At 60.2% G+C, this 41,628-nt stretch carries 36 protein-coding genes, 1 tRNA gene and 1 riboswitch; of the genes, 12 read left to right on the forward strand and 25 right to left on the reverse strand.

Translation table 11 applies throughout. The features are described from left to right. Positions 1-194 precede the first annotated feature (194 nt). The 4 genes from ACEW8N_RS20600 to ACEW8N_RS20615 all read left to right on the forward strand — a co-directional run bounded on the left by ACEW8N_RS20600 (position 195) and on the right by ACEW8N_RS20615 (position 2,831). Positions 195-602 carry a threonyl-tRNA synthetase editing domain-containing protein gene (locus ACEW8N_RS20600; RefSeq protein WP_373501751.1) on the forward strand — a complete coding sequence of 136 codons (408 nt, stop codon included), beginning with the start codon at positions 195-197 and terminating at the stop codon, positions 600-602. A gap of 18 nt (positions 603-620) precedes the next feature. Continuing rightward, positions 621-1,172 (forward strand): GAF domain-containing protein, encoded by a 552-nt coding sequence (locus tag ACEW8N_RS20605; RefSeq protein ID WP_373501752.1) that lies wholly within the window; start codon positions 621-623, stop codon positions 1,170-1,172. Positions 1,173-1,248: 76 nt separating this feature from the next. Next, entirely contained in the window at positions 1,249-2,106 is an 858-nt protein-coding gene (locus tag ACEW8N_RS20610) for a histidinol-phosphatase (RefSeq protein WP_373501753.1), read from the forward strand. A 263-nt stretch (positions 2,107-2,369) separates the two neighbouring features. Continuing rightward, positions 2,370-2,831 carry a NifB/NifX family molybdenum-iron cluster-binding protein gene (locus ACEW8N_RS20615; protein WP_373501754.1) on the forward strand — a complete coding sequence of 154 codons (462 nt, stop codon included), beginning with the start codon at positions 2,370-2,372 and terminating at the stop codon, positions 2,829-2,831. Between the two features lie 92 nt (positions 2,832-2,923). Here the strand turns inward: ACEW8N_RS20615 and ACEW8N_RS20620 are convergent, their stop codons facing one another. From ACEW8N_RS20620 to hisI, 17 genes are all read right to left on the reverse strand, one after another. Then, positions 2,924-4,669: a hypothetical protein gene (locus ACEW8N_RS20620; RefSeq protein WP_373501755.1), complete on the reverse strand. Its 1,746-nt coding sequence runs from the start codon at positions 4,667-4,669 to the stop codon at positions 2,924-2,926. A gap of 760 nt (positions 4,670-5,429) precedes the next feature. Beyond that, positions 5,430-6,545, reverse strand: coding sequence for an NADH:flavin oxidoreductase (locus tag ACEW8N_RS20625; RefSeq protein WP_373501756.1), 1,116 nt, complete (start codon positions 6,543-6,545; stop codon positions 5,430-5,432). 33 nt (positions 6,546-6,578) lie between these two features. Then, a complete protein-coding gene (locus tag ACEW8N_RS20630; RefSeq protein WP_373501757.1) occupies positions 6,579-7,151 on the reverse strand; it encodes a flavin reductase family protein in 573 nt (190 codons plus the stop codon). A 91-nt stretch (positions 7,152-7,242) separates the two neighbouring features. Next, positions 7,243-7,740 (reverse strand): hypothetical protein, encoded by a 498-nt coding sequence (locus ACEW8N_RS20635; RefSeq protein WP_373501758.1) that lies wholly within the window; start codon positions 7,738-7,740, stop codon positions 7,243-7,245. Next, positions 7,722-9,275: a serine/threonine protein kinase gene (locus ACEW8N_RS20640; protein ID WP_373501759.1), complete on the reverse strand. Its 1,554-nt coding sequence runs from the start codon at positions 9,273-9,275 to the stop codon at positions 7,722-7,724. Before ACEW8N_RS20640 ends, ACEW8N_RS20635 begins: the two co-directional genes overlap by 19 nt. Before the next feature lie 387 nt (positions 9,276-9,662). Continuing rightward, a tRNA-Met gene (locus ACEW8N_RS20645) sits at positions 9,663-9,739 on the reverse strand. 134 nt (positions 9,740-9,873) lie between these two features. Then, entirely contained in the window at positions 9,874-12,978 is a 3,105-nt protein-coding gene (locus tag ACEW8N_RS20650; RefSeq protein ID WP_373501760.1) for a hypothetical protein, read from the reverse strand. A gap of 18 nt (positions 12,979-12,996) precedes the next feature. Continuing rightward, positions 12,997-13,515 (reverse strand): hypoxanthine phosphoribosyltransferase, encoded by a 519-nt coding sequence (hpt, locus tag ACEW8N_RS20655; RefSeq protein WP_373501761.1) that lies wholly within the window; start codon positions 13,513-13,515, stop codon positions 12,997-12,999. 194 nt (positions 13,516-13,709) lie between these two features. Further along, positions 13,710-14,609, reverse strand: coding sequence for a DnaJ C-terminal domain-containing protein (locus ACEW8N_RS20660; RefSeq protein ID WP_373501762.1), 900 nt, complete (start codon positions 14,607-14,609; stop codon positions 13,710-13,712). 140 nt (positions 14,610-14,749) lie between these two features. Then, entirely contained in the window at positions 14,750-15,544 is a 795-nt protein-coding gene (gene fetB / locus ACEW8N_RS20665) for an iron export ABC transporter permease subunit FetB (protein WP_373501763.1), read from the reverse strand. A 24-nt stretch (positions 15,545-15,568) separates the two neighbouring features. After that, on the reverse strand, positions 15,569-16,165 hold the full coding sequence (locus ACEW8N_RS20670) for an ATP-binding cassette domain-containing protein (RefSeq protein WP_373501764.1): 597 nt from the start codon (positions 16,163-16,165) through the stop codon (positions 15,569-15,571). A gap of 36 nt (positions 16,166-16,201) precedes the next feature. Next, the gene (locus ACEW8N_RS20675) at positions 16,202-16,519 is read right to left on the reverse strand and encodes an HNH endonuclease (RefSeq protein WP_373501765.1); all 318 of its coding nucleotides are present in this window, start codon (positions 16,517-16,519) and stop codon (positions 16,202-16,204) included. Positions 16,520-16,557: 38 nt separating this feature from the next. After that, positions 16,558-17,466: a GTPase Era gene (gene era, locus ACEW8N_RS20680; RefSeq protein WP_373501766.1), complete on the reverse strand. Its 909-nt coding sequence runs from the start codon at positions 17,464-17,466 to the stop codon at positions 16,558-16,560. Then, on the reverse strand, positions 17,463-18,059 hold the full coding sequence (gene yihA, locus ACEW8N_RS20685; RefSeq protein WP_373501767.1) for a ribosome biogenesis GTP-binding protein YihA/YsxC: 597 nt from the start codon (positions 18,057-18,059) through the stop codon (positions 17,463-17,465). The genes era and yihA overlap by 4 nt, the downstream gene beginning before the upstream one ends. After that, the gene (locus ACEW8N_RS20690; protein ID WP_373501768.1) at positions 18,056-19,234 is read right to left on the reverse strand and encodes a pyridoxal phosphate-dependent aminotransferase; all 1,179 of its coding nucleotides are present in this window, start codon (positions 19,232-19,234) and stop codon (positions 18,056-18,058) included. Before ACEW8N_RS20690 ends, yihA begins: the two co-directional genes overlap by 4 nt. A 10-nt stretch (positions 19,235-19,244) precedes the next feature. After that, positions 19,245-20,120, reverse strand: a complete 876-nt coding sequence (gene hisG, locus ACEW8N_RS20695) for an ATP phosphoribosyltransferase (protein WP_373501769.1) — start codon at positions 20,118-20,120, stop codon at positions 19,245-19,247. Further along, entirely contained in the window at positions 20,117-20,494 is a 378-nt protein-coding gene (hisI, locus tag ACEW8N_RS20700; protein WP_373501770.1) for a phosphoribosyl-AMP cyclohydrolase, read from the reverse strand. The genes hisG and hisI overlap by 4 nt, the downstream gene beginning before the upstream one ends. A 492-nt stretch (positions 20,495-20,986) precedes the next feature. Here hisI and ACEW8N_RS20705 point away from each other — a divergent pair, with 492 nt between their 5' ends. Then, positions 20,987-23,335, forward strand: coding sequence for a penicillin-binding protein 1A (locus ACEW8N_RS20705; protein WP_373501771.1), 2,349 nt, complete (start codon positions 20,987-20,989; stop codon positions 23,333-23,335). A gap of 45 nt (positions 23,336-23,380) precedes the next feature. Beyond that, the gene (locus ACEW8N_RS20710; protein WP_373501772.1) at positions 23,381-24,460 is read left to right on the forward strand and encodes an AI-2E family transporter; all 1,080 of its coding nucleotides are present in this window, start codon (positions 23,381-23,383) and stop codon (positions 24,458-24,460) included. Between the two features lie 33 nt (positions 24,461-24,493). Here the strand turns inward: ACEW8N_RS20710 and ACEW8N_RS20715 are convergent, their stop codons facing one another. Beyond that, positions 24,494-26,689, reverse strand: a complete 2,196-nt coding sequence (locus ACEW8N_RS20715; RefSeq protein WP_373501773.1) for a DUF3141 domain-containing protein — start codon at positions 26,687-26,689, stop codon at positions 24,494-24,496. Positions 26,690-26,730: 41 nt separating this feature from the next. Beyond that, positions 26,731-28,233, reverse strand: coding sequence for a succinate CoA transferase (locus ACEW8N_RS20720; protein ID WP_373501774.1), 1,503 nt, complete (start codon positions 28,231-28,233; stop codon positions 26,731-26,733). Between the two features lie 190 nt (positions 28,234-28,423). Between ACEW8N_RS20720 and ACEW8N_RS20725 the strand changes: the two genes are divergently transcribed. Beyond that, on the forward strand, positions 28,424-28,918 hold the full coding sequence (locus tag ACEW8N_RS20725) for a DUF3124 domain-containing protein (RefSeq protein ID WP_373501775.1): 495 nt from the start codon (positions 28,424-28,426) through the stop codon (positions 28,916-28,918). A gap of 53 nt (positions 28,919-28,971) precedes the next feature. Here ACEW8N_RS20725 and ACEW8N_RS20730 read toward each other — a convergent pair whose 3' ends face one another. From ACEW8N_RS20730 to ACEW8N_RS20750, 5 genes are all read right to left on the reverse strand, one after another. Further along, the gene (locus ACEW8N_RS20730; protein ID WP_373501776.1) at positions 28,972-29,784 is read right to left on the reverse strand and encodes a transporter substrate-binding domain-containing protein; all 813 of its coding nucleotides are present in this window, start codon (positions 29,782-29,784) and stop codon (positions 28,972-28,974) included. 139 nt (positions 29,785-29,923) lie between these two features. Then, on the reverse strand, positions 29,924-30,169 hold the full coding sequence (locus tag ACEW8N_RS20735) for a hypothetical protein (protein ID WP_373501777.1): 246 nt from the start codon (positions 30,167-30,169) through the stop codon (positions 29,924-29,926). 1,164 nt (positions 30,170-31,333) lie between these two features. After that, complete coding sequence (locus ACEW8N_RS20740; RefSeq protein ID WP_373501778.1) at positions 31,334-33,244, reverse strand: hypothetical protein; 1,911 nt, start codon at positions 33,242-33,244, stop codon at positions 31,334-31,336. A gap of 72 nt (positions 33,245-33,316) precedes the next feature. Beyond that, entirely contained in the window at positions 33,317-34,975 is a 1,659-nt protein-coding gene (gene pgi / locus ACEW8N_RS20745; protein WP_373501779.1) for a glucose-6-phosphate isomerase, read from the reverse strand. An 85-nt stretch (positions 34,976-35,060) separates the two neighbouring features. Further along, positions 35,061-35,498: an SRPBCC family protein gene (locus tag ACEW8N_RS20750; protein ID WP_373501780.1), complete on the reverse strand. Its 438-nt coding sequence runs from the start codon at positions 35,496-35,498 to the stop codon at positions 35,061-35,063. A 286-nt stretch (positions 35,499-35,784) separates the two neighbouring features. On the opposite strand from ACEW8N_RS20750, the gene ACEW8N_RS20755 reads away from it, so the two are divergent. The 5 genes from ACEW8N_RS20755 (at position 35,785) to ACEW8N_RS20775 (ending at position 40,576) form a co-directional block, all read left to right on the forward strand. Beyond that, on the forward strand, positions 35,785-35,967 hold the full coding sequence (locus ACEW8N_RS20755; protein ID WP_373501781.1) for an FmdB family zinc ribbon protein: 183 nt from the start codon (positions 35,785-35,787) through the stop codon (positions 35,965-35,967). Positions 35,968-36,086: 119 nt separating this feature from the next. Continuing rightward, positions 36,087-36,377: riboswitch (cobalamin riboswitch) on the forward strand. An 82-nt stretch (positions 36,378-36,459) separates the two neighbouring features. After that, the gene (gene thiC, locus ACEW8N_RS20760; protein WP_373501782.1) at positions 36,460-37,779 is read left to right on the forward strand and encodes a phosphomethylpyrimidine synthase ThiC; all 1,320 of its coding nucleotides are present in this window, start codon (positions 36,460-36,462) and stop codon (positions 37,777-37,779) included. Between the two features lie 99 nt (positions 37,780-37,878). Next, on the forward strand, positions 37,879-38,937 hold the full coding sequence (cobT, locus tag ACEW8N_RS20765) for a nicotinate-nucleotide--dimethylbenzimidazole phosphoribosyltransferase (RefSeq protein ID WP_373501783.1): 1,059 nt from the start codon (positions 37,879-37,881) through the stop codon (positions 38,935-38,937). 205 nt (positions 38,938-39,142) lie between these two features. Beyond that, complete coding sequence (locus ACEW8N_RS20770) at positions 39,143-39,709, forward strand: chalcone isomerase family protein (RefSeq protein WP_373501784.1); 567 nt, start codon at positions 39,143-39,145, stop codon at positions 39,707-39,709. A 63-nt stretch (positions 39,710-39,772) separates the two neighbouring features. Continuing rightward, positions 39,773-40,576, forward strand: a complete 804-nt coding sequence (locus ACEW8N_RS20775) for a DUF1295 domain-containing protein (RefSeq protein WP_373501785.1) — start codon at positions 39,773-39,775, stop codon at positions 40,574-40,576. Positions 40,577-41,015: 439 nt separating this feature from the next. Here ACEW8N_RS20775 and ACEW8N_RS20780 read toward each other — a convergent pair. Next, positions 41,016-41,628 (reverse strand): class I SAM-dependent methyltransferase (locus ACEW8N_RS20780; RefSeq protein WP_373501786.1); only part of this gene is annotated, 613 nt, incomplete at its 5' end.

Here is a 41,628-nt window from a genome sequence, read left to right on the forward strand (position 1 = left end):
CCCTGCCGCGCGACGGCGGCGGAGGCGGTCGTGGCAGGCAGGGTGCTGGACGGCCCGACCATTGCAGAAGCGGCCCGGGCGGCCATGGCAGATGCCGAGCCCATGTCCGGGAACGGCTACAAGATTCCGATGTTCCTGGGCGTCATCGAAGAGGCCCTCGGGGCGCTGGCCTGACGCCGCAACAAGGAGATCCTGTGAGAGTTCTGTTCTGGTTCTGCGAAAGATTCGCCTGGACGCCGACCCTCAAGACCCTGGAAAACGCTCCCGACGCGGCCCCGGACGAGCGCACCCGCGCGGTGGTGGCCTTCATCCATGTCGAGCCCGGGGACCTGGGGGACGGCAGTTCGGCCGAGACCAAACTCGTGAAAAACGCCAAATGGGTGGCGAGAAAATGGGAGGCCCAGGAGGTCGTTCTTCATTCCTTTACCCATCTGGGAGAGGCCAAGGCCGATCCCGAGGCGGCCAGGGCCCTCATTGACCGCGCGGGAGAGCGGTTGAAAAGCGCCGGATACGCGACCGTCCAGACCCCCTACGGATATTTCAACGACCTGTCCATCGAGGCCCCGGGGCATCCCCTGGCCCGGATTTTCAAGGAATTTTAGGATATAAAGGAGGTGAGCATGAAAAATCTGAGACTTAACTACGAAACCCTGATCAAGATTACCCGGTCTCTGACCCAATCGAAGAAAACGGAAGAGATCATCCAGATGACGGTGAAGAGCATCAAATCCGCACTGGACATCAAGGGATGCACCCTCTTCCTGGTCAACCGCGGCACGAATGAACTGGAGGTCGCGGCCTCAACCGGCCTGAGCAGGGAATATCTCAACAAGGGGGCCATCAGCGCCCTCAAGTCCATCGCCGATTCCCTGAAAGACGGCCCGGTCGCGGTCTACGACGTTGGTGACGACCCCCGCATCCAGTATCCCGAGGCGGCCAAGGCCGAAGGGATCGCGTCCATCCTCTCCGTGCCCATCATGATCGGCGACGAGGCCATCGGCGCCGTGCGGGTCTACACGGAGAAAAAGTGGGATTTCACCCTCGATGACGTGAATTTCGTGCAGGCTATCGCCCAGATCGCGGGGATCATCATCGAGATGACCCGGCTCTACCAGGGGCAGAGTGAATACATCGAAACCCTGTCGACCATGTGCGAATCCCCCGCGCTTTAACCCCATGTCAACCCCGGCCGCCGTAAACGGCACGGCGCCGGGGTACATATCGAATCACGATCACGAAGGAAACCGGATGGAAGCAGTCATCGACCCCGCCTCGGACCTCCACCTCCACACCCGCTATTCCGACGGAAACGCCGGTGTCCGGGAGATGATCGAGGCCGCCGTGGCCAGGGGCTTTCGGAGGATCGCCATCACCGACCACATGCCCCTGCCCTTCGAAAGCCGCTACGCCATGGCGGTGGAAGAGATCGACCGCTACCGGGAGGAGATCCGCCGGGTCCGCGGGGAGTACGCGGGCGTCATCGAGGTTCGGCTGGGGCTGGAGATGGAATACCTTCCCGGCTTCGAGGTATGGACAGAAAAGATCGCGGCGGCCGGCTGGGAGCATGCCATCGGTTCGGTCCACGGCATCATTGCGGATGGTCGCCGCGGCATGGTGAACGGCACGCGGACGGAGTTCGAGCGGCTTTTATCGGCCCTCTTCAACGGGGATATCCGCGCCCTCTGCACCCATTATTACAAGCATCTTCAAAGGGTCGTGGACTCGGGGCTGGTCAGCACCGTGGGTCATCTGGATGTTCTCAAGAAGCACAATCGGGACGGCATCTTTTTCGATGAGACGGCGGCCTGGTACTGCGATCTGGTCATGGAAACCCTCAACCATGTCAAGGCGTCCTCCATGACCGTCGAAATCAATATGTCCGGCTGCGACCACCCGACGGCCGCGCCCTATCCCAGCCCGTGGCTCGTCGCCGAATGCATTCGCCGCGACATCCCGCTGGTTCTCTCGTCCGACGCCCACCGGCCGGAAAACATCGGTCGGAATTTCGAAAGGTTGCCGGACATGCTATGCCCGGCCAGTGCAGATTGGGGACGCTGCCCGTCATCGGAGGAGAAAATTCCTCCCGAGTCTTCTTTACCTTACTGAATGCTTTCCTTCTCCGGGAAAAATCATTCGGAATATCCGCAGAAGCCTGAAAAAAGGATCGGCCGCCTGCCCGGCGCCATGGCATAATTTCGGCAGCCGATGGCGAAAATCCAGGCGCCGGCTTTGGGAACGGATGCAGTCTATAGTTATGAGCTGGGTTTCAAAATAATCCTTGATATTATGAAATCAGTCTGATAATACATTCTTACATTGAATGCCATTCTCCCGTATTCACCCCAAACCAACAGCAAGGAAAAAGCGTCATGAAAATCGCGATCAGTACATCCGGAAAAACCCTGGACAGTGATGTGGAACCCCGCTTTGGCAGGAGCCCGGGGTTCATCCTGTTCGACACCGACACCCAAAACGTCCAGTACCTGGATAATGCCGCACAGCAGAATCTATCCCAAGGGGCCGGCATCCAGACCGCGCAGATGATTGCCGAAGCCGGGACCCAGGTGGTAATCACGGGCCAGGTCGGCCCCAAGGCCGCCCAGGTGTTGGACCAATCCAAGATCAAAATCCATGCATGCGCCGGCGGAACCGTCCGGGAAGCCCTGAAGGCACTAGATGAAAACGCCCTAAAGGCGTTCAGCCTCGATGATGCCGCTCAGGTCGTTCCAAATAAGCCGGGGGACCAGGACATGGGCGGCGTCGGCCGGGGCAGAGGTCCGGGCCAGGGCGGGCGCGGCATGGGCGGCGGCGGGGGTCAGGGGCGGCGATAAGGACTGAAAACTGCCCGGTCTCTCAACATGCCGCCGGAACCCCCACAGGGGGCTTCCTCGATGCGGATGGCGACCACGCGCCGCGTCCCGTCTCATTCATGGGTGGGTTTCAGAACATAGACGTCCGCCTGGATGCCGTTTTCCCCGAAGAGCGTCCGGGAACCCATGGCCGGGTACATGGAAAGACCATCCAGAATCGGCGCCGCGACCTTGTTGGAGAGGCAGGCCATCTGACCTGCGTCCCCGGCCCTGCCGGTCATGCCGGCAAGGGTCAGAGCCCAATTAAGGAGATCCTTGGCCCTGGCGGCGGCCTCGCCGGTTTGAAGGTAGACCACCTGGTTGTTGGGGTCGGTGAGCCCCCTGTTGACGGCGCTGAAGGACGGGGAATCCGCAAGGCGCTTCCCGCCCGCTTCCCGCCCCAGAAGGGTTTTGAGGAGCCCCCGGCTGGAGGCCAATACCAGGAAGCCGTCCCGAACCGTATAGCCGGGACTGATGTCTTCGCCGTAGGGCAGCGCCACATACCGGATGGTGCTGCCCTGGAAATCTTCCGCCGCCTTGGCCAGCCCGAAATGCCGGACGGCGGCGTCCGCGAGCCGGTCGATGACCTCCGGCTGCCCCACCTCGGCCAGGATGGCCAACTCGGGCACGGGGAACATCCCGCCGGTCTGGATGTCCCGAATCATGACGGCGAACTGGCTGCCGAAGGCGTTCATGGCGTCTTCGAAGGGAACCCCGGTTTTCCCCTCAAAATCCCGCCGGAATTCCGCCGCCTCCCCGGGGTTGAGGCGGGAGAGGTCCAGAACGGATTCAAGGAGATGACCGAGATTGTTCTGCCAACTGTAATACAGGACCGCCTCGGGCATCCAGGGGAGGGTCGTGTTGCTTTCCGGCGGGACGGTCAGCATACGCGCCATGTCCGGCGAAAGGTCCGCGGCATTGTACTTGACCCGCCAGCGGTGGTGGACCACCTGGCCGTCGTCGGTCGCGACGGCGGCGATGACGGGCCTGGCCTGATTGAACCCGCCCCACAGATTCCGGGCCTCGTCCGCGGAGGCGTCACCGGCATTTTTCTGATCCGCAAGATCGAACCATGTGTTGAGGACGGCGTGAAGGTTGATCCAGGCAAAGCCATGGGCCGTTTCCGGCGTCGCCAGCTCCGCGCGCAGGGCGGCATAATCGGGTGACCGGGCCAGCGACAGGCGGGCGCCTGTCTGGGGCGCCAAGCAGCGGACAATAGGCTTCGGGTCCAGGGCAACCAGCCCCAGACCGCGATGGACGGCGACGAAAAGCGGCGGACCGTCTCCCGTCTCGATCCTGTCCATCCGGACGTCGTCTGCCGTATGGGCCGTGATGGTCAGATCCCGGGCGAACATCTTCCCGATCCACTGGATCATTTCAGCCGGCTTTCCGGGCCGGAGCACCATGACGGCGGACTCATGCCAGAGCCTTTCCGGGGCCGACCGAAGGGCATCCGGGTCCGGCTGCAGGACGGCGACCACCGCAAGATCCCCGAAAAGCGTGTCGAACCAGGGGCTGTCTAGGCCCGCCATCAACCGGGCCTGAAGCCGGCTCAGGCGTTCGATCTCTTCAGGATCCGCGTTGAAGGCCCCCATGCAGGCCGGCATTTCGATCCCCGAAACCGCCCGGCCCAGGGGGCCGGCCCTGAATTCATCCAGACTTTCCTTCAGGTCGACCGCCTCGATCATCACCAGGGTCTCTTCGGGCAGCAGCTCCGCCGGCTGGATCACGCCCGCCGCCGGTCGGTTGAAATACCAGACGGCACCGCCCGCGGAAAGGATGCCCAGCAAAACAACAACGATCACGAGTCTCTTTTTCATTTCAGCGCTCCGTATTGAGTTGAACCTGGTTGTTGTATCGAAAGATTGACGGTTTCGCAAAAAGGCCGATATCTGCGTTACGCGTATCCCTCGTCACTGCGGCGTACCATAAGTACTTTTCATTCCTCGGGATTCGCAAGCCTTGATCTCGACCTTTTTACAAAACCATCAGAAAATCGACTTTTTGCGAATCCATCAAAGATTTGAGGGAATGCAAGATCAGCGGCTTGGCATGCTGAAGGGGAGATTTTTGGCGCGGAATGTGTCCGTCGCCTGATGGAGGGGGTTGCCGGAGCTTGTTTATCGGCTTTCAAACAAAAATGTCGCGGGGTCAAGGCAAGGGTTGCTATTTTTTTAATCCGGCCTGTTTTCGTCCCTGAGACGCTCTTCCCAATACGTCCTGAACTCAGCGGCATATTTATTTACCCAATCGAAAACGGCCTGGTTGCCCAAATCCTTCATGGCCTTTTCCGATTCAATCCATTTGTGTTTCAGGATTTCATTGATTTGCATATAATGGATCTTTTCCCGGATCATTTGTAGTCTGTTATCCATCTTGTTTTCCTGGGTTGCAATTTTATTCTCGGCGTCTCTTCTTCCGCCTATCCACCGGTTATCTTAATGTGTCATGTAACGGCTGTCAATGGCTGAAAAAAGGATTCATCCTCCTGGCGGTGCGCCCTTATGTTGCCGTCTCTGATCCGAACAGCCGTCATGCCGGGCGGGCTTCGAATGAAGTGGACCCGCCTCCGACCGGCGTCTACTCGCTGCCCTTTTTCTCCCGCTCCTCGAGCACGCAGTATATCCCCCGGCCTTCCATGGCCGGCTTGAAGCAAAGGTTGTCCGACTTGCAGGAGGCTATGGCCGTGTCTCCGGACTGCCAGCGCTGAATCAGTTCAGGTTCCCGAATCAGGGGCCGGCACAGGGCGATGTAGTCGGCCTGGGAGGATGCCGCCAGCGCTTCCGCCACCTCCAGGGACCGAATGCCGCCCACCAGAATCAGGGGGATACGGATACGGGCTTTGTAATCCCGGGCGGCGTCCCGATAGAAAACCTGCCGGTCGGGGGTGTCGAATTTGCCGGTCCTGACCGGGGTGTTCTTGCCCGAAAGGGGGGTGCCGCCGCTGAGCTCTACGGCGTCCATCCCGGCGCGCTCAAGCACCTGGCAAACCGCCAGCATGTCCTGCCGACTGAAACCGCCTTCGACAAAATCCTCCGAATTCAACTTGATCAGCACCGGAAAGGTTTTGCCGACGGCCCGGCGGATGCGATCCAGGACCTCCAGAACGATACGGGCGCGGTTTTCGATGCTGCCGCCGTAGCGGTCCTGCCGCCGGTTGTAGCAAGGCGAAAGGAACTGGCTGAGCAGATACCCGTGGGCGGCATGGATCTGAACCCCGTCAAAGCCGGCTTTCCAGGCTCTTGCCGCGCCGGCGGCAAAGGCTTCGACGACGCCCTCAATATCGTCAAGGGTCATTTCCCGGCAGACGGGGGCCTTTTCCCCTTCGAGGACTGAAGGCCCCATGGCGGGCAGGCCTGACAAACCGGTGGCGGCCTGGCAGCCGGCGTGGGCCAGCTGGACGATGATCCTGCCGTTTCGGGCGTGGACCGCCGAGGCCATCCGGGCCAAACCCGGAAGCAACCCGTCGTCGTAAATGCCCATCTGTCCGGGTCCGGCCTGGCCTTCCCGGCTCACATGGGCATGGCCGCTGATGATCAATCCAACGCCCCCGTCCGCCAGCCGGGTCATCAGGTCTATCAGGCGAGGGGTGCAGGCGCCTTCGTCGTCGGCCATCCCTTCCCAGGTGGCCGAGCGCACAAAACGGTTTTTCAGGATCAGGGAGCTGAGGGTCGTTTGTTCAAAGAGTGACGGCATGACTGTTCCTTTATAGTGTCCTGGCGTTCAGGATCATTCGGGTTTTTTCGTCTTCAGGGCCTTGCCCGCATGCCAGCAATTGCCGACGGCCGGCCCTATCGACCAGTACTTTTTGCTCGCCATGTCGAAAAGCAGCGGCCGCAGTTTGGCGATGTCGATTTTGCCGTCGGTCAGAACGCCGTCATCAGCATGGGTCTGAACCAATTCGCCGATAAAAATTTCATGGGTCGGAAAATCGAGTACGTCGTGGAGCCGGAGTTCCATATTGACGAGGCACTGGCGGACCATCGGCGCGGTTTTCAGCTCACCGTAAAAAACGTCGAACAGGGCGGCCTTGTCAGTTTTCCTGCCCGTCATGATGCCGCAGTAATCGGTTTCCACCATGAGGTTCTCCGACGGCAGGCAGATGCTGAACGTCCGGTTTTCATGGATGCCGGCATTGGAGTAGTGGACCTTGCCAAGGCCGATGGATAGATACTGGGGCGTTCCGTGGTTCAGAATGCCCACGTGGGCGACCGCCAGGAAATTCGGCTTGCCGTTGACCGTTGCGCCCACCAGCGTGGTGGGCATCGGATACAGTGCGTTTACGGGTCCGATGGAATTCATATCGTTATTTTCCTTTTTTTTGCGTTGAAACGGTTGTGGGTCGTAATCGGTCAAAGATGGATATTGGATCAACTCATGATGACTCCCCGCGCTATGGCTGTAGGATCTGGAACGAATAGGTTTCCTTGAAGACCTGGCGTCCCGCCTTGACGGTCAGCGCAAAGACGTAAGCCCCGGGAGACGCACCGGGCGGTATCTGGATATAGGCGTTCACGGCCCATGTGCCCGGAACAAAAGTATAGCGGGTGGTGTCTTTCAAAACGACTTTTCCCTTGTGCGTCACCTGCCGGACAATCGTGCCGGAGATACTTTCCGCAGAGCAGGAAGCATAGGTGAAACGGGTAAGTATCTGTTCCCCGGGAACCATCTTATACGGCCTGAATAACGAATCCTCCAGATAAACCGAGGAATTGCCGGCACAACGATGCTTCTTCTTCGTCTCCTCGTAGGAAGCGACAAGCTGCTCACCCGGCTTATACGCCAGCTTGTAAGCCGACAGTTCAGTCTTGAGCAGCGCTTTCTGGCATGCCACAAGGAAAAGAGGCATCAGAAACAACATCAACACCCGGACTATTTGATGATGCGCCATCCTTGATTCTCTCCTTCAGGTTTTTTGCCGGATTTTTCGCTGGATTCTCTATTGGCGGGCGACTTTCTTTTGTTCTCCGAATACTGCTCAGGTCTTGCGATCTTCTTTCCTTTAGACGGGTCAGCCTTCGGGGGCGCTGCATTGGGTTCCACCAGTTCCTCGTTTCTGGGCGTTTCCGCCAGCCCCGGTTGCGGCCATTCATTGGGCTCGGAGCGCTGCATATCGGAACTCCCTACAGATGAAGGCGCAGGTTGCGTTAGCGGCGGGCTCCCCGTCTCCCCGGGGGAGAATGGCGCCTGCGGAAAGGGGGGCGTTACCAGGAACCCCCCGTCGGTACCCCTGGGGGCGCTTTCCGGCGCTGCCTCGGGAGGCGGGGATGTTTCTGGCGTCTGTGTTCCGTCACCCACGGTCACGGGCAGCGCGGAGGATGAAGGTATCCTGTATGCAGGGGAGAATGTCGTGGGAATCGTGTCCTCGGGGCGGTTTCCTTTCTGGGAATCCCCAAAAAAAAGAATGTGCATCAACAACCCGATGAGAACCATTCCGGTCCCCATGAGGAGATAAAAGACTTTCCGATCGAAACGGTCCGGAAAAAGAAGTTCTTCTTCCGATATCCCGATGGGGGAGGCATCGTTCTCCCGGGAAGATGACCCCGGTTCTCTCCCATCCTCTTCCTGAACCAGGAGCGGCCCCTCGGAAGGGATGGCAGCGCCGGGTTTGCCCCCCTCGGTAAACTGCAGCAAGGCGCTTGTGAGTTCTTCCGCGGATTGAAATCTGTCTTGAGGATTCTTGGCGAGGGATTTCAAGATGAGGTCGCAGAAAGCCCTCGGGAGCTCCGGAGTGATGGCCGCAGGGTCACGCGGAATCTCCTCCATGTGGGCTTTCATGACCTCGAATCTGGATTTGCCGTGAAAAGGCACCTGCCCGGTGAGCATCCGATACAGCGTGATGCCAAGGGAATAAATGTCCGATGCGGCCTCGACGTTTTCCCCTCGGAGCTGCTCCGGAGACATGTACCATAGAGATTCCAGCCGCATCCCCGTCACGGAGATCCCTTTTTCACCGAAGACCTTGGCGATCCCGAAGTCCTTCACCTTGATGTTCCCGTCCCCGGTGATCAAGATGTCGCTGGGCTTCAAATGACGGTGATGGATTCCCCGCTTGTGCATGAAAGCTATGGCGTCCAGGATTTTCAACACGATCCGGAGGGCTTCGGACCGCTCCAGGAAACCCACCCGGGTGAGCCTTTTTTCCAGACTCTCGCCCTGAACATATTCCATCACAAGATAGATCCCCTTGCTGTCTTTCAGGTATTTCAGGACGTTGACAACATGGGGATGAAAGAGTCCAGCCTGTCGATTGGCCTGGTTCAGAATTCGGTCTCGCGTTGCCGGGTTCGCGGACAACTCGGGCGAGAGCATCTTTATGGCAACCAGTTGCTCCGATTGGGAATGCAGTGCCCGGTAAACCATTCCGATATCGCCCCGGCCGAGCAGGTTGAGGACTTTGTATGGTCCGATTTGGTGACCAATCATGGTTCATCCTATCCTCTTTGATATTTGAACGAACGGTAACCACCTTTGTCGATGATTACAATGTCGTGGGAATCGAAAGAAGCCTTCTTGATTTGCCCTGGAGATACGGCAATTAAAATTCAATTTTTAATATTTTTTCAAGTTGTTATAAAAAAACAATATCAGTATGCGCGAAAAAAAGGAGTGGCGTAATCCATTCAGGCATAAGGATTCAGTTCTTACTTGCAGGGATATCTATGTTTGAGAAAGGGGCGAACACTCCTGTACGCACCCCCAACCACTTTGGAGTTGATCCTATACTATTGGATTCTGTCGGACAACAGAAAAGAAAAAGGCCTGATTTCTCAAGCCTTTTTGGACAGTATCGGATGATGCTGGATTGGGTGATGGTGGCGATGCAGGGACTTGAACCCCGGACACTGCGGATATGAGCCGCATGCTCTAACCAGCTGAGCTACATCGCCATTTGGACGGACCTGAAAAAACCTTGCATGCTGCTTCCGTGACGGCCATCCCCCCTGATGTCCACCGGGTTCAGCCCCAAAAGCGTTGATTCAGATAGCAGGCTTGCCGCATAAAGTCAAGCTGAATTTCCCTGCTATCCCCCGGAAGGCACGGATCCTTTCACCGCCACGTCAAACGCCTCCAGTGTGCCCGGGAGATGATCAAAAACGATCATGTAGGAGAGCACTTTTCCCGAAGGGACATTGACATTGCTGCTGTTTTTTCCGGCCTTGTTTCGGAGGAGATCCTTGATCCGATCGGACGGCAGCGTGGTCAGTTCCTGGTCCGTCAGGTTGTTGCCGCAGTATACGCTTTCTTTACCGGCGGCTTTTTTCCCCGGCGAGAACAGCCTGCCCACCACCTCGATGTGGCTTTGGGGCGACGGGAAGTCGTTTCTAACCTTTCCGGTGATGACAAACAGCGTCCCCACGACCTTGTTTTCCACAAAGCGGTTTTTGATCGTGTTTTCCAGGGCCACAATCTCGCCGGCATGGTTCGGTGCCGCGACATGTTCTTTCAAAAACGGAATGTTATGAAGGATATTTCTCGCGTTGAAGCCTTCAAAGAGCCCGAAGGAATATGCCCCGAACAGAAGAGCGCCTATGAGCGCCAGCACCAGAATCAACACAGACAATCCGATTCGTCTCCGTCCCCCGGGCTCGCCGGCCGCGATCAAGCTGCCGCGGTTCTCAGCATGGGCCGCGACTTTTTGAGGCTTTTTATCCTCAGGCGGATTCTCATTCAGTTCCTCAAACTCATTCGTTGGAATACCCATGTCAAATGCATCTATGAAATCCTCATCCCGATGCCCCATCTCCTGAGCTCTCAGATCACGATCGGATGAAAGCAGGATCTCCTCAACCACCTCGAAACTTTCCGGCTCATCCTGGAAAGTCGATTTCACATCCGGATCGGACCCGCCGGCCACCCCGGCGTGTACCGCCGCTGGCTCGGTTTCCAGCGCATCCGGGGCTTCCTCGAATCTTTCCAATTCCATATTGAACAAGAATTCTTCATCGGATTCCGAATCACCATCGATGGCCTTCAGCATTTCATCTACTTCTGATGCACGGGCGTCGGCATGGCCTGCGCCGGCATCATCCCGCTCCAGCTCAAGGGAAACCTTCTTTTCTGCGACCGGGGCTTTTTCGAGATCGCGCCGGGGTGCATCATCAGCCTTTTCCGAAACCGCGGCATCCTCCCCGGACTCTTCCTGATCCAGTTCCAAGGAAAAATCCTCTTGCTCATCCGAAGCGGCCTTCCCTGCTTCGGAAATGCTTTCCAACTCAGTTTCCAGGTCCAGCTCGAGGGAGAACTCTTCATCCCGGCCCCCGGCAGGAGCCGCCGCATCGGCAACCGGCCCCGGCGACAGGTCCAGATCGAACTCCGGAACCCCGCCGTCCCGGTCCGGAAGGGGCGCTTCTTCCGCCCCGTCGTCCAGATCCAGGTCCAGCTCAAGGGAGAACTCTTCATCCCGGAGGGCGGCAGGGGCCGCCATCTCCTGCGGGCTCTCCTCATCCAGGTCGAACACCAGCGCAACGGAATCGTCTTCCGCGGCGGCGTCTTCTTCCGCAGCCGCCGCCCTGTCTTCGCCGAGATCGAGGTCCAGCAGCAGATCGTCATCATCCAGGACCAGTTCCACGTCCTCGGATGCCGCCATCGGGTCCGGATCACGATTCAGACCGCCATCGGCCACGACCGTTGCCAGCCCATGCTCGTCCTCCTCGAGATCGAGATCCAGGTCCTCCAGAAGCCCCTCGTCATCCGGAACCGTTTCCATGACCGGATCACGCTTCAGCAGGGGGGCACCGTGCGCCATCGCGACCGTTGCCGGCCGCTCCTCGTCCTCCTCGAAATCCAGGTCCAGGTCCAGATCCAGAAAAAGGTTCTCATCCGTCTCCAGGACCGCATCCCTCGGGGCCCCTCCCGGAGCCGGGGCCACGGCCTCTGCCCTGCTGCCTTCCGCAGCCGCTGCCGGTCGATGCTCGTCCACATCGAAATCGAAATCCAGATCCAAAAGAAGGTTCTCATCCAGGCCCAGGCCGACATCCTCTGAAGGGGTCGCCCCGCCGTCATCATCCGCACCCAGATCGAATTCAAGGAAGTCCTCCTGGTTGTTCAGGCCCCCCCTTGCATCCAACTCTTTTTTCAGGCTTTGAATATCCAGCGGCAGGTTTTCGGGATCTTCCCCATCGACAAAAAAGTCGTCGTCTTCAATTTGCATCAGGCCCACATCTTCCGGGAATTGTTTGCTGCGGAACACGCCGCTTTTCTGGCGATGATCCATGTCAAGGAAAAGATCCAGCAGACCGTCCTTGCCCGCGGCGCCGAACCGGCCGTCCATTTCTGCCGATGCCGGGGCGGGCTCCTCCGAAAAGGAACCGGCGCCCGCCCCCGGCGCCGCCGCTTTTGACACGGCGTCGACAGGCCTTTTTTCGCTGGCGGGTCGGAATCTTTCGGATCGGCCATCCAGATCCAGGTCGAGGACGATGGTTTCGTCGTCGGAAACGGCGGAAAATTCCTCATCCAGATCCAGCGTGAACGGTTCCATCCCATCAAGGGCATCGGTGTCTTCCGCACCGTCGATACGCCTGATCGCATCGGCATCCAACCCCAATCCTTCCAGGTCGAAATCGAGAAAGAGGTTTCCGTCAGTGGCGGGTCCGCCGCCGGGGGTGCGGCTGGACCCACCCGCGGAAGCATCATTCCCTGTGTTGAAATCGATATCGTCGATGCCAAGCACCTCTGTTTTTTCATTGAACATGTCGCCGGCTCCCGATTTTTCTTCTTCATCCGCCAGAAAATCAAACGGGTCGTCCGTGTCGAGGAGACCGCCGGAAACCGTCTTCGGTTGAATGGGATCCATCCGATCTGGGGCCGCTCCGGCGGGATCGGAATGCTTTTTTTTCCCGTCGCTGTGATGGGGAGGATTGGCTTTCACGCTTTCGGACACATTTTTTTTCTTCCGTTTTTTTCCAGGCATGTCGGTTCGCAGAAAATCCCTTTTTTCTTTGGCGGTTTTTGGGGAAGGCATATCGGACCCCGCTTTGGCGGGGGTATCGACATTTTTTTCGACTGTCGGAATGACGACATCCAGAATCGCATTGCAGTGGGTGCAGCAGATTGTTGAAGTCTTGAGTTGCCCGGGATCTTCACCCAGTTCGATCTGGGTATCGCATTTATCGCAGGTAATTTTCATACCCTCCCCCCTCGGCGTTTATAATTGTAAATGGAAAATTCCCGGCAGCTCCCTGAAATTTTCAGCGTAATCGAGCCCGTATCCCACGAGAAATCCGGCATTCGCCACGTAGCAGGCATAATCTACGCAGACATCGGTTTTCCGGCGTTCGCGCTTGTCGATCAACGCACATATCTTGACGGTCTTTACACCAAGGCTCCTGATGTGCCGGACGAGATAGGAAAGTGTCAGTCCCGTATCAACGATATCCTCGACGATCAGAACGTGTTTCCCTCGGATATCAAGACCGACATCCTTTATCAGCTCGATATTGCCGGAAGAAGAGATATTGGCGCCATAACTCGACGCCTGGACGAAATCGATGGTGACGGGAACCGTCAGGTGCCGGCACAGGTCCGATAAAAAAATGAAAGCGCCTTTCAGCACGCCGATGAGAGCAAGTTCCTGATCCTTGTAATCATCGGATATGCTCCGGGCGACGCCGGCGACGAGCTTTTCGATCTCTTCCCGGGTCAGAACGGGGATGAACTCAGGCATGATCTCTATTATCGCAGTGTTTCATTAGGTTGTTTAGGGCGGCGATTTCCGGCCAGCAGGATTGGGGTTCCCCGATCCGCTGTGATTACGAACACCGCCATTTTGCCATCAAAACAGGAGCAATCTTTTGATCCAAATTCTGCCGATCTGAAAATAACTTATAGCATAGGTGTTTGTCAATCTTTTTGCTGTCATCATAAACCTGTCTCCCTCAGCTTTTCCACCAATTCCCTCTGGATGGGCGACAGGTCTGCAGGCATCTCCGTCTGGACGGTGACATACAGATCTCCCCGTTTGCCGCTTTTCATGGATGGAAGCCCCATTTCGGCCAGCCGCATCCTTGTCTTGTGACGGGTCCCCGGGGGGATCTTCAGGCTGAGCTCCCGGCCTTCCAGCGTGGGAACCGATATGGTGGTGCCCAGGATCGCATCCGTCAGCTTGATCTCCCTGACGACATGAAGGTCATGGCCCTCACTCGAAAAAACAGGGTCTTCGACAACCCTGGAACGGATATAGAGGTCGCCGGGAGGCCCGCCGTAAGGGCTGGGTTCGCCTTTTCCCGGAATCCGGAGCTTCTTGCCCGTGATCATCCCCTTGGGGATCTGCACGGTGAGCTGCTCGCTTCGTCCGCCGTGCTGGAAGCTTACGCTCCTGCTCGCTCCGGATGCCACGTCGCGCAGGGTCAGCGGCAGTTCATAGACCAGGTCCGCCCCCCTGGGCGCCGGTTGCTGTCCGCCGCCCCCGAAGGAGAAACGCTTGCCGCCCCCCCGGCCGCCCGTGAAGGAAAACCCCCTGCCGCCGAATCCAAGGTCCTCGAAGATGCTTGAAAAATCAAACCCCCTGAAGATGTCCTCCTGGGAAAAGCGCTGATGAAAATCGGTGGAGCCATAGGTGTCGTACTGCTTTCTCTTTTCCTTGTCGCTGAGGACGGCATAGGCCTCGCTGATCTTCTTGAACCTTTCTTCCGCCGCCTTATCATCCTTGGCATGGTCCGGATGATATTTCATCGCCAGCTTCCGGTAAGCCTTCTTGATTTCATCCTCCGAGGCGGTTCGATTCACCCCCAGTTCCTCGTAATAGTCCTTCTCGGCCATTTGGCATCACCCCCTGTCAAACGATTGACAACGCATCATGGATTACGCTGTAAAATTAAGTGAAAAAGCCACTGAGTCAAGGTGACCCAATCCGGGTATACCGGAACATCGGGGAACCCCCGTACGGCAGTCCGAGGCCTTCAGATCCGGAGGCGCTCCAATCGAAGCCGCTCGCGCTCGTCGAAAAGACGGCGGGCGCCCAGCGTCACCGCCAGGATCGTACCGAAGCCCGTGCTGCCGGCGATCAGAAACATGATCAGGATCTGGTATTTGACCGCTTCGACCGGGAGGGTTCCCGACAGGATCTGCCCCGTCATCATCCCCGGCAGACTGACCAGACCGACGACGCTCATGGAATTGATGATCGGGATCAATCCGCTGCGGATGCTCTCCCGCCGGATCGACTCGATGGCCTCGGACCATTTATACCCTAAAATCAGTCGGGCCTCGATGACCGTTCGCTGGTCCCAGGCCGTCGCGGTCAGGCGGTCGAGCCCAACGGCGATGCCGCTCATGGCGTTCCCGAGAATCATGCCCAGGAGGGGGATGGCATACTGGGGATGATACCAGGGCCGGATGTCGATCACGACCGTCAGGGCCAGAATCGTAACAGAAAACGAGGAAACGGACATGGACAGGGTGCCTATCCCGATGCCCCATGCGCCGGTAAACCGCCGTTTCTGCCGCCGCATGATTTCAACCCCCGCCACGCCCACCATGACCGCCGCGACCGCCCCAAGGCCCGCAGGATGAATGTGATCGAACAGGGCCTTCAGGACCATGCCGACCAGGGAAAGCTGCAGGACTGTCCGGCTGCCGGCAACGAGGAGCTGCCGGGCCAGGTGAAGCCTCATGGGGATTGAAAGGAAGGCAAGGCCGATCACCAGCAGCGCCGCCGCCGAGAGGTCAAGGGGGGAGAGGGATATCACGTGCATGATTCGTCCATCCTTGCCTTTCCGTCAATCCAATTGAATCAGGCCGCCGCCCTGAAACGCGAACCGGCCCGCGGCCACCCTGCGGATCTGGTCCGGATTATGGCTGACCCACAGGACGGGGGCCTCGTGAACCAGCCGATAGGACGCCACCAGGGCCTCCACCCGTTCCGTGTTTTCATCGTCCAGGTTCGCAGTCGGTTCATCCAGAAGAAGGGCTTCCGGGCGTCCCGCAAGAAGCCTGAGGAGGGAGAGGCGCTGCCGCTCCCCGCTGGAAAGACGCGAAATATCCCATGACAGCACATCCGGATCCAATCCAAGGTGCATGAAGCCCGCAGCATCGACATCCGAAAAATGATCGCCCACCGTCTCCCCCCACCAGGCGCCCTCGGCCGGGAGAAACCCGACCTTTTTCCGCCATGCGTGGGCCGGCAGGGTCCGGGCGCCGACGCCGTTCAGGACAATCTCGCCCGTATGGGGAATCAAGTCCGCCATGGCACGGAGCATCTGGGTTTTTCCGGATCCGGACGGCCCGGAGAGGCCGACGCATCGGCCCGGGCCGACCGCGAGGGAAAAGGGGCCTTTTCCATGAAAACAGAGATTGTCCACAACGAGTCCATTCATCTCCGTCACCTGAGACCCGAGAGGGCCAAGAACCGGTCAGTCCGTGCGAAACGACGCCAGATAGGCATCCCATTCCATGGGCAGCAGCTGCTTTTTCCGGTTGTTGCATTCCTTGCACGAAGGGACGACATTGCCTTTGGTGCTTTTTCCGCCCCGGCTGATCGGGACGATGTGATCCATGGTCACGGATTTCGGCGCGACGGCGATGCCGCAGTAATGGCATCGACCCCTGGCGCACTGCCGCTTCCACCACTGGGAAGCCCGCAGATCCCGGGCCTTCTCCCGCTCCCTGCGGATCTCGGATTCGTCGATGTGGCCTCCGAAGGGTTCGATCTCTTTTATTTGTTTAGGCATGGTTGGTCGCTGCGGCGCCGCAGGATGGGCATCCTGTATCAATAGCCAAATTTTCGAAGCGCACGGGTGTCCCGGCTCCAGTTCTTCTGCACCCGGACAAACAGCCTCAGGAACACCTGGGTCCCCAGCATGCGCTCCATATCCTCCCGGGCCGCCTGGCCGATCTGCTTCAGCTTCGACCCGCCCTTGCCGATCACGATCGCCTTCTGAGAGGACCGCTCCACATGGATGGTCGCGTGAATGCTGACCATCCGCTCCTTCTCTTCGAAGGATTCGACGGTGACCGCCGTCGCATAGGGGATCTCCTGGCCGGTCAGCCGGAACACCTTCTCCCGGATCATCTCGGCCGCGATAAACCGCTCCGGCATATCGGTGAGGGCGTCCTCGGGAAAAAAGGGCGGGCCCTCCGAAAGCATGCCCGCCATCTCTTCGACAAGGGCGTCCACCTGGTGCCCGTGCTTGGCGGATATGGGGACGACGGCCTGGAACGGGTACACCGTCCGCCACCGGTCGATGGCCTGAAGGACGGCTTCGGCCGGGACCTGGTCGGTCTTGTTGAGGGCCAGCACCACGTGTCGGGGCTGCTTCTCCAGCTTCTCCAGCACGAACCCTTCCGCATCGGGGTCGGGGGATTTCAGATCGACCATGAACAGGATCAGGTCCGCATCCCCCATGGCCGCGAGCGCCACATCCACCATCCTGACGTTGAGGCCCTGGGTGGCCCTGTGGACGCCCGGGGTATCCATGAAAACGAGTTGGGCGCCTTCCCGGTGCAGCACGCCGAGGATGCGGTTGCGGGTCGTCTGGGCCTTCTTGGAGGTAATCGACACCTTCTCGCCCAGGATCCGGTTGAGCAGGGTCGATTTCCCCGCGTTGGGGGCCCCGGCCAGCATCACGAACCCGGACCGGAATCCCTTGAGTCGCCCGGAGATCTCTTCTCCCATCATCCCTCCATTTTCCGGCGGACGACATCCGCCACGGCCTCCCAGACCTGTTCCCGGCCCTTCCGCGTCTGGGCGGAAAACAGGATGAGGCGATCGGCATCGACGCCCAGGGCCGCTGCGATGGCGCCCCGCTGATTGCGCTGCCGGGTCGTGGACAGCTTGTCCGTCTTGGTCAGGACAAGGATCCGTTCAATGCCGAACCGCTTCAGCCAGGCGATGAAATCGAATTCCTCCTGCCGGGGGACCCGCCGGATATCCAGGATCAGCACAACCCCGGCCAGGGTCTCCCGTCCGGACAGGTAGGTTTCGATCATGGGCCCCCAGGTCTTTTTGATGGGCAGGGGCACCTTGGCGTAGCCGTACCCGGGCAGATCCACAAAGGAAAATTGCCCGTTCACCTCGAAGAAATTGATGAGTTGGGTGCGCCCCGGCGTCGAACTGGTTTTGACCAGGCGCTTCCGGTTGACCAGGGTATTGATCAGGGAGGATTTTCCCACGTTCGAGCGCCCGGCGAAGGCAATCTCGGGAAGCAGGCCCGGCGGGTACTGGGAGGGCTTGACGGCGCTGATCACGAACTCGGCGGACGTGATGATCATCGCGGGGTTTCCGACTGAAGCGGCGGCCGGCGCAGCAGGTAGGCCTCGATCCGGTTCATGCCCTCTTCGATATTCTCCAGGGAATTGGCGTAGGAGAACCGCAGGTAACCCTCGCCGTGCCGTCCGAAATCGATGCCCGGCGCCACCCCCACGTGGGCCTTCTCGAGGATGTCGAAGGCCAGCCGGTAAGAGTCGCCGGAAAGGTGACGGGCGTTGGCGAACACGTAAAAGGCCCCCGTGGGCGGCACGGTGATGCCGAAACCGAGCGCCTTGAGGCGGTCGATCATGAAGAGCCGCCGTTTGTTGTAGGTCTCCTTCATCCGGGCGACGTCGGAGCCGGCCTCCTTCAGGGCCGCGATGCCGGCCTTCTGGATCACGGCATTGGCGGAGATGAAGAAATTCTGCTGGATCTTCTGGATGGGCCGGATGAACGCCTTGGGCGCGATGAGATATCCGAGCCGGAGACCGGTCATGGCGTGAAGCTTGGAAAACCCGTTGAGGACGAAGGCATGCTCCGTGAACTCCAGGATGGAGTGCTCCTTCCCTTCGTAGACCAGCCCGTGATAGATTTCGTCGGAGATGACAAAGGGCCCTTCGGGCGCGGCCATGGCCGCGATGGCCCGCATGCGGTCGGCCGAAAGCAGGTTGCCCGTCGGGTTGGAAGGGGAATTGATGAAGATGCCCCTGGTCTTTTCGGTGATCTTTTCCCGTATGGCCTCCGGCCGGTACTGAAACCCGTCCTCCTCGAAAACCGGAACCGTGACCGGAAGGCCGTCCACGAATTTGATGAAATTGGGGTAACAGGCATAATGGGGGTCCGAGATAATGACCTGGTCGCCGGGGTTCAACAGGACCGCGAACAGGCAGAACATGACCGGAGATGTCCCCGAACCGACGACCACCTGGCCCGGATCGACGGAGACGCCGTAGGTGTCTCCGTAATACTCGCAGATGGCCTCCCGCAGCTCGAGGAGGCCCAGGCTGTGGGTATAGTGGGTGTGCCCGTCCTTCAAGGCTTTGCAGCAGGCGTCGTTGACGCACTGGGGCGCATCGAAATCCGGCTCCCCCACCTCGAGATGGATGACATGGGTGCCGCCGCGCTCCATCTCGTGGGCCCGCTCCAGGACGTCCATGACAATGAATGACGAGATGCCGTCGAGTCGTCGAGAAATCATATTTCTTTCCTTATACGACCTTGTTCAGGGGATATTCGATGATCCCCTCGGCCCCGTTCTTGAGGAGCCTGGGAATCAGGTCGCGGACCACGCTGCTGTCCACCACCGATTCCACCGAGAGCCAGTCGGAATTGTAGAGATGGGCGATGGTCGGCGCATTCAGGCTGGGCAGAAGCGGAATGATCCGTTCGATGCACGGTTCGGGAACGTTCATCTTGATGCCCACCAGCTTGTCGCCCCTTAACGCCCCTTGGAGCAGAAGGGCGATCTGCTCGATCTTTTCCCGTTTCTCGGGGTTTTTCCAGACCTCGCGGTTGACGATGAGCTGGGTGTTGGTCTGCATCAGCTCGTGGATGATCTTGAGGCCGTGCGCGCGGATGGTGGTTTCCGTTTCCGTGACCTCCACAATGGCGTCGGCCAGGCCCGATACCACCTTGGCTTCGGTGGCGCCCCAGGAGAACTCGACCTCCACCGGGATGTTCTTCTCGGCGAAATACCGCCGGGTGAAGGCTACCAGCTCCGTGGCGATCTTTTTTCCCCGGAGGTCTTCCAGGGTTTTGGCCGGCGAGTCGTAGGGAACCGCAAGGACCCACCGGGCCGGACGGGCGCTGACCTTGGAGTAGATGAGATCCGCGGCCACGTAGACATCGGAACTGTTCTCGGCGATCCAGTCCTTCCCGGTCAAGCCGGCATCCAGGGTGCCGTTCTCGACATAACGGGACATTTCCTGTGCCCGGCAGATGGCGCAGTCGATGTCGTCGTCGTTGATTTCAGGGAAATAGCTCCTGCCGTTGACATTGATCTTCCAGCCGGAACGCTTGAACAGTTCAGTGGTGGCATTCTGGAGGCTTCCCTTTGGAATGCCCAATTTCAGCCGCTCTTTCATGTTTTGTACACCTCCTTGGGATCAAAGACCGGTTCCCCTACGATAGTGACCGTTCCATCCTCGATTTTCTGATAAAAACAGCTTCGATGGCCGGTGTGGCAGGCGGCGCCCCCGACCTGTTCGACCTTGAGCAGCACGGCGTCGTCATCACAGTCGACCCGGATCTCCTTTACGCGCTGGACATTTCCGGAGGTTTTTCCCTTGACCCACAGCGCATTTCTCGAACGGCTGTGGAACGAGGCCAGCCCCGATCGCAGGGTATGCTCCCAGGCCTCCTCGTCCATGAATGCCAGCATCAGGACCTCGCCGCTCCGGTAATCCTGAACGACGGCAGGCACCAGACCGCCCATTTTCTCAAAATTCAACTTGATCATCGATCATACTCTTTCATAAGGATCGCCGCGGCATTCCGCATGCCGGAAAATTCAGAAAACCTGCCTTGCCCGCGTTTCGCCCGTGCTTCAAAAGATCCGGGCCCCGGGCTTTCCGCCTCCGGCACCCCAAAAAGACCGCTTGACATTTCACGCGCTTTTCCGCCATATTCTCCGGCGAGGTTCTATTTATAAATCAAAACTGAGTTGAATAACCATAATATGCCATAAAGTCAATTTCTTTTTGGCGGTTCCGTAAAAAGGCCGATATCTGCGTTACGCGTACCCCTCGTCACTGCGGCGCACCTGAAGTACGCCGCAGTGACGAGGGGTACGCAAGCCGTATCTCGACTTTTTTCCGAAACCGCGTATACATCGACCTTTTATGAGACCATCTTTACTTTTTTTCCCATCGCAGGCCTCTTGCCTAACCCTCGTATATCTGATAGCGGGATTCCTGACAACCTTATCAACATGAAAACGAAGGACGCCGCCATGGCTCACGGAGACCAGAAACCCTCATCCTTTGGACGGTTCATCGGCCGGGTGATCCGGTTGGGAATTTTTCTTTTCCTGCTGGGTGTCATCTCTTCCGGGCTCCTTCTGGTGGGGCTGTACAAATATTTCAGCGAAGACCTCCCGCAGATTTCATCCCTCGCCGATTACCGCCCCCCCGTCATCTCCACGGTCTATTCCGATGACAACCGGGTGATCGCCGAGTTTTTCAAGGAGCGGCGAATCATCACCCCGTTTGCAGAGATCCCGGAAATGCTCGTCAATGCCTTCATCGCCGCCGAGGATTCCCGTTTTTACGAACACAAAGGCGTCGACATCGTGAGCATCATCCGGGCCGCGATCAAAAACGTCGAGGCCGGGACCGTTGTTCAGGGGGGCAGCACCATCACCCAGCAGGTGACCAAATCGTTTCTGCTCTCGCCCGAAAAGAAATTCCGCCGCAAGATCAAGGAAGCCATCCTGGCCTACCGTATCGACAGCGCCTTTTCCAAGGAAGACATCCTCTTTCTCTACCTCAACCAGATCTACCTCGGCAACGGGGCTTACGGGGTGGCCGCCGCCTCGGAAAATTATTTCGGAAAACCGGTCCGGGACCTCTCCCTGGGGGAATGCGCCGTCCTGGCGGGCCTTCCCCAGGCGCCAAGCCGCTATTCCCCCTACAAGCACCTGAACCGCGCCAAGGACCGTCAGCGGTATGTCCTCAAACGGATGGTGGAAGAGGGGTATATCCCCCAGAAAGCGGCGGACGAAGCCTTCGCCGCCCCCCTGAACATCCGGACCCGGCAGAACCTCTATCTTGAAACCGTTCCCTACTATACGGAATACATCCGTCAATACGTCGAAAGCAAATACGGCGCGGACGCGCTTTACCGGGATGGCCTCAAGATTTTCACCGCCGTCAACATCGAAATGCAGGATGCGGCCCGGGCGGCCATTGAACGCGGGCTGAGAGACCTGGACAAGCGCCATTCCGGATACCGGGGCCCCATCGAACACCTGGCCCCCGGAGCGGTTTCCGGTTTTCTGAAACAACTCGCAGAAACAGCCGATGCCCATGTCCGGGATGAGGTGATCCAGGCGGTGGTAACGGAGGTCTCCGCCCCAAAAGGCGGCGTCATGGTCCAGACCGCCTTTGGATCCGGACGGATCCCCTTTGGCACAATGAAGTGGGCATTGCGGAACGTCAGGGGCAAACGCGAATCGGAGCTGCTGTCCCGGGGGGATGTCATCTGGGTCCGGCCGGCGGAGAATACCACCGCGGACGGGGAAAGAGAACTCAGGCTGGAGCAGACGCCCGAAGCCCAGGCGGCCCTCATCTGTCTTGAGGCCGGCACCGGGTATGTCAAAGCCATTGTGGGCGGACGCAATTTCAAGGAAAGCCAGTTCAACCGGGCCATCCAGTCCAAACGCCAGCCGGGCTCCGCCTTCAAGCCGATCATCTATTCGGCCGCCCTGGACAAGGGATACACCCCCGCTTCGATGATATCCGACAACGTCTTCATTTACAAAGACGAGAACATGACCTGGAAACCCAAGAATTACGATAAGAAAATCTATGGCAGCAATCTTCTCCGCACGGCCCTGGCGCATTCGCGCAACCTGTCCACAATCAATCTGCTCGACAGAATCGGTGTCGGTTATGTCATCAACTACTCCAAAAAACTGGGGATCACCTCCGACCTCAGCCGGAACCTCTCCATCGCCCTGGGGTCTTCCGGGGTGTCGCTTCTTGAGCTGGTGACCGCCTATTCGGTTTTCGCCAATGAGGGCTACCGCATCGCGCCGGTCTTCATCACCGGCATCAAGGACCGGCACGGCGGGGAGCTTGAAGGCCTCAACATCGACGCCGAACAGGTCATCGACAAGGAAACGGCCTATCTCATGACAAACCTCATGGAGAGCGTCGTCAAGGAAGGCACGGGAAAGAACGTCCTCGCGCTCAACCGCCCCGTCGCGGGGAAAACCGGCACCACCAACAACCTCAATGACGCCTGGTTCATGGGATACACAACGGAGTACATCGCCGGCGCATGGGTCGGCTATGACCAGGAGCGCTCCCTCGGCCCCAAGGAAACCGGCGGCAGGGCGGCAAGCCCCATATGGCTCGATTTCATGCAGACCATCCATGTGGGGATTCCCGTAAAAGACTTCGAGGTGCCCGAGGGCATCGTCTTTTCCAAGATCGATTCGGATACCGGCCTGCTCCCTTCCCCGGGAACCCGGAACGTCCGCTTTGAATGCTTCAGGGAGGGGACCGCCCCCACCCGCTATTCGAAAAAAGCCGAGGCTGTCACTGAAAACGAACAGTTCTTCAAAATGGATATGTAGATCAAAAAACCCAGGCGGGGATGCAACAACTTTCAGGGAGGGATCATGCGCTTACGCACCGGAGAATCCATTTCATGGAAATTCATGCTGATGACGGCATCCTTTGTCATTATCGTCGCGGGGATGCGGGCGGCGGCATCATTGCTGGTGCCGTTCATGCTGGCCATATTCCTTGCCGTGATCTGCACCTCGCCCCTCTTCTGGCTCCGTCGCGTCGGGGTGCCAACCCCCCTTGCGGTCTTCCTCGTGGCCGTCGGCCTCCTGGGGATAGGCTTTCTGGTATCCGCATTCATCGGGAACGCGCTGAAGAACTTCACCATGAGCCTGCCCGAATACCAGAAAATCTTCCAGGAGAAGACCCTGGGGATCGCCGCCTGGCTTGACACCCGCGGGATCGACACCTCCCAGTTCGACGGGATGGACTTCATCGAGACCGGTTCCGTCATGAGGTTCATCACCGGCTTCCTGGGGGGCCTGAGCGGCCTTCTGACCAACATGTTCGTCATCCTTCTCACGGTCATCTTCATCCTGTTCGAGGCGGCCGGCATGCCCTCCAAGCTCAGGAGCGCCCTTGGCGAGACCGGGGAGGCCCCGGCGGGATTTTCCAGGTTTACCGAAAGCGTCATGCGGTACCTGGCCGTCAAGACCTGGTGCAGCCTCCTGACCGGCGCCATCGTCGTCGCCCTTCTCAAAATCGTGGGCGTCAAACAGCCCTATCTGTGGGGATTCATTGCGTTTCTGCTCAATTACGTCCCCAACATCGGCTCCACCATCGCCGCCGTGCCGGGCATCGCCATGGCCATGATCCAGTTCGACCTGACCCATGCCCTGTATACCGGCATGGGGTATGCGGCCATTAACATGGGCGTCAGCTATGGGATTGAACCCAAATGGATGGGAAGCCGCCTGGGCCTGTCCACCCTGGTCGTGTTCATATCGCTGGTGTTCTGGACGTGGGTGCTGGGACCGGTGGGCATGCTCCTCTCGGTCCCGCTGACCATGACCGTCAAGATCGCTCTGGAAAGCGGCCCGGGCACGCGATGGATCGGCGTGCTTCTGGGGCCCGCAAAGATCATCGGGGACGCGGGTGCTGCTGCCCCGGTCCCCCCGCCCGCCGCCCAGTAGGGGGACGGGTTCCCGGAGGGTGCGCCGGGGCGGTCAGATCCCCAGAACCTCCCGGATCTCCGCGAGGATTTTCTGCTCGGGCGCATCCATCTCCAGGTCCGCCGAGGCGATGCTGTCAGCGATCTCCAGGGCCTCAATCCGGTCGTCCGCCCCGGGAAGCAGCGTGGCCAGGGTTTTCAGCGCGAGGGCAGGGTCCTTCTCCAGGACGGCGGCCTGCTGCTTGACCAGCCATTTCAGCTCATCGGGCGTCAGGTCCTTCAGCCGATCGTTGACCCGGATGATTTTTGTCGCCACGGCATACTGCCGCCGGTCCGTCGCCTTGTTGGCGCCGGCCACCGCCAGGATGATCCGGACCACCGCCTCGGCGAATCCCCCCCGCTCCATCACCTGATGCCAGAGCTCCCGGCGGATCGTTTCCTCTTCCTTGGAGACTTCCCGGGCAGGCTCGCGCCCGCTGTCCCGGCCCGTTTCGGGAAACAGCGTCTTCATCCACACATTGTCGTAGACGGCCCGGAACGTCGTCTCCTGGGCCGTATCCCGGATTTCCCGCCAGCAGTCGAGCATGACGGTCACCGCCTCGGAAAAGCACCGCTCCCAGGCCACAAACGGATTGGCGGCGTCGGCGGGGCGGCGGTTCGCCTTGACCACGGGCGCCAGGCGGGCCGCGGCGGCCATCACGGGGTTCAGGTCGGAAAAGATGTAGCGCTGGACCCGGAGCGGGTGGAGCTGGCGGATCGCCTCCGCCGTCCATGCGTTGACAGAAAGGCGCACCCACGGGCTCAGGAAGGTGCGATAGACGAGGTCGTTGAAACGGGATACGGCGGCCACCGGGCGAAAGGCATCCTCATCCGTCAGGCCGTCGTCCAGGGCCTGGATGTCGGCCATCCCCCGCTCCGCGAACTCCACATTGTAACTCCCGGGGCGCGCCGCGTCATCCCGGATGACCATCTCATAGAGCCCCGGCCTGAGATAGTCGAGCATCTCCAGGGTACCGATGATCTCGCGGTGCTCCCTCCTGGCGACGCTTCCCGAAACAAAAATCCCCAGATGCCCGATGCTTTCATGGACGACATAGACGATCACCTGGCCGCTCCGCTTGATCTCGTCCACCGTGCCGTAGACTTTGACGATCCAGTTCAGGGCCTGCTGGGGAGGGGTGATGTTGTCTCCCCGGGAGGCGAACACGACAATGGGGTCCTTGAAGTTTTTAAGATGGATCGCCTTGCCCTCCTGGAGCTTCAGATAGCCCTGCTCCAGTTCGTTCCCCACAAAGAGGCTCTCCACGATGAAGTGGATCTCTTCCCGGTTCATCTTGAAGAAGCCGCCCCACCACTTCTCGAAATTCAGAAAACGCTCCGCCTCCGTATCCACGTTGGCCCAGACGTTGTACTGCTTGGTCCAGAGGGTGTTGGCGGGGTTGAGGTCCTCAAAGCCCGCCACGAGATTGGCGCCGTCAAACTGGCCGTCGCCCAGGTCGCACCAGAGGGAGGTCAGCCAGACGCCGCCCGTGAGCCCCCCCTTGTAGCGCATGGGGTTGGCCCCCTCCACGCCGCCCCAGTAGGACAGGGGCGAGCCGTTGAAGACGAGGGGCCCGGTAACGTCGGGCCGGTCCGCACCGATCAGGGCCGCAGCCCAGCCCGCCTGGCAGTTGCCGATCACGGCGGGCTTGTCGGCTTCGGGGTGGCGGCGGGCCACCTCCTCCAGAAACCGCACCTCGGCCGCCTGAACGTCGGCCAGGGTCTGACCCGGAACCGGGTCGGTGAAGAACATCACGAAATAGACGGGATGCCCCTGGTTCAGGGCCATGCCGATCTGGGAATCGAGCTTGGACCCCCCGATCCCCGGCCCGTGGCCCGCACGGGGATCGATCACCACGATGGGTCGCCTCTGGAAGCTGCGGCGGGGGATCTTCGGCAGGGCACTCCTTCGCTCGTTCCGCAGCCGTTCCGCTCCGTCCGGCACATCCGGCTTGCGCCGGTCGATGATCTGAACGATGGCGTAATTGACCGGACGTTCCAGGGTCCTGCCGTCCAGAACCCATTCGTATTTGAACACCAGCACCGGCGGCTGCCCCTCCCGGATGTGGTCCAGATAGGTGTTGCCCCGCCTGCGGAGAATGTCCGCGAACAGGATGCCGCGCTGGAGGGCATCGGCCTGATAGGCTGCGGCGGCGGCGATCCATTCCGGGGCCTGGGCGGCTGCCTTTTTGACATCATTGATTTGATCCATTTGAAAGTTCCTTGACTCAGCATCCGTGAGGATGAAAACGACTAAAGCCGCCGGCCGGGATGCATGTCGCCGGTGGCCATGAAGCGTTCGTGGAAGCCGAAGGCCTCGCCCAGGATATGGGGCTCATGGCCCCCGGCGGTCCGGACGGCCCGCTGGTAATAGTCCCAAAGCAGGTCCCGGTAGTCCGGATGGGCGCATTTTTTGATCACGGCCTCAGCCACCTGCCGGGGGGTCATGGGCCGGGTGTCCACCAGCCCGTGCTCGGTGACGATCACGTCCACCGAGTGCTCGTTGTGGTCCACATGGGAGACCATGGGCACGATGGCGGAGATCTTGCCGCCCTTGGCCGTGCTGGGGGTGACGATGAACGTCAGCGCCCCGTTCCGGAGAAAATCCCCGGAACCGCCGATGCCGTTCATGAGCTGGGACCCCATGACGTGGGTGGAATTGACATGGCCGTAGATATCGACCTCGATGGCCGTGTTGATGGCGATCACCCCCAGCCGCCGCACCACCTCCGGAGAGTTGGAGATCTCCACCGGCCGGAGGACGACCTTCTCCTTGTACCGGTAGAGCTCGTTGAAAAACCGCTTCCGGGCCTTGTGAGAGAGGGTCATGGCCGATCCCGACGCAGCCCTGACCTTGCCCATGTCGATGAGGTCCAGGACGGCATCCTGCAGCACCTCCGAATAGATGTCGATGGTGTGGAAGAAGTCGTTTTCAAGGAAACCGCTCAACACCGCATTGGCGATATCCCCGACCCCGGACTGCCACGGCAGGAAGCGCGGCATGCGGTCATGCTGGATTTCATGCGTGACAAAATCGAGAATGTGCAGGGCGATCCGCCGGGAAACCGCGTCGGGCTCGGTGAAGACCGCGCAGCTATCCTCCTCCTCGCTGGAGAGGATCGCCACCACCTTCCCCGGGTCCATCTCGATAAAGGGTTTGCCGATGCGATCGCCCGTCCGGTAGATGGGAATCGGCATGCGGTAGGGGGGGTCCTCGGGAATGAAGATGTCGTGGATGCCTTCCAGCTCGGGCGGCTCCGAGGAGATCTCGATGATGATCCTTTCCGCCTCCCGGACATAGGTGGGGGTGTTCCCCACGGACATGGTGGGGATCAGGTGCCCCTTCTCGGTAATGGCCGCGGCCTCGACCACGGCCACGTGGGCCCGTCCCCAGCCGCCGTCCCGGACCTGGGCGGAGAGCCGGGAAAGATGGTCGTCCTTGAATTTGATCTCGTCGGCGTTGATCAGGTTCCGCATGGTCCGGTTGCTCATGTAAGGCCTTCGCCAGGCCACCAGGCCCGCCTCGGCCAGAATGCCGTCGACGCCTTCGCCGGTGGACGCCCCGGCGAACAGGTTGATCTTGAACCGCTCCCCCTTTGCAGCCCGCCGGACCAGGGCCTTGGGAATCAGTTTGGGGTATCCTGCGGTGAATCCCGAAATAAACACGTTCGTCCCGTTCTGAATATAGGCGCACGCCGCATCCGGATCGGTGATTTTATCCATCAGCGGCTTATAGCGTATGCGATCCTCAAACATGGCATCCTCCCGTTCATGTTTCCCCACCGGCCCTCCCTGCTCGGGCCTCTTTCATCCCAATATACCCGCCGCCTGCCGGGCCGTCCATCCATTTCTTCAAGGCCCGGCCGCTGCATTCCCCGGGGCGCGCCGTTAGGATTGTCAAATCGGCAGGGAATTGTTAAGGGATGGGAAACAAGGAGAATGCACGATGATGATTCAAAACCGATGGCGGTCATTCCCGCTCCGGGTCGCGCTGGCATGCTGCATGCTTTCGCTCACCCCTCCGGCATCTGCCGAAGAGGTCCAGTTTTCCCAGGGGCAGAGCCTCTATGTCCCGGTATATTCCCACATCTTCATCGGGGACAGGAAGATGTCTTTCAACCTGTCGGCCAACCTCAGCATCCGGAACACGGATCCCGACCAGTCCCTGACCGTCACCTCGGTCCGGTATTATGATTCGGAAGGTACGCTGGTCCGGGCGTTCCTGGCCGACCCCAAACCCATCAACCCCATGGGATCGGCCTATTTCTTCATCCCGGCCTCGGACACCAGCGGCGGCTGGGGGGCGAACTTCATCGTCACCTGGTCATCCAGGGTCCCGGTCAACACGCCCATCGTCGAATGCGTCATGACCGGCATGAAAGGCAGCCACTCCATATCCTTCATCACCAAAGGCAAGCCGATCCGGGAGAATGCACCCTGAGCCCCCCTGCCGGGCCTGCCCGGCAAGGCGAAAACAGGGCGCGGCGGCGGCGATCAGGGAAGCTGTTCCACCCAGGAGGCGTCTCCGAACCAGACCTCCTTCAACTCGTCCAGCCTGCCTGTCCCCTGATAGGTATTAAGGAAATTCTCCGCCCAGTTGACGAAGAGCGGGTCCCCCTTGGGCAGGGCGATGCCCAGCGGCTCGAACGACAAGGGCCGGATCATGGAGATCAACCCGCTCTCCGGATGCCTGAAAACCGAAATGATGCAGATGGGGTAATCGGCGACCATGGCCTTCACCGTGTCCTTCAGCACCAGATCCACGGCCTCGTCGTAATCCCTGGCGGGGATGAAGGTCGCCTCGGGCGTGGCCGTCTCGATGAACTCCTGGCTGGTCGATCCCTGCAGGGCGGTCAGGGTCATTCCGGGGGTATTGATCTCTGAGGCGTCCTCGATTGCGGCGATGGTGTCCAGCTTGGTCAGCACGGATTTCCCGGAGATGAAATAGGGCCCGACAAAGGCGACGCCCAGGTTTCGGGCGGGCGTGATGGTCAGCCCGGAAATCACCAGATCCAGATTTCCGGCCTGGAGGGCCGGCAGCAGCTGGTCGAACGGCATGGTTTTGAGCGAGAGGGTCACCCCGATGGAATCCGCCATGGCCCTGGCCAGGTCGATGTCAAAGCCGATCAGCTTTCCGTCCTTGGTGGTCATGGAAAAGGGCGGCTGGCTTCCCGATGTCCCCACCACCAGTTCCTTATTCTGCAGGATTCCGTCAATGGCCGGCGTGGAAGAGCCGGTCGTGGTGGCACAGGCGGATAACAGGGTCGATGCCAGAACCAATGCCGTCAGCAACATAAATTTCTTCATAAACGTTTCTCCGAATGCATAAGCGGTTGTTGAATGACACCCTCTCTCCCCCGGGTGAAACGCGAAAAGAGAAGACGCGGTAGGGTTTATGGTTTGCGGGCCGAAGGGGTGAAATCCGCCGCCGCGGCCCGATTCACCTTCATTCGTGCGGCCGGTCTTTTCCTTCCCGAACCTCCGGGGCCGGGTCCCCTTTGGCTGCCCCTTTTTCGACGGATGCCTGCGGCTCGGGGTCCTCGGACGCCCCGTAGATCGTGAACACGCCGTCCTCGCCGGAAAAAAGCCCCGGCCCGGGCTTGAGTTCACGATTCGTTTCATACGCGAAGGGTTTGGGCGCATGGGTGCAGGCCCATGGAAACAGACCCACGACAGCAGCCAGAATCACCATCCGTCCGGCACCCCGGAAACTCCGCCTCCCCGGCCGCATCAGAATTTCACCCGGAAACCGGTCAGCAGGGAATTGAAGTCCTCGTAATCCGACAGTTCCCGGTCGAGATGGTAAAAACGATATCCCGGGTAGAACTCGGTGGCCCATTCCGTAAAATTCTGGACCATCTGGGCGCCGAAGGCGGTGCCGTCGTCGCCGTCCTGCTGGATGTCGCTGTTCAGGCCGCCGTCAATGGAAAAGGCCGTCATGCCCAGGGGGCAGACGTTGAGCCGATATCCCAGCTTGCCGTAGAGGAAGGTGCCGTTGTCGTCCCGGTCCCCCTTGTAATCCTGGAGACCGCCGGACACGGTGAAGTTGAGGCCGCTTTCGTGAAGGATGGACGCGGACCCGTTGAACTGGTTGTCCAAGGAGCCGGAGGTCCCGCCGGGGTCGGCATAGGCGGCCTGGGCCGCCAGCTTGAAGCTTTCAAACTCGGATGCATATTTGAGGGCGACATCGCCGCCTCCCTCGCTGATCCAGGAGGTTCCCGCCATGAGCCCGTAAAAGCTGGGGGAATCGTACCGGATCCGGTTTTTCCGGCTGAGGCCGTCCATGTCCGTGAAGACGTCGCCGATGGTGGTGTCGAAGTCGAGGTCGCCAAGCGACGCATCGTACCAGAAGAAGCCTCCGCCGACAGTCGATATGTCGGCGTACCCGACCACGTCCGTCCCCGAAAAATCCACCTCCGACGTACCGTCCGAGGCCGTGCTGCCGTACCCCACAAAGAGTTTTCCGAACCGCTCGTGCTTCAGATAGAGATCGAGCCAGCGTTTGGTGAAGTTGTCGGGCCCCTCGTCGGTGTTGTCGATCTGGTTGATCACGCTGCTCGAGTTGGCCTCGAACTGGACCTCGATCCGGGTGCCGATCTCGAACTCGCCGCCGGGATTGGCCGCGCCCTGAAGCCCGATCCGCGTCGAGGAGGCATCGTTGTCCACCTGGTGCCCCCGGGTCTTTTCACCGTCGTCCACGACAAGAACGCCCCGGTTGACCTGGCCGTAGAGCTGGACATTGGCCTTGGGCGTACCGCTGGTGATCGTCAGCTTCTCCGCCGGCGCGGCCGGCCCGGCTGCTGCGGCCGCGGGCGGCGGGGCAGCCTTAAGGCCGTCCACCTGGCGCTTGAGGTCTTCAATTGCCTTCCGCTGGGCCTCGATCTGGTCCTGCTGCTGCCGGATGAGCCGCTCCAGGCGATCCAGGGTTTCGGCATCCGCCGCCGGGGCCGGCTCCGGCAGTATCGCCGCCGCAAGGATCATTGCTGAAAGGGTGATGGCCAGAAACGCCCTCTTCTTCATCGATGCCTCCTTTTTGCAAAATGGTCTGTAAACCGGATTCGTTTGATTTCCCGCCGGACGCGGTGCCGAAGATCTTCTCCAGGATCACCTTCGTCACCATGTAGGTCGGGCGAACCCCTTCATGGCCCATGTCGCCGGCGGCCAGGGTCTGCCCGCTGACGAGCGGATTGTCCGAGGCGTAATAGGCATACCGCACCCTGACGTCGCCCGATATATGCCCCTTGATGATGGCCGCGTTGATGGCCCGCTGATAGTGGCCGCCCTCCATCTCGAGCCCCACCGTGTTCCAGCTCGACTGAAACCGGCTCAGCATGTCGCGGTTCTGGAGGGAGGTCCCCAGCACCGTGATCATGGGGCCGACATAGATGTCGATATCGCCGTCGAAATCCTCGGGAACGAGATCGTTATGAAAGATATAGTTGTCGGAGGTGCCTTCGATCACATGGGCGGTGGCCAGCATGATATCCCCTTTTTTTCCCGGCAATATGCCGGCTTTCCCCATCACGGAAATCGACGCGATCTGTATCGGACGCTCTTGGTCCTCCTCCGAGTAAGGGTTCAAGAGGCAGTCCATGACCTCAAACGCCTGGGCCCCGAAGGCATAGTCCATCACCAGCAGAACCGGTTTTTCGGGACCGCCGCCCGGGTCGATGGCCAGCTTCGGATGAAAGGGCACCCCCTGAAGCCGGGCCGTGTCGATAATCTGGCAATCGATGTGGCTCCCGGACTGATCGGGAAGCTCATTCATTCCGTGGTCCCGGGCATAGAGCCGGATCTGGTCGCTCTGCTCCCGGATCCGGACGATGAAGTCGTAGAGGGAAAGCCCTTTCACATCCTCATCTCGTTCTTTGAAGGCATACCCATAAAGGAGATTGACCGTGCTGTGGAGATTGGCGCTGATCACGTGGAGGGGCCGGTCCTGAAGCCCGAGTTCCATCAGCCTGGCCTTGATGTCCAGCGACCATTTATGACCGTAGCGCTGGTGGCCGATGATGCTCATGAGCGATGGCGTGAGATAGATGACCAGGGCGTCCTCCCGGGATTTCTCGCCCATCGCGACCGTGTTCCCGAGATGGTAGATCAGGGAAAAAAAGGAATCATTCCGGTTGGAGTGCCGTTTGTTTTTCTCGAAATGTTCATAGGACTGGCGGGTTTCGTTATAGGAGCGCCCCAGGATGATGCTGAGGTTCCAGATCGCCTGGTCCAGGTCCCTCCCGCTGAGGGTGAGGCCGCTGTGGTGAAATCGCTGAACGTTCTTCTCCAGGTCGTTCCATTCGATGGTGATGTTGCCCGCCTCATCGGCCATCCGCGCGTGGAGTTTTCGGGCCTCGATATAGAGGAAGGTCAGGTGGGTCAGGATATCGTAGATCTCGCTCAGTCCGCGGGTGACGGCAAAGCAGATTTCCTTCTCGCTGATGCGGTAGCATGTACGCCGCCGTTTCAGGGGCTCGATGATCTCGAAGGAGCTTTCGCCGATCTGCTCCTCCTCGGTGAGGATGATCCGTGTGCATTTCTCGATGCCCCGCGGCAGGCGGTCGATGACATATTCCAGGCCCTTCAGCTCGGTGATCCTGGGGTCGTTCATGGTGCCGTAGATTTCCGGGCCCAGGTTGAGGAGGCATTCGGCAAGCTGCTGCCCCAATTTTTCCGAAGGCATGTAAAAGCCCCGCAATGCCAGGGCATGGGCGATGGTCTTGAAGGATCGAATCGCCATACGGGCTTTTTGCGCCCGGGTCAAATCCTGCATGGATGCTTCTCCCGATGTGGGTTTTCTCGGATGGGCGGAAAAACCGCTTGCAATCGCCCGGCCGCGGGAACGTCACCGGCCCGCGCGCATGGCCTTATATGCGCTGATCAGGCCGCTGGTGGAACTGTCGTGGTCGGTCGCGGGCCGGTCGTCCGCCAGTTCCGGCAGTATCTTCTTTGCCAGGGCCTTTCCCAGCTCCACCCCCCATTGATCGAAGCTGAAGATGTTCCAGACCACCCCCTGGACGAATATCTTGTGCTCGTAAATGGCGATGAGGCTGCCCAGCACCCTGGGGGTGAGCTTCCGGAACAGGATCGAATTCGTGGGGCGGTTGCCGGTGAAAACCCTGTGGGGGGCGAGCCGGGCGACCTCCGCGTCGCTTGTGCCGGCCGCCGCAAGCTCGGCCTTCACCTCCGCCAGGGTCCTGCCGTTCATAAGGGCCTCGGTCTGGGCGAAGAAATTGGACAGCAGGATGGCGTGGTGGTCCCCCAGGGGATTGTGGCTCACGGCCGGGGCCAGGAAATCGGCGGGGACCATCTGGGTGCCCTGGTGGATGAGCTGATAGAAGGCATGCTGGCCGTTGGTGCCCGGCTCCCCCCAGATGACGGGGCCGGTGGCGTAGGCGACCGGACGGCCGCTCCGGTCGACGGACTTGCCGTTGCTCTCCATGTTGCCCTGCTGGAAATAGGCCGGAAACCGGTGCATGTACTGGTCGTAGGGCAGGATCGCCTCCGTCCGCGCGCCGAAGAAATTGGTGTACCAGACGCCGATCATGGCCAGGATGACGGGGATGTTTTCCGCAAGGGGCGCGCTGCGGAAGTGCCGGTCCGCCTCGAAGGCGCCGTCGAGGAGTTCGGAGAAGCGCTCGTAGCCGACGGCGCAGGCGATGGAAAGCCCGATGGCCGACCAGAGGGAATACCGCCCGCCCACCCAGTCCCAGAAGCCGAACATGTTTTCCCGGTCGATGCCGAAGGCCGCCACCGCCGCCGCGTTGGTCGAGATGGCCACGAAATGACGGGGAACGCCTTCGGGGTTCCCGGTTTGCTCCAGAAACCAGGCCCGGGCGGTAAAGGCGTTGGTCATGGTCTCCTGGGTGGTGAAGGTCTTGGAGGCGATCATGAAGAGAACGGTCTCGGGGTTCAGCCGCTTCAGGGTCTCTGCGATATGGGTCCCGTCCACGTTGGACACGAAATGGACTGAAAGCCCCTCCCGGATGTAGGGTTTCAGGCATTCCGTCACCATGACCGGGCCCAGGTCCGACCCCCCGATGCCGATGTTGACGATATCGGTGATGCGCTTGCCGGTGTATCCGCGCCAGTCCCCGGAGGAGATCCTCCCGGAAAAGGAGGCCACCTTCGCAAGGATCTGGTTGACCTCGGGCATGACGTCGATGCCGTCCACGTAGACCGGACGGTTTTCCCGGTTCCGGAGGGCCGTGTGCAGGACGGCCCGGCCTTCCGTCTCGTTGATGGGCGCGCCTTCGAACATCTGGGATACGGCCTCCCGAACGCCGGTCTCCTCCGCCAGGGCCACGAGGAGGTTACGGGTCTCCTCCGTGAGGATGTTCTTGGAATAGTCGACGAGGATATCGCCCAACCGGATGGAAAACCGCGAAAACCGCTCCGGGTCCTCCGCAAAAAGGGTCCGCATGTGAAGCTGTTTCGCCGTCTCGCAGTGGACGCTGAGGGCCTCCCAGGCCCGGGTCTTCCGTGGATCGATCTTTTGCAGCATACCGTTGACTTCCTTTTCTTCCGGGTGTCATGTTTCCAGGGGGCCGGCCGTTCGGCTCCCGCCATGAAACGAAGACCGCTTCCTTTCAGCCGCCGCAGGATTCGGCCTGGGACTTGATGGCCAGAAGGAGCTTTCGGGTCAGGCGATGGAGCTTGGCGGGCACGAAAACCAGCCGGCTGATCCAGAGCATCAGGCCGCGGAAGCTCTCGACGCTGGTGAGGACCACCCGGCCGCCCCGCTCCTCGAAGGTGAAGCGGTGCTCGGCATGGACCCCCAGGCGGCTTCCGGCCCAGACGACCTCTTTTCCCGGCTCGCACTTGACGATTCTGGGCGCGATCTTGAGGGGAATGCGGTAAGGCCTCAGGGTGAAGGTGAAACAGGTGCCCGCGGCCATTTCGTCGCCCTCGATCAGGCAGCAGTTCTCGCACACCGTGTTCCAGCTCTCCCAATCCTCCATCCGGGAAAACACCCGCCACACCGTCGCCAGCGGCGCATGGATCTCTATGGACTCTTCGATGATCATGCCACAACCTCGCTCAAGGGTCTTGCCGGTTTCCGCGGGGCGCTGGAGCCCCGTCATGCCCTATCGGAAGCCCGCGGGGAGGGTTTTCGGCATCGGCGGGAGGGGCTGAACCATCAGGGCCGCAGCGTGCTCAACGATCGCTCATAATCCTTATGGCAGATTTGACGATGGGGATCAATACTGTTATTCAAACCAAATCGCCTGGACCGGCCGCCCGGGAAGGCCGGGGGGGCATCCAGCCGCGCGTCACGGAATGACGCAATCCGACAGATGAGGGGTGACGATCATGCGGATAAGCGAATACAAATGCCGGGTCTGCCATCAACATTTTGAAGTCCAGGCGGCCGAAAACGACCCAGCAAGGGAAATCACCTGCCCAAAATGCCGGAGCACGGAGGTCCGGAAAGCCGAGAGCGCATCGGGAATTCCGGCCGCGCTGTTTCCCACTCTCGGGGGACGGTTCACCTGATCGCAATGAGCGCCGGCGGCGGTCGCCGCCGATCCATCAAAATGGCCCCGCAGGGGGGGTCCAGGGGAAAAATTGGGGTTGCAATTTGCGGCCGATCGTGCTTTAGAGGGGCAAAATTTGATCGCACGTTTGTTGCCGGTGCCCTCTTTCGAGGGAGAATAGGGAACACGGTAAAATGCCGTGACGCTGGGCCAGCGCTGTGCGCGGGGACCGAGGCCGCAAAACGCCACTGATCCGAAAGGAACGGGAAGGCGCGGCCAAGGGTATAGGCTTTCAGATAAGGATTTTGGCAAGGCAGAGCGAGGAAGGCGTATGGTCATGCGTCGACAAGCGATAACGCCGTCCAAAGTTCTTATCTGAAAGCCGTAGATCCGCAAGTCAGAAGACCTGCCGCCAACAACGACACGGTATCGTCCGCAAAACCGTGTTACAGGGGTGTTTCCCTGTAACACGGTTTTTTTTTGGAACCCCCTGAACGATGGGAGAATAGGGATGAAAACACAGATTGAACTGGCCCGGGAAGGGATCGTGACGCCACAGATGGAAACCGTCGCGCGCAATGAAAATTTCGAACCGGAGGCGATCCGGCGGAAGGTCGCCCTGGGCGAGGTCGTCATCGCAAGCCACCCCAACCGGAAACACCAGCGGGTGGTGGGGATCGGCTCTGGCCTGCGGACCAAGGTGAACGGCTCCATCGGGACGTCGTCGGATATCTATGACATTGAGCTGGAGGTCCGGAAGGCCCGGGCGATCCAGGAAGAGGGCGCCGACACCCTCATGGAGCTGTCGGCCGGCGGCGACCTGGACAAGGTGCGGCAGGCCGTCCTGGCCAACTGCGATCTGCCCGTGGGCAACGTCCCCCTCTATCAGGCCTTCTGCGAGGCGGCCCGGAAATACAAAAACCCCAACAGGCTGGACCCGGAATACCTCTTCGAACTCATCGAGCGCCAGCTTTCCGACGGCATCTCCTTCATGGCCATCCACTGCGGCATCAACCAGTTCAGCATCGAGCGCCTCAGGAAGCAGGGCTTCCGATACGGCGGCCTGGTTTCAAAGGGCGGGACCTTCATGGTTTCATGGATGGAATACAACAAAAAAGAAAACCCGCTTTACGAGCAGTTCGACCGGGTCTGCGCCCTCATGAAGAAATACGACGCCGTCCTTTCCCTGGGCAACGGCATCCGGGCCGGCGCCATCCATGACAGCCACGACCGGGCACAGATGGCCGAGATGATCATCAACTGCGAGCTGGCCGAGCTGGGCCGGGAGATGGGCTGCCAGATGATGGTCGAAGGGCCGGGGCACGTCCCCCTGGACGAGATCGCGGGCAACATCATGCTGGAAAAACGAATGAGCGGCAACGCGCCCTACTATGTTCTGGGTCCCCTGCCCGCGGACTGCGGCGCCGGATACGACCACATCACCGCGGCCATCGGCGCGGCCAGCGCCGCCCGCCACGGGGCCGACCTCATCTGCTACATCACGCCGGCCGAGCACCTGGCCCTGCCCAACGAGGCGGACGTCCGGGAGGGGGTCCGGGTCACCCGCCTGGCCGTCCACATCGGCGACGTCGCCAAATATCCCGAACGCCGGAATCGGGAGAAGCAGGTCTCCCTGGCCCGTCGGGACACCCGGTGGGAAGACCAGCTCCGCCTCCTGATGTTTCCGGACCGGGCCCTGGAGATCCGGAAAAGCCGGAGCCCGGAAAATGAAAAGACCTGCACCATGTGCGGGAATTTCTGTGCCATGGAACGCGGGCTTTCCCTGTTTGAAAAGGAGATCAAGGGGGATAAGATCTCGGTCCCGCTCTAGCGATCGCACCGCAACCCGACAACGACCCAAAGCCCACCCATGTGCGTGCCGCATGCGGTGGTGCTGCCGATAACACCCGAAACAGATGGAGGAAACCGCATGGGACTTCTCGAAAAAACCATTCAACGCATCCAGGCGCCGGACGCCGCCGCATACGAAGCCGCGAAGGACCGGCTCCGGAACCAGGCGCGCCCTGCGGGGAGCCTGGGCATCCTGGAGGATGTGGGCGCCCGCCTGGCCGGCATTTTCGGAAAAATCGACGTTCGTCTCGAAAAAAAGATCGTGATCACCTGCGCCGGGGATCACGGGATCTGCGCCGAGGGCGTGAGCCTCTTTCCCCAGGAGGTGACGCCGCAGATGGTTTACAATTTCGTTGGCGGCGGCGCGTCCGTGAGCGTGCTGGCCCGCCATGCCGGGGCGGAGGTCCGGGTGGCGGACCTTGGGGTCAACTGGGATTTTGCGCCGGACCTGCCCATCTACCACAAAAAAGTCCGCAAGGGCACCGGCAATTTCGCCGTGGAACCGGCCATGACCCGGGACGAGGCCGTCCGGAGCATCGAGGCCGGCATCGAAATCGTCGACGAGCTGACGGCCGAAGGGCCGGTCCACCTGATCGGCACGGGGGACATGGGGATCGGCAACACCACGCCCTCCACGGCCATCATCGCCGCCTACTCGGGCATTCCCGTCCCGGAGCTGACCGGGCGGGGAACCGGGATCGACGATGACGGCCTCCGGAAAAAGATCGCGGCCATCGAAAAAGGGCTCGCCCTGCACCGGCCGGACCCGAAGGATCCCCTGGGCGTCCTCGAAAAGGTCGGGGGGCTCGAGATCGGCGGCCTGGCCGGCCTGGTCATCGGGGCTGCGGCCCACGGGATCCCGGCGGTCTGCGACGGCCTCATCGCCACGGCCGGCGCCCTCATCGCCTGCGAACTCGCGCCGGCGGCCCGGCCCTACCTCTTCGCCAGCCACAACAGCGTGGAGGCCGGTCACCGCTACATGCTCGACCACCTGGGCCTCCGTCCCCTCCTCCACCTGGAATTCCGCCTGGGGGAGGGCACCGGCGCGGCCCTGGCCATGGAGCTGATCGATGCCGCCACCCGCATCCTTGCGGAGATCAAGACCTTCGCGGAGGTCGGCATCGGCGACGCCCAGTAGCCGGTATTGCACCATCTCAATGGAACGGCCCGTCCGCGACCTTCGGGGACGGGCCGCTGTCTTCAAGGGGATAATCCCCTCATCTCCTCCCCACCCTGCCCTGATTGCACGCCTCTCCCCGATACTTATCTTAGTAATTCATTGAATGATCGATTACGACAGAAACGGAGACAGTCTCACGCCGCCGAAAGTCGGGAGGAATGTTATGAAAATCACTGCTATACTTGCCGCTGTCCTGATGGTATTGGCGCTCCGGGTCGACGCCGCCGCCAATGTGACCCTGGAGGGCGTGGGGTTCGGCGCCGTCCGAGAGGTTAACGGAAAACCGGTCTCCCTCAAGGGTGCGGGCGTCATCACCTACCTGGGCATCTTCAAGCTCTCCGTGGCCGCGTTTTACCTGCCGAAAGGGATTCCGGCTGACCTGGCCCTCACCGACGTGCCCCGTCGGCTGGAGCTGGAATACCTCCACGCCATCAAAAAGGAGGATTTTGCCGAATCGACCCGGGTCTGGATCCGAAAAAATACCTCCGAAACGGCCTTCGAGAGGCTCGGGCCCGAGATCGAACGGTTCAATCGCCTCTATGAGAATGTTTCGCCCGGCGACCGCTACACCCTCGCCTACGACCCGGCCGTCGGCACCACCCTCTCCCTCAACGGCGAGGAGAAGGGAACCGTCGAGGGGGCCGAGTTCTCTGCCGCACTTTTTTCGATCTGGATCGGGAAAACGCCGCTATCCGATAAGCTCCGGGCGGGCCTTCTGGGCTTGATATGAGCATAGCAGCGCCGGGACGGCGGATAGGGAATGGAGCGCTATCCAAAAACGAGGAGAATGGCAATGGAATGGAGTGCACTGCTGAGCGTATTGGGGATTAATCTGAGCGGGGTCGCGATATTATTTGTCTCCGCCTGGGTCGTCAGCGTCGCCTTAGGGAACGCGAGCATCATCGACGTCTTCTGGGGACTGGGGTTTGTTCTCGTGGCATGGCTTTCGGCCGTTGTCGGCGACGGCTGGATCGGCCGCAAGGTGCTGATGACGGTGCTGACCACCTGCTGGGGGATCCGCCTTTCGATCCACATCTTTCTCCGGAGCCGGGGCAAGGGCGAGGACCCCCGATACCGGGCCTTCCGCCGCCGGGGGGGAGAACGGTTCTGGCTCACCAGCCTCTGGAACATCTTCCTGCTCCAAGGCGCCCTTCTCCTGGTGATCGCCTATCCCCTCGTCCACGCCCAGACCATCCCCGGGGCGGAACGCCTGTTCTGGACGGATATCGCAGGGACGGTCCTCTGGACGATCGGCTTCATCTTCGAGACCCTCGGGGATCTCCAGTTGAAACATTTCCTGTCCCATCCCGAAAACCGCGGCAAGGTGATGCGATACGGTCTTTGGGCCTGGACCCGGCACCCCAACTATTTCGGTGAAACCCTCATCTGGTGGGGCATCTTCCTCATCGCGCTGTCGACTCCCCTTGGAGCCATCACCGTCATCGGACCTGCCCTGATCACCTTTCTCCTGCTCAAGGTTTCGGGCGTGACCCTCCTGGAAAGCACCCTCAAAACGCATCGGGAGGGGTATGCGGAATACATCCGCACCACCAGCGCCTTCTTTCCCCGGCCGCCGAAAAAACAAAAGATCGCATAAACTTCGGCTGGCGGGACGGGTTTCGTTCCTCGAAGAACGCCACGAACTCGCGGCCGCCAGGCTACATAAGAGATTCCTCATTGCTCGAACAGGCGTCGCGTCCTTCGAGGAACGAAACCCGCCCCTTTTTGGATGCTCCGCCTACCCAATGAGCCGGGGTGTATTCCCTCGCCGGAGGATACGCCTGTTTGAGCCAAACCGAAACAGGGCGTTTCCGCGAAAGTGCTGCGAGTTCGTATCGTCCGGCGAGGGAATACACCCCGGCGATATATCTATTGACGGTTTCGCAAAAAAGCCGAAATCTGCGTTACGCGTATCCCTCGTCACTGCGGCGTACCATAAGTATGCTCATTCCTCGGGATTCGCAGGCCTTGATCTCGACCTTTTTACAAAACCGTCTGAAAATCGACTTTTTGCGAATCCATCATCTGTTAAATGGCTACAGGGAGGGCAGAATCGGCGCCATGCGGTTCAGGGGCCGGGTCAGGATCATCTGAACGTCCCCGATGTACCGTTCGAGAAAGCTCCCCTCGCAGTAGCACAGGTAGAACTCCCACATGCGGATGAATTTCTCCGGGTAGCCCAGCTCGCGAACCCGGTCCAGGTTGGCGAAAAAGCGCTCCCGCCATAGTTGCAGCGTCCGTGCATAGTGGGGCGTGATGTCCTCCAGGTGGACCACTTTGAGGTCGGTGACCCGGGCCACCGAATCCGAGATGGCGGCAATGGAGGGCAGGCATGCGCCCGGGAAGATGTGGCGCTTGATGAAATCGGGCCGATCGAGCTGGGCACGGTACCGGTCGTCCCGGATGGTGATGGCCTGCAGCACCATGGCCCCGTCGGGCTTCAGGCGGCGTTCGCACACCCGGAAGAAATCGTCGTAGAAATGGTGCCCCACGGCCTCGATCATCTCGATGGAGACGAGCTTGTCGTAACTCCCGGCAAGGTCCCGGTAATCCTGGAAGAGGATGGTGACCCGGTCCGCCAGGCCCGCCCGGGCGACCCGCTCCGAGGCCAGCCGGTGCTGCTCGCGGGAGATGGTCGTCGCGGTAACC

The sequence above is a fragment of the Desulfococcus sp. genome (assembly GCF_041737845.1).
Taxonomy (GTDB): Bacteria; Desulfobacterota; Desulfobacteria; order Desulfobacterales; family Desulfococcaceae; genus Desulfococcus.

Coding starts and splice junctions, on each gene's coding strand:
- ACEW8N_RS20635 (WP_373501758.1), bottom strand. CDS start 7,740: ATGGCGCATCATCAAATAGTCCGGGTGTTGATGTTGTTTCTGATGCCT.
- ACEW8N_RS20750 (WP_373501780.1), bottom strand. CDS start 35,498: ATGATCATCGAAGAGTCCATAGAGATCCATGCGCCGCTGGCGACGGTG.
- ACEW8N_RS20670 (WP_373501764.1), bottom strand. CDS start 16,165: ATGAATGGACTCGTTGTGGACAATCTCTGTTTTCATGGAAAAGGCCCC.
- hisI (WP_373501770.1), bottom strand. CDS start 20,494: ATGATCAAGTTGAATTTTGAGAAAATGGGCGGTCTGGTGCCTGCCGTC.
- ACEW8N_RS20740 (WP_373501778.1), bottom strand. CDS start 33,244: ATGCAGGATTTGACCCGGGCGCAAAAAGCCCGTATGGCGATTCGATCC.
- cobT (WP_373501783.1), top strand. CDS start 37,879: ATGGGACTTCTCGAAAAAACCATTCAACGCATCCAGGCGCCGGACGCC.
- hisG (WP_373501769.1), bottom strand. CDS start 20,120: ATGAAAGAGCGGCTGAAATTGGGCATTCCAAAGGGAAGCCTCCAGAAT.
- ACEW8N_RS20640 (WP_373501759.1), bottom strand. CDS start 9,275: ATGATTGGTCACCAAATCGGACCATACAAAGTCCTCAACCTGCTCGGC.
- ACEW8N_RS20615 (WP_373501754.1), top strand. CDS start 2,370: ATGAAAATCGCGATCAGTACATCCGGAAAAACCCTGGACAGTGATGTG.
- ACEW8N_RS20775 (WP_373501785.1), top strand. CDS start 39,773: ATGGAATGGAGTGCACTGCTGAGCGTATTGGGGATTAATCTGAGCGGG.
- ACEW8N_RS20705 (WP_373501771.1), top strand. CDS start 20,987: ATGGCTCACGGAGACCAGAAACCCTCATCCTTTGGACGGTTCATCGGC.
- ACEW8N_RS20610 (WP_373501753.1), top strand. CDS start 1,249: ATGGAAGCAGTCATCGACCCCGCCTCGGACCTCCACCTCCACACCCGC.
- ACEW8N_RS20755 (WP_373501781.1), top strand. CDS start 35,785: ATGCGGATAAGCGAATACAAATGCCGGGTCTGCCATCAACATTTTGAA.
- thiC (WP_373501782.1), top strand. CDS start 36,460: ATGAAAACACAGATTGAACTGGCCCGGGAAGGGATCGTGACGCCACAG.
- pgi (WP_373501779.1), bottom strand. CDS start 34,975: ATGCTGCAAAAGATCGATCCACGGAAGACCCGGGCCTGGGAGGCCCTC.
- yihA (WP_373501767.1), bottom strand. CDS start 18,059: ATGATCATCACGTCCGCCGAGTTCGTGATCAGCGCCGTCAAGCCCTCC.
- ACEW8N_RS20605 (WP_373501752.1), top strand. CDS start 621: ATGAAAAATCTGAGACTTAACTACGAAACCCTGATCAAGATTACCCGG.
- ACEW8N_RS20690 (WP_373501768.1), bottom strand. CDS start 19,234: ATGATTTCTCGACGACTCGACGGCATCTCGTCATTCATTGTCATGGAC.
- ACEW8N_RS20715 (WP_373501773.1), bottom strand. CDS start 26,689: ATGGATCAAATCAATGATGTCAAAAAGGCAGCCGCCCAGGCCCCGGAA.
- ACEW8N_RS20770 (WP_373501784.1), top strand. CDS start 39,143: ATGAAAATCACTGCTATACTTGCCGCTGTCCTGATGGTATTGGCGCTC.
- ACEW8N_RS20710 (WP_373501772.1), top strand. CDS start 23,381: ATGCGCTTACGCACCGGAGAATCCATTTCATGGAAATTCATGCTGATG.
- ACEW8N_RS20660 (WP_373501762.1), bottom strand. CDS start 14,609: ATGGCCGAGAAGGACTATTACGAGGAACTGGGGGTGAATCGAACCGCC.
- ACEW8N_RS20675 (WP_373501765.1), bottom strand. CDS start 16,519: ATGCCTAAACAAATAAAAGAGATCGAACCCTTCGGAGGCCACATCGAC.
- ACEW8N_RS20625 (WP_373501756.1), bottom strand. CDS start 6,545: ATGCCGTCACTCTTTGAACAAACGACCCTCAGCTCCCTGATCCTGAAA.
- ACEW8N_RS20650 (WP_373501760.1), bottom strand. CDS start 12,978: ATGAAAATTACCTGCGATAAATGCGATACCCAGATCGAACTGGGTGAA.
- ACEW8N_RS20620 (WP_373501755.1), bottom strand. CDS start 4,669: ATGAAAAAGAGACTCGTGATCGTTGTTGTTTTGCTGGGCATCCTTTCC.
- ACEW8N_RS20730 (WP_373501776.1), bottom strand. CDS start 29,784: ATGAAGAAATTTATGTTGCTGACGGCATTGGTTCTGGCATCGACCCTG.
- era (WP_373501766.1), bottom strand. CDS start 17,466: ATGATGGGAGAAGAGATCTCCGGGCGACTCAAGGGATTCCGGTCCGGG.
- ACEW8N_RS20720 (WP_373501774.1), bottom strand. CDS start 28,233: ATGTTTGAGGATCGCATACGCTATAAGCCGCTGATGGATAAAATCACC.
- ACEW8N_RS20735 (WP_373501777.1), bottom strand. CDS start 30,169: ATGGTGATTCTGGCTGCTGTCGTGGGTCTGTTTCCATGGGCCTGCACC.
- hpt (WP_373501761.1), bottom strand. CDS start 13,515: ATGCCTGAGTTCATCCCCGTTCTGACCCGGGAAGAGATCGAAAAGCTC.
- fetB (WP_373501763.1), bottom strand. CDS start 15,544: ATGCACGTGATATCCCTCTCCCCCCTTGACCTCTCGGCGGCGGCGCTG.
- ACEW8N_RS20630 (WP_373501757.1), bottom strand. CDS start 7,151: ATGAATTCCATCGGACCCGTAAACGCACTGTATCCGATGCCCACCACG.
- ACEW8N_RS20725 (WP_373501775.1), top strand. CDS start 28,424: ATGATGATTCAAAACCGATGGCGGTCATTCCCGCTCCGGGTCGCGCTG.